Origin of the sequence: Iodobacter sp. BJB302 (assembly GCF_002735645.1) — a bacterium.
Lineage (GTDB): Bacteria > Pseudomonadota > Gammaproteobacteria > Burkholderiales > Chitinibacteraceae > Iodobacter.
The window spans coordinates 53,454-109,922 of the sequence record NZ_PDZG01000004.1 but is presented as its reverse complement, the minus strand read 5'-3'; the positions used below and the strand labels follow the sequence as shown (position 1 = coordinate 109,922).

The following is a 56,469-nucleotide window of genomic DNA, read 5'->3' as shown; positions in this document are numbered from 1 at the left end:
TTGCTGGGTGGATGGGGTGCTGCATCGCTTAGCGCCTGGCGATGGTGTGGGTTTTGTGCCAGGCACAGGCATTGCCCATACTTTTATAAATAACACGGATAGCGATGTGCGCCTGCTGGTTGTGGGTGACACCAACCGGGCGGACAATCAAGTGGATTACCCGCTGGATGCAAAGAAAAATCTCACTAATGGCGATTTTCACTGGCACGACGCGCCAAAGCAGCCGCTGGGTGATCACGATGGTTTGCCCGATCAGCTGCGCGCATCAAACGGGCCCTTTTGATTGATGTGAAAGTTTAAGGTAAACAGATTTAAATCAGGCGCTAAAACGGCTGCAAAGTGGTTTTAGCGTTTTCCCGAATGACGTTACTCCCGATTGGATGCGGCTGCGTGGGATACTAATATGTGTTGCATCGCAGCAACAATATTCCGGATCTTAGCCATGTCACTCGTATCCCTTCGCCAAGTTCTTGACCACGCCGCCGAACACGGTTACGGCGTACCTGCTTTTAACGTCAATAACCTCGAACAAGTTCAGGCTATTTTGCAAGCCGCCGATGCCACATCCAGCCCGGTGATCCTGCAGGCCAGTGCCGGTGCGCGTAAATATGCAGGCGAGCAGTTTTTAAAAACACTGATCGAAGGCGCAGTAGCCAGCTACCCGCATCTGCCTGTTGTGATGCATCAGGATCACGGCGTAAGCCCCGCAGTATGTATGACCGCCATTAAAATGGGCTTTACCAGCGTGATGATGGATGGCTCCTTGCTGCAAGACGGTAAGACCCCGTCCGACTACGCCTACAATGCGGCAGTGACTGCCGAAGTGGTACGCATGGCGCATGCCTGTGGCGTATCGGTAGAGGGCGAGCTGGGCTGCCTGGGCAGCCTGGAAACCGGCATGGGCGAAGAAGAAGACGGCGTAGGCGCCAACCGCGTATTAAGCCACGCTGAAATGCTGACTGATCCGCAAGAAGCGCTGGCCTTTGTAAAAGCCACCGGCGTAGATGCCCTGGCCATTGCCATCGGCACCAGCCACGGCGCGTATAAATTTACCAAACCACCTTGCGGCGAAGTACTGGCCATTGATCGCGTGCGTGAAATTAACGCCGCCATCCCCGATGTGCATCTGGTGATGCACGGCTCATCCAGCGTGCCGCAAGAATTGCTGGAAGAAATGCGTAAATACGGTGGTGAGCTGAAACCTACATGGGGAGTTCCCGTAGAAGAAATCCGCCGCGCCATCCAGTACGGCGTGCGCAAAATTAATATCGACACCGATTTGCGCCTGGCCATGACCGCCGCCATCCGCCGTCATTTAGCCATGCACCCAGCAGACTTCGACCCCCGCGCCTATCTAAAACCCGCCATCACCGCCATGCGCTCAGTATGCGAAGCACGCTACGACGCCTTTGGCGCAGCAGGGATGGCAGAGAAAATGAAGCCGGTATCGCTGGAGAAAATGGCGCAGCGGTATAACAAGGGATAAGTAGAATTAAGTATTAGGTATTAATAAAAAGGGTGAATACGGGAAATCGTATTCACCCTTTTTATTGCATTTAATTCATTAAAAATAAATCAACAAGTTAAAGTGATTATGCCGGTCATCTGGAAATTTAGTTCAATGAAAATAGGTCGATTAGAATGCCTGCCACAAATTTAGTCTTAAAAATCATCGGTGTTTTTACCTGTGGTAGTGTTTTCTATGGTTGCTTTTGTATGAGTTCTTATTTTCTATCTATGCAAAAAATTTCTTGTTAGAGCAATTTTAGTATTTATTTATAGCGTTTGATTTTATGAAATTTTCCGCTTTTTTTAGCTTTTTTAATGAAAAATCTATTTGATTTCATTTAAAACAATAAGTAAGTGACAATGAAAAAAAACATTAATATGATATTTAGGCAAGCAGTTTTTCTTATAATAACTTCACTTTTTTTGGGGATGTCAACGATCGTGCATGCAGCAGCTCCTGCAAAAAAATGGTCTGCTGCCACACCTTGGTATTTTTCCCCAGAAGCAAATATGGTGGGAAATACTGGGAGGGGTTATTACGCATTTAGCGATTTACCCAATGGTTATGATGCTCGCCCGGGCTGGGGGGGTTATGATCGATGTCCTGTTGAGAGCTTACCTGATGCCGTTTCTGTAACGGGTGAGGTTACTAGATCTAAGCATATCTGGTATGCAACTTCTGGGGAGTCTTTATATCAATATTGTAGCCCTGCAAGTGGTGCTCATTGGCAGGGCGGTTATGCTTCTTTAGCATGTACTGAGCCTTATACCTTGTCTGGTAACAATTGCCTGTGCCCTCCATCAACATTCCTTGGGCCTGTTTCACAAACCTGTCGCCCTCAATGTCCTAGCCAGTACCTAGCCATTGGCAATATCTGCAAGCCTTTTCCTCCTTGCCCGGATGGTCTGTGTATTGAGCGAGATTTAGGCTCGCCCGATGTTTGCTCGGGTAATCCGATTAATACGGCGACTGGAAATAAATTTCAAACCGAGATTGATTTTACCTGGGGTAATGGTCAAGTTTTTAAGCGTTTTTATAATGGGGGTAGTTTGGCGGAGCAAGGCTTGGGCTTTGCTTGGCGGCATAGTTTGATGCGTCGGATTGTTCGCGTAACTGATATCGAGACCACGTATGCACCCGCACCCACTTCTGATGTGGATCCTGATTGGTTGGCCTATTTCGGCACGCATAGCAGACCTAATACAGTGCAAACCAGCCATTTCTTAGTGGAAAGAGAAAGCGGCAAAAATTTTGCTTTTCTAGCGAGTGGGCAACCAAAATTTGCTGGAGCAACCAACGGATATTTATTTGCAGTCACGGAGAATGGTTTTAGTGTCCAAGACGGGGCAAACACGGAAATATATAACGCTGCGGGGCAATTGCTGAGTATTACTTCCGCTAATGGCCGCAGGATTAATCTTTGTTATGATGCAAACCAAAAGCTAGGGTCTGTTGACGTTTCACATAGGCAACCATAAAAATGCACAAGCCATGGCAATAACGCTTTCGTAATTCCGTTTTAATTTATCGTATCGGAATGCCACAGCTCGATAATGTTTCAGTCGCGCAAAGGCATTCTCGACCAAATGTCGGTAGCAATACAACCCTCGATCCAGATCGGTATTCCCTTTGATTGAATTACGTTTTCTGGGAATCACTGATCGCGCACCCTGTGCCTTAATCTGCTGCCGGATAGACTCGCTATCATATCCCTTGTCTGCGATGATCACTTCGGCTGAAGGCAATTGGGCGACTAACTGAGGGGCAGCAGTACAATCGTTGATTTCGCCGCCAGTAATTTCAAATGCGATTGGCAAACCGTAAGCATCCACTGCCAAGTGAATTTTGCTGGTATTTCCAGCGCGGCTTTTGCCGATGGCTTCTGATTGATCGCTGGCAGCACCCGCGCTGTGTTGGTGAGCCTTTGCATAACTCCCATCGATGAATACCCACTCGAAATCAGGATCGACCAGTAAGGCTTTGAAAATATTGAGCCATTTCCCCGCCGCAGACCAAGCATTAAAGCGTTTATAAACCGAATTCCATTCGCCAAAAGCACTGGGTAAATCCCGCCATGGGCAGCCGACGCGCATGCGGTAGAGCATTCCTTCGACGGTAATTCGTAAATCGGGCTTGTTGTAAATGGCGTGTTGAAGCAGAATCTTTTTTAGCTTCGACCAAAGCTCGTTACTGAGCATTAATCGGGGCATCGCAAACCCGCAGGATAAATGGTGTAGGAACCTCCATTCTGCGGGTTTGCACCTACTTCTGCACATCTTCTCGTTTGAAACGTCAACAGACCCTAACAGTATGTTCAGATAGTAAAAATGAACACTATTCTGAAGTGATTGAACTTGAGAGGCTTGTACAGTGCTGGAAACGTATTAGCTCCTAAATTGAACGTATACGATGGGCTTTTATCCCCGGCATTCCATCTTTGTGCCTTTTGTAAAGAAACACCCAAGCCACAGGCTGCACTTGGCTTTATGATGGTGTTTTTTGCCGATTGATTGCCATGCTGCATAAACTTGCGATTGCTAATTACCGTTCCCTGCGCGATTTAATTATTCCTTTGGCTCAGCTCAATGTCATCAGTGGTGCTAATGGTTGCGGGAAATCGAGTTTATATCGTGCTTTACGCCTGATTGCGGAATCTGCGGCGGGGCGTTTGATTGGGTCTTTGGCGCAGGAAGGGGGCTTTGCTTCTACTTTGTGGGCGGGGCCGGAGAATATTTCTGCTGCAATGCGCCGTGGTGAGGTGCCGATTCAGGCAACGGTAAGAAAAGCGGCGGTTTCACTGAGGCTGGGTTTTGCTGGTGATGATTTTTCTTATGCGATCGATTTGGGTTTGCCCACACCCAGCTCATCGTTATTTGCGGCCGATCCTGAAATAAAGCGTGAGCAAATCTGGGCGGGCAGTGTTCAGCGTGATGTGGCCTTATTGATGGACAGGCGTAATGCCGTAGCCAAAACACACGTGGGGCGTAGCTGGCAGGTGGTTAGCCAGCATGTGCCTGCTTACGACAGTATTTTTAGCCAGTGTGCCGAGTCAGTGAATGCGCCCGAGGTTTTGCAGCTGCGCGAGGCGATGCGCCGCTGGCGTTTTTATGATCATTTACGTACCGATGCCAGTGCGCCTGCTAGGCAGGGGCAGATTGGTACTTACACGCCTATTCTGGCGAATGATGGTGGCGATCTGGCTGCGGCGCTGCAAACCATCATTGAGATTGGCGATGCCGCTGCACTGATGGCGGCGGTTGACGACGCTTTCCCCGGAGCACGGATCGAGATTGCCGTGAATGATGGCCGCTTCAGCGTTTTGATGTGGCAGCGTGGCCTGTTGCGCCCTCTGGCGGCAAGGGAGTTATCGGACGGTACGCTGCGCTATTTATTGCTGATTGCCGCTTTGCTTAGCCCGCGCCCGCCGGAGCTTTTGGTACTGAATGAGCCTGAAACCAGTTTGCACCCCGATTTATTGCCTGCTTTAGCCCGCTTAATTTCTGCTGCGTCGGCGCACAGCCAGGTGATTGTGGTCAGCCATGCAAGCCGTCTGGTTGCGGCGCTTGAGCGTGAGGCAGATTGCAATTCGATTATTTTGCATAAAGACTGTGGCGAGACGTCGGTTTTAGGGCTGCATGATTTAGATAAGCCGGTATGGTCGTGGTCAAACAGATAGGTTTTGTATTTGAGAAGGCCTGTTTTGTTCTTGATTACGTTTTTTGATTCGGGATTCAGCGCTTAGCGGCGTTGATTTTTGTATGCCTCTTTTTATTGGTTCTGAATGCTGAAGCTTCTAAGTTCTCCCGCTTATGTGTTTTTAATGCTGGCCATTGTGTGTGCATGGCTGCCTGCGGTGCGATGGGGCAGGTTTGCTGTATTGCCTTATTGGGTCTTTTTTGGGCTGGCGCTTTGCGCCGGGCTGGCAACAGGTGTGTTGGGGCTGGTTGGCGTATTGGCGGTGCTTTTGCTTGCTTTAAGCTTGCTGGCGGCGGCGTGTGACCGGCTGCCAGGGGTTTTACGGCTGGCTTTGGGCGTGATTGCGGCGGTGCTGGCGCTGGCTTTGGCGGTGCATCGCGTGCCGGGTTTTAATAATTTGCTGATTTTTAATGGCGTGCAATTAAGCGCTGATTCGCTGCCTTTTACGCTGTATGCCAATTTAGACAAAGGGCTGGCTGGCTTCTTATTGCTTGCCATTTTTTGCCGCAAGGCCGCAAGCCGGGCGGAGCTGAAAGAGGGCTTGCAGCGCTCATGGCGGCTGGCTTTGGCAAGCATTGCAATCCTGATAATGCTTGGGCTGCTGAGCCAGTTTTTCCGTGTGGATTTAAAGTTGCCAGCGCATACGGCGGTGTTTTTGCTGGTGAATTTACTGCTGACTTGCGTGGCCGAAGAGGCTTTTTTTCGCGGCTTTGTGCAGGAGTCTTTGCACCGCTTAAGCAGTAAGCCTTTGGGCACGGCACTGGCGGTGGGGGCTTCGGCGCTGTTGTTCGGGCTGGCTCATTTTGCGGGCGGAGCAATGTATATGGCTTTAGCTTGCCTTGCGGGGCTGGGCTATGCCTTGGTGTATCAGCAGAGCCGGCGTATAGAAATGGCGGTTTTGCTGCACTTTGGATTTAATCTGATCCACTATTTGTGCTTTTCTTACCCAAGGTATGTGGGTGTTTAGCTGGTTTTTTTAGCCATTCCCAGCAGGAATACTTGCTGGTTGTGCGGCTTGTGCTACTTTAGGCGCAGTGCTGGATTTTACTTCGGCCACTACAGCGCTGCTATCGCACGCGTCCCCTGCGTTTTCTACCCAGCATTCACACTGATCAATATTGCCTTTGCTGTCTATTTGTACTTTAAGCGGGCCAATTTTGCACCAGTTGTTATTCTGGCTGGAATACAGATGATCTACATCCAGTGTTTTGGGGCTGAAGCTGTGAGCAGGCAGGGTGTAAATGCCGTGTTCGCCATCCCAAACGGCAACGGGCAGGCTGCTTTGATTTACCACTTTGCCATTTAAGGGCCATGGCCAGTACATGGCAGAGGCATAGGTGCTGAGGCAGCTGATACTGAGAAAAAGCAGGGTGTAGAGAATTCGGGTCGAACGGGTCATAGGTATACGCGCTGAAAAGTCAGCCGCCTATCATGCCGCTATTCGCTTGCCTGTGGCTGTGATCTATTGCCGCTTCTGAGCGTTAAAATTGAATACACGCCCGCCCAGCTTCAAGCGAGAAACAAGGGCAGTTTTCCAGATAGCCATCGGCTTTCAGCGTAACAGTCTTCATGCCTAATTTGCACCAGCGCCCGGATGCGGTTTCTTGTACATGATCGATATCCTGGTGATCCCCGGAGCGTGTTTTTGCGGCTATTGTGTAGTAAAGATGGTCATCATCCCAAACTTTGGCGGGCTGGGCGGATTGATTGATCAGCACGCCATTCAAAGGCCATGGCCAGTGCCCGTCCTGCTCTTTTTCTTGCATGATGGCAAAGTAAGCGACGGCGCTGGCGCTTATTGCAAGGCAGATACCAAGGGCAATTAACCTTGCTGGGGTGAATATTTTCAGCATCGTTGCACAGGCTCTCTGGGGGTAAATAATTAATTGCGTTTAAATAAAGCCAGTGCAGCCAGGCGCTGTGCTGCGTGATCCACAATCGGCTCAGGATAATCATAGTTGGCTTTTTGCCCAAAAATAGCTTTAGCCAGCCATGGCGCGTGGATTTCTTTATTGCTGAGCGCGGCCAGCTCGGGGCAATAGCGGCGGATAAACTTACCCTGAGGATCAAAGCGCTCTGATTGGGTAACCGGGTTAAATATCCTGAAATAAGGCTGGGCATCGCAGCCGGTGGAGGCGGCCCATTGCCAGCCGCCGTTATTGGCGGCTAAGTCAAAATCGTTGAGTTTTTCGGCGAAATAGCGCTCACCCCAGCGCCAGTCAATCAGCAGGTCTTTGACTAAAAAGCTGGCGGCAATCATGCGCAGGCGGTTATGCATAAAGCCGGTTTGATTCAGCTGGCGCATGGCGGCATCCACAATCGGAAACCCCGTGCGGCCTTCGCACCATGCGGCAAAGTAATCCGGCTTATTCGGGAAAGGCAGGGTGTCGTATTCGGGCTTAAATGCGTGCTGAACAACTTCTGGCCTGTGCCAGAGGATTTGCTGATAAAACTCGCGCCAGATCAGCTCGGAAAGCCATGTTTCTGCACCTGCGCCACCAATCTGCCAGGCTCTTTTTGCTAATTCTCTGATCGATACCGTGCCAAAGCGCAAATGCACAGATAAATAAGACACGCCCTTTACTGCCGGAAAATCTCTTGCCTCATGGTAATCCGCGATGCGTTGGCAAAAGTCATCAAACAGTGCCTCGCCGCCGTCCATGCCGGGTTTGAGTATGCTTACGTCTGTATCATCAAAACCCAGCTCTGCCAGTGTGGGCATTGCTTCGCCACTCAGAGGCGCAAGGCTGCTTAAATAAGGGCGTATGGGGTAGGACTTCAGATAAAAGTCATTTACTTTGGCCAACCATGCGTGTTTATACGGAGTAAATACGCTGTACATGCCGCCGGTTTTTGTGAGCACTTCGTCTTTTTCAAAAATCACCTGGTCTTTGAAGCTGTAGAAGCGGCAGTCCATGGTGGCTAATTGCCCGGCTACACTGAGATCTCTGGCAATGGCCGCTGGCTCATAATCGTGGTTGCAGTAAAGTGCTGTGGCTTTGAATTCTTTAACCAGGCTGGGGATTACATCATTGGCCACGCCATAGCGAATGATTAAATCCGATCCTTGCTCTATTAAGCTCTTTTTTAATTGCTGCAGGCTGTGCCAGATAAATGCCACGCGCCGGTCATCTTTTGATAATCCATCTAAAATGGCAGTATCAAAGATAAAAACGGCAATCACACTTTTGGATGCTTTCAGTGCGTGGTACAGGGCGGCATGATCAAATAAGCGCAGATCGCGGCGAAACCAAACAAGTGATGTCATGGACTAAGGCCGTGAAGTGGGATGCGGTATTGTGCCATTGGTCCGGGGGGCGTTGTTGCATGATTTGTCACCAAGCTGATGCGCCCATTTTTAGCGCCTTGTGCGATAATTACAGGCATGGATAACCCAATGAACTTTTCTCGTCATTTTTTGATTGCGATGCCTAGCCTCGTTGATCCCATTTTCTCCCGGGCCCTGACCTTTGTGTGTGAGCACAATGAGCGGGGCGCCATGGGGGTGATTGTGAATCGGCCGCTGGGCATGACGCTGTCGTCGCTGTTTGAGCAGATTGATATCGAGCTGCACCGCCCCGACATGGCCGCGCTGTCGGTACATTTTGGCGGGCCGGTACAAACTGATCGAGGCTTTGTGCTGCATACGCCCTTGGGCAGCTGGCAATCCAGCTTGGCCGTTTCAGATGAAATGGGGCTGTCTACTTCCAGAGATGTCTTGCAGGCGCTGGGGGACGGCGAGGGGCCGGATCAGGTGTTTCTGACTTTGGGCTACGCGGGCTGGGATGCTGGCCAGTTAGAAAACGAGATCGCTCAGAATTCCTGGCTTACGGTAGAAGCCGATCCCAAAATTATTTTTGATTTACCGCCCGAAGCGCGTTATGCCGCAGCCTTGGGTTTGCTGGGTATTGATATTGCCATGTTGTCTAAAGAAGCAGGCCACGCTTAGCAGCGGCTTTGTTTGGGCATACCACATTTTGAAATAGCCCGAAGCATCCGGGCTGTCATCTGGAAAATAATGAGTACTCTTCTGGCTTTTGATTTTGGTGAAGTGCGGATAGGCGTAGCAGTTGGCTCATCCGAGCTGGGCATTGCCCACCCGGTAGAAACCATCACCGCGGAAGAAAACGAGCGCCGTTTTGCGCGGGTTGAGCAGCTGATTCGTGAATGGCAGCCTGCAAGTTTAATTGTTGGCCTGCCCAGCCATTTAGATGGCACGCCACATGAGATGACGCGCCTTTCGCGCAAATTTGCCAATCGCCTGCACGGGCGCTTTGGCCTGCCGGTATTTCTGGTGGATGAGCGCTTATCCAGCGCCGCTGCCTGTAGTGCATTAAACGAAGCGGGTGTTCGTGGGCGCCGCCAAAAGCCAGCTTTAGATCAAGTGGCTGCCATGCAGATTTTACAAACTTATCTGGATTCACCGGCTACGGGCGAGGCGCTCAGCCACCGCTCCCCGGAGGCTTCAGCTGATCGTTCCGACGAGGATGCCGATGTATAACCCGCAGTTAAATGCTCAAGGTGAGCTGATCCACCTGTTAACGACCGAAGGCCTGCCTAAACGCATCCTGACCCAAATCCTCGATCAGGCTGCCGAATACGTTGAGAACGGCGAATTACTGAATAATAAATGGCAGGATCTGGCCGGGACTTCTGTTTTTAATCTGTTTTTTGAAAACTCTACCCGCACCCGCACCACCTTTGAGCTGGCCGCAAAACGCCTGAGCGGCGATGTTTCCAGCCTCAATATTCAAGCCTCCAGCACCGCCAAGGGTGAAACCCTGCTCGATACCATCCACAATCTGGAAGCAATGGGCGCTAATTTATTTGTGGTGCGCCATTCAGAATCAGGCGCGGCGCATTTGATTGCTAAGCACGTTAAAAAAGGCATCGCAGTGGTGAATGCAGGCGATGGCCGCCATGCTCACCCTACGCAAGCCATGCTGGATATGTTTACCATCCGCCACTTTAAGGGCGACTTCACCAAGCTGCGCGTGGCGATTGTCGGCGATGTTCTGCATTCGCGCGTGGCGCGCTCGCAAATCCATGCACTGAGCACTTTAGGCTGCCCGGAAATCCGCGTGATTGCACCTAAAACGCTCTTGCCGACTGGCATTGAGCAGCTGGGCGTGCATGTATACCACGATATGGCCGAAGGCCTGAAAGACGTGGATGTGATTGCCATGCTGCGTTTGCAAAATGAGCGTATGGCGGGGGCTTTTCTGCCATCGACTCAGGAATTCTTTAAGTATTACGGCCTTACCCCGGAAAAACTGGCGCTGGCTAAACCGGATGCCATCGTGATGCATCCCGGCCCGATGAATCGTGGCGTAGAAATCGATTCTGCCGTGGCCGATGGCCCGCAGGCGGTGATCTTGCCGCAAGTGACTTTCGGTATCGCTGTGCGCATGGCTGTGCTGGCGATTGTGGCCCGTAATCAGAAAGCGAATAAATAATATGAAAAATGTTCTTTCGGTATTGACCCGCGTATGGCCGTATTCAGGGTGTAAAGCCTGCCATCAGAAAGTGGGTAAACAAAAATGAAAAACATCGCAATTCTTGGCGGGCGATTAATTGATCCGCTGAATAACACCGATCAGGTGGCTGATTTATATCTTGCTGGTGGCAAAATTGTTGGCGTGGGCGCGGCTCCTGCTGGCTTTGTGGCGGATGAAACCATAGACGCCAGAGGCTTATTAGTGAGCCCCGGCCTGGTTGATTTAGCCGCGCGTTTGCGCGAGCCCGGCTTTGAATATAAAGCCACCCTGGCTTCTGAAATGGCCGCTGCGGTGGCCGGTGGCGTCACCAGTATTGTGTGTCCGCCAGACACCGATCCGCCGCTCGACGAGCCCAGCCTTGTAACCATGCTGCGCCAGCGCGCTAAAAATCTGAATCTGGCCCGTCTCTATCCTGTGGGGGCTTTAAGCCGCCAGCTTAAAGGCGAAGAGCTCACCGAAATGGCCGAGCTGCGTGATGCCGGTTGTGTGGCGTTTTCGCAAGGCGATCAGCCCATCAGCGATTTACAAATTATGTATCGCGCCATGCAATACGCCGCTACTTTTGGCGCAGAGCTGCGCCTGCGTGCGCAGGATGCCGGTTTAGGCAAGGGCGTGGCCCACGATGGTGATTACGCTACCCGCCTTGGGCTGACGGGCATTCCGGTGCTGGCCGAAACCGTGGCGATTTCTAATATTCTGCTGCTCATGAAAGAAACCGGCGCGCGGGTGCATCTGTGCCGACTGTCATCCATGGCCGGGCTGGATCTGGTGCGTAAGGCTAAAAAACAAGGCCTGCCGGTGACTTGTGATGTGAGCATTAATCATATTCATCTGGCCGATGTGGATATTGGCTTTTTCGACAGTAATTTCCGTTTTGATCCGCCATTACGCTCGGTTCGTGATCGTGATGCCATTGTGGCCGCGCTGGCGGATGGTACGATTGACGCCATTTGCTCTGACCATAGCCCCGTGGATGACGACGGTAAATTACTGCCGTTTGCTGAGGCAGAATCAGGTGCCACAGGCCTTGAGCTGCTCCTGCCGCTGACTCTAGCATGGGCAGAGCGCCAGCATATTTCACTGCCGCAAGCGCTGGCTAAAATCACCGCTGTTCCCGCTAAAATGCTGGGTTTTGCTGCGGGTTTAGAAGTGGGCCATCGTGCGGATTTGGTGATTTTTGATCCGGAAGCGCATTGGCAAGTCACGCCTGCTGCGCTGAAAAGCCAGGGCAAAAACACGCCGTTTGTGGGCATGGAAATGAAGGGCCAAGTGGTGCATACGCTGGTTAAAGGCAAGCGGGTGTATCAGTTAGCCGACTAAGGGATATCAACAAGCCCGTGTTGCTTGGTTTATCCTAGCGCACGGGCTATACTTTTGCCTTATTAAAACGATCGTTTTAGCCTTCTTTGGAGAACACAATGTCTGATCTCGCTTCCCTGTTTCAAACCGCGCAAGATGATGTGGTTAAATTAAACGATGCGCCTGATGTGGCAACGAAGCTCAAGCTTTATTCTTTGTTTAAGCAAGCAGCGGAAGGTGATGCAACAGGCGATCGCCCGTCAGCAATTCAGTTTGTGGCCCGTGCCAAGTTTGATGCATGGTCAGAACTAAAAGGTATGAGTGGCGACGAAGCCAAACAAAAATATATTGATCTGGTTACAGAATTAAAAGCAAACGACGAATAAAAAAATGCCGGGTGATTAAGCCCGGCTTTTTTTACAGCGCTAATTTTTTATTGCTTATCAGCATTTCTTCAAACGCCGCTGCAGTAACAGGTTTACTAAATAAGAAACCCTGAATTGATGCGGTTTGTGTTTGTTTTAAAAATGCCAGTTGTTCGCGTGTTTCTACGCCTTCTGCCAGTACATCCATTCCCAGTGTTTGCCCCAGACCAATAATGGCTAATACAATTGCAGCATCATTATTATTGCTGCAGGCATCCCGTACAAAACTCTGGTCTATTTTTAGCTTATTAAATGCAAATTGTTTTAAATAGCTCAGGCTGGAATAACCCGTTCCAAAATCATCTAAAGACAGCTTTACGCCAAGCTGTTTAATACCATGCAGGGTAGACATCACTTGTTTAACCTCCTGCATAATCACTGATTCGGTTACTTCTAATTCCAGATGGCGGGCATCGAGTGCGGCATCATTTAAGGCCGAGGTAATGATTTCTAAGAAATTAGCCTGGTGTAACTGATGGGGGGATAAATTCACCGCCATATTAATCGGGGCTAATCCCATCGATTGCCATACAGCAGCCTGGCGGCAGGCTTCTTTTAATACCCAATTGCCAATCGGGATAATTAAACGGCTTTCTTCTGCAATGGGTATAAATTTAGTGGGCGATATCAGCCCATGCTTAGGGTGATTCCAGCGAATAAGTGCTTCTGCACCAATGATTGTTCCATCTTTAAGGCTGAGCTGTGGCTGGTAATAAAGAATAAACTCATTATTAAGCAGCGCGGTGCGCATGCTGGTTTCCAGCTCCAGCCTTTCAGAAGCACGGGCATTCATTTCAGGCGTGAAATATTGAAAATTGCTGCGCCCCTGTGCTTTTGCCTGAAACATAGCCACATCGGCGTTGCGAATTAAATCATCTGCTGTTGTGCCGTCTTCAGGATAAATACTGATACCAATAGAGGTAGAGGTTGAGAAATGCCCGGCCTCTAATTCAAAGGGTTTGGCAAAGGAAGCCAAAATAGCTTCTGCAATGGACCCGGCAATCAGGGAATGAGAGATATTGGTCAGTACAATGACAAATTCATCCCCGCCTAATCTCGCCAGAATATCGCCCGGGCTTATTAGTTTTTTAAAGCGGTTCGCCACCTGAGCCAAAACAGCATCTCCTGCGGCATGGCCCAAGGAGTCATTAATGGTTTTAAAACGATCTAAATCCAAAAAGAAAACCGCTAAGTTTTGCTGATTACGCTCTGCTGAGGCAAGCGCAAGCCTGAGTTCATCGCGCAGTAAATTGCGATTAGCCAAGCCTGTGACTGAATCGAAATTCGCTAATTCAACGATGCGCTCCTGGGCTTCTTTGCGCTCGGTAATATCGGTCATGGTGCCAATAATGCGGGTAGGCTTGCCAATGGAATCAAATGCGACAAATTTACCGCGTGATTGAAACCAGCGGTATTCTCCAGACTGTGTTTTACGGCGATATTCGCTGATTAATTGCGGCGCTTCGCCTTTTAAATATTGCTGAAAATGGGCCAGCGATTGTTCTTTATCATCAGGATGAACCTGTGCCTGCCATTTTTTAAAGCTTTCATCCCCGGGTTTTAAGCCCAGCAGCCTGTCATATTCAGGGCTGGTAATGGCGGTTTGATCGCCAGTCATCTGCATATCAAATAAGCCTGTATTTGAGGCTTCCAGGGCCAGCCGCAGCTGTTGCTCACTTTTAATAATGGCAAGCTCAGCCAGACGGCGCTCGGAGATATCCCGGACGACAGCGCAATTGAATTCCAGCTTTTTAAAGACAATAAAATTAGAGTTGATCTCGGTAGGAATGCTGCTTCCATTACGCGCTTTAAGTGAAATTTCATCTCTTAAATGTTTATGGGTCTTTAATTTCTGCCAGAATTTAAGCCAGTAATCTGGGCTGAATGTGGGGTTAATATCGCGCAATTGCATAGAAAGCAGCTCGGATTCGCTATAACCCAGCCGGGTACATGCAGTGGTATTCACATAGCGGATGCGGCCCATGGCATCCAGCCAGATGGCCATATCCGCACCATGCTCTACTGCGACTTTGGTGAGATAAAGATCTGCTTCGGTTTTTTCTAAACGTGATAACTGGCGAAATACATAAACGAGCAGAAGCGCGCCAAAGAGCAGCATTAAAAAAGTAATGCCAACATTAAGCAGGCTTTCGTTTTTCCATGAGCGTAATGCTTCGTCTTTATCTATGCCTACCGAAATACCAAGATGCCATTGCTCCAGATATCGCCAGCCAAAAATGCGTGTCATTTGTTCAACCTGGCTGTGCTCAGTAAAGAGGCCACTTTCTTTACGCGCAAAATGATCGCCAAAAAATTCTTTGCCTGATATATCCCGGCCTACATCCCGATCGTTATGCGGAAAGCTGGTAAGAGAAATGCCATCATCCCTGAATAAACGAATAACAATGCCTTTTCTCTGGCTGAGTGATGAATAGAAGCGCTCAAAATAGCCAGGGTTAATGCCTGCAATTAATACGCCATTAAATTGGCCTTGTTTATCAATTAAGGGGCGAACCAGAGGAATAATATCGAGGTTACCGCTGGGGTCTGCCTGCTGCTCAGCAATATAAAAGCGCGCCTGTGGCTGCATTTTTGGGGCGCTAAAGCTCATTGACTGAGAAATATTATGCTCGGGAGCGGGGTGTTGCAGGGTGGATGCCGTGATATTGCCTTGCGAATCGGCCGCTGCAAAGGTGCTGAGCTGGGGGTACTGGCTGAGCTGGCGGCTTAGAAAAGCGTAGAGGCAGGGCTCATTTCTGGCGGCAAGGCAGCTTTGAAAAATATCATCGTTTTGAATTTTATACAGCCCCTGCAGGCTGTTTTCCATGCTGCGGCTTAAGTGCTCATCAATGGCCCGCGCCATGGTCAGAATTTCTTTTTCGCTGCTGTGTAAAGTGTCTTTATAGTCCCGGTAAACAGACCAGCTGACTGCGGTAATCGTAAAAATAAAGATAGAGCTGGAAAGCACAATCAATAAACGGCGAATCTGCTCAAAAGAGTGTTCGGCATCGGGAGAGGATGCCGCTTGAGGATGAGACACACAGTCACCTTAAATAAATACAAAATAAAAATTAAAGCGCTGAGCTTAAGGGGGAAATCGCGGCACATTATCCCATCGACTAAAACAGGCTTAATGTAAAGTGATCTACTTAAGCTTGGGCTGGGTAATGACTTTGTTATAGGCAATATAAATCAGCCTGTGCAGGGCAGACGGAGCCAGCGCGCTGTGCGCTGGTCCTTTTGAACTTGCTGATGGAGCCAGCGCAGTGCGCTGGCTGGTTTAGTGGCTGAGCACGGCGGGCAGCTGGTAATCGCCACTGATTCTGGCGGCTGCCAGTTCGGCGCTTTTTCTGTCAGGGTAGGGGCCAAGCCTTACCCGGTGAAGCTGGCCTATGGTCTGAATCAGCAGCTTGTTTGAGTCGCTGTCCAGCTGGCTGGATAAGTGATTGCGGAAGTTTTCGGCATTGGCTAAAGAGCCAAATGCGCCGAGCTGCAAGTAGATTGCGCCATTACCTGCATTGGCCAGCGGAATGCTGACGGGTTTGGGTTTGGCTGCAATCACGGGCTGAACGGCTGCGGCCACACTGCCTGGCGTGTCGCTGGCGAGTAAGCTTTCAACCTCTACTTCGGCGCTGCCTTCCATGGTGTAGCCCAGGCGGCAGGCTGCAAGAAAAGACAGATCCATCACGCGGCCATGCAAAAACGGCCCCCTGTCGTTAACGCGCACAATAATGCTGCGGCCATTTTTTACATTGGTGACGCGGGCATACGATGGGATGGGCAAGGTAGGATGCGCTGCCGTAATGGCGAACATATCGTAGATTTCACCAGTCGATGTTTTTTGCCCGTGAAATTTACGCCCATACCAGGATGCAGTGCCGCGTTGTTTTAATTCGCCAGGCCGTGGCAGTGGGGTGAAATTCTGCCCCAGCACGGTATATGGGTTATTTGCCCAGCGGTGCAGGGGCTCCCAGCGTGGCAAAGGCTCGGGGATCAGATCTATCCCTGATGGAAACGAATCCATCGGGCCATCGTCTTTGTAAAAAGCACCGCCGCCTTTGGCCGAGTAGTTACAGCTGTACTGTGGCGGCGTAGTCGGGCCCGGAGGTAAATTAACAGGCAAGGGCTTGCTTGTCTGGGCAGGGGGCAGAGGTGTAGTGCTGCAGGCCGCCAGCAGGAGGGCAGCAATCAGCGGTGAATAATGTGTCAGCTTCATGATTTCATCAACTTACGATCACCCTGCACACTCATTAAAAGGCCAAAGCCGGTCAGCAGCGACACCATCGATGTGCCGCCATAAGAGACCAGTGGCAGGGGAACGCCCACCACGGGCAAAATCCCGGAAACCATGCCCATATTAACGAAAGCGTAGGTGAAAAATGTCAGCGTAATCGCCCCGGCTAATAAACGCCCAAACTGGGTTGAGGCGTTATTGGCAATAATTAAACCGCGGCCAATCAGCAGCAAATATAAAATTAACAGGATGGCATTACCCAAAAGGCCAAATTCCTCGCCAAACACGGCAAAGATAAAGTCCGTGGTGCGCTCCGGAATAAAATCCAGATGGGTTTGTGTGCCGTTCAGCCAGCCTTTACCAAAGATTCCACCCGAGCCAATCGCAATTGTGCCCTGAATAATATGGTAGCCGGCCCCCAGCGGATCTTGCATGGGATCAAGCATGGTGGCAACACGGCGGCATTGGTATTCGTGCAGGATATTGATACATAAATTCCAGTGCATCACCACATAGGCCAGCCCGCCGCCTGCTGCCCCCATCAGGCCGATAAACTTCCATGATAAGCCGGCAAAAAACAGCACATAAAAACCGGAGGATGCAATCAGCAGGCTGGTGCCTAGGTCGGGCTGTTTCATAATCAGGCCAACCGGCACAATCATCAGCAAGGCCGCAAACAGGTAGTGTTTCCAGCGGATGCTGGTTTCAAAGTGATGAAAGTACCATGCCAGCATCATGGGTAAGGCTAGCTTCATCAGCTCTGAAGGCTGAATTTTTGTGACCCCAATATGCAGCCAGCGGCGTGCGCCGTGGCTGATATCACCAAAGAGCGCCACGGCAATCAGCAGCAGTAAACCCACCACATAAGCCGGTACGGCGAGGCGAATCAGGGTTTGCTGAGAGGTATTGGCGACCAGCCACATTACCGTCAGGGCGATGCCCATAAAGGTGATTTTGTTGATGATCATGTCCAGATCGCGGTTGGACGCAGAAAACAACAAAATCGTGGAAAGAATAAGCACCAAAATGGTAAACAGCAAAAGCCAAGGATCAATTGGCCGGATAAAGCGACCCCAAAGATGCTTAATCACCGATGATCTCCTCTGTGCTGCTTGCTGCCTGAGGAGCAGCGCTGCTGGCTGCCGCTTTGGGGATGGCAGGCATTTTGCCGGTAAGATAAAAATCCAGCGCCTGTCTTGCAATCGGAGCTGCTGCCTGCGCGCCAAAACCCCCGTTTTCTACAATAACGGCGAGTGCAATGGTCGGCTTGTCTGCCGGGGCAAAAACAATAAACCAAGAGTGATCGCGTAAACGCTCGCTGATGTTTTTATTATATTTACTGCCTTTCAGGCTATATACCTGCGCCGTACCGGTTTTACCTGCGGCAATATAATTTGCTCCAGCAAAAGTACGTGCTCCGGTTCCTTCGCGGATCACCCCTTCCATACCCCGGATCACCCGCTCTGTATTCTCACTTTTCCAGGTCATGGTTTTGACGGGCTGTGGCTCTACAATTTTTACGATACCGGTGATGGGATCAATAATTTTGCCAACGGCGTGCGGGCGGAACATTACGCCGCGATTAGCCAGCGTGGCGGTTGCATGGGCCATTTGCATCGGCGTGTAGCTGTTATAACCCTGGCCAATCCCAATCGAAACGGTTTCGCCTGAATACCATTTTTGCGTGGCGGGGGTTTTAAAGCGTTTTTTCTTCCATTCCGGGCTGGGCAAAACACCAGGGCGTTCGCCATTCAGGTCTACACCGGTCGGGCTGCCAAAATCAAGCGTGCTCATAAATCTGGCGATATTGTCGATGCCCATTTGTACGGCAAGCTGGTAGAAATAGGTGTCGCTGGATACCACAATCGAGCGGTCAAAACTCATTGAGCCATAACCACCGGCATGTGAATCGCGGAATTTATTATTGCCATACATAAAATAGCCGGGATCGCTGATGGTTTGCCGTGTCAGCGGGAAATCCCCTTCGAGGGCAGCTAAAGCCATAAAGGGTTTAAAGGTTGAACCTGGAGGATATTCGCCTCGAATCGCCCGGTTGAGCAAAGGTTTATCAATCGAGGTATTGAGCTCATTCCAGTTTAATGGATCAATTCCATCCACAAATAAATTGGGATCAAAGCCCGGCTTGGAAACCATGGCTAATAAGCCGCCGGTTTTAGGATCAATTGCCACTAATGAGCCGCGGCGCTTATCAAATAAATCTTCTACTACTTTTTGCAATTTAATATCGACAGACAGCGTAAGATCACTGCCGGGCACAGGCGGCGTGCGGCGTAAGGTGCGCACGGCCCGTCCACCGGAATCAATTTCAACTTCTTCAAAGCCGGTTTTGCCATGTAATTGCTGCTCGTAGCTTTGCTCAATCCCAATTTTGCCTAAATGATCGGTGCCACGGTAATTGGCGGCAACACCATCTTCATCGAGTTGTTCTAAATCTTTGGTATTGATTCGGCCAATATAGCCAATTAAATGGCTGGCGATTTCGCCTAATGGGTAATGTCTGAATAAACGCGCTTTAATTTCTACGCCGGGAAAGCGGTAGCTGTTGGCCGCAAAGCGGGCGACTTCTTCATCGCTTAAACGGGTGCGGATAGGCAGCGTTTCAAAATCACGTGTTTCATCACGCAGCTTTTTAAAGCGGCGTTTATCTTTGGCGGTGATTTCGATAATGCCGGATAGCTGCTCGATTGTTTCTTCCAGATTAGCCTGTTTGGAAGGGGTGATTTCCAGCGTATAAGCAGAAAAATTATGCGCCAGAATAACGCCGTTTCTGTCGCGGATAATGCCGCGCGATGGCGGAATAGGCACGAGAGAAATTCGGTTTTGCTCGGCCAGCGTCATGTATTTATCGTGCTGAACTGCTTGCAGCCAAAAAAAACGGCCAAACAGCAGGGAAAAAAGAGATAAAACAAAAAGAGCAGCCGCGATGATTCGCAGCTGGAAAGCGTATCGCTCTCGATGCTGATTTTTAAGTTCGCCGCGGCTCATAGTTCTTCAGTCGTCGGTCTGCGTTGATGAGAGAGCAGAATATTGGAAAGGGGGGGCCAGATAAATGCAGCAACAAAACACCCTGCAAAATAGGCCCAGCCAGGAAAAGGTGCACCCATCGCAGTACGCAGGGCCAGCATCAGCGTCTGCCCGGATAACATCAGTGCTAAGGCAACAAAAGCCTGCTGCCAAAATGGGAAAACGGCCAGCTGGCGCTGACGTGCCAGCGTAAGGTAGGCGATCACGGTATAGGCGAGTGCATGCTGGCCAAGAATATTCCCGTCGGCCACATCCATTAAGAGCCCTAGAAAAAAGGCCCAGCCCACACCCACGCGGCGGGGCTGGTTGAGCGTCCAGTAGATAATGAATAATGCGACAAAATCCGGTGCAAAGCCGATCAGGCCTGCCTGCCAGGGCAAAAGATTAATGGCAAGCGACAGAACAAAGGTCAGCAGGATGAAACCACTGCTGACCGGGCGAAGTAATTGGCGTGAAACAGGCATTAGCGACCCTTCTTTTTCTTGGCCCCAGCCGTTTCCGAAGCATTGGCTGGATAAGGGGCAGCGGCTTGATTGTGATCTAAAATAAGTAAGAAGCGATGTTGCTCAATACCCGCCAGAGGGGTGCAATAAATGCGGGCAAAGGCATTGCCGGTATTGCGTTCGATTTTTTGCACTTTGGCTACAGGTAATCCTGGAGGATATAAACCATCAATACCTGAAGTAATCAGAATATCGCCTTCTTTTATTTCTGAATTAGACGACATATTGCGAATTTCAAGCGGTAAACCACGGCCCATTCCATAAATCACCGTACGCAACTGATTGCGCTCAATTTGCACGGGCACCATATGATTACGATCAGAAATAAGCCGCACTTCGCTGGTCATTGATTGCACCCGGACCACCTGGCCCACCACACCGCTGGCATCTGTAACAATTTGCCCTTCGCGGATCTTTGCTCTTTCACCCCGATCGACAATCAGGCGGGCGGTAAACGGATCGCGGCCATTGTAGAGGATTTCTGTAAGCTGGCTGGGCTGGCTGGCCTGAACACTGTTGAGCTGCCTTAGGCGGGCGTTTTCTGCTTCCAGTGATTTTAATTTCATCGCGTTGACACTGGCTAAGAGCTGGGCATCGTGCAGTTTACGGTTTTCTCCCAGTAGCTCAGCTTGTCTTGATAAAAAGGTGCTGGTGTCTCTGAGTACCTCGAATGGCGCGGTGACCAGCCATTGCAAAGGATAAAGCAGGACAGATAGCTGCTGGCGGACAGGCCCGAGCATCTTATAGTTGGCGTCCCCTACTATCAAACTAACAGACAGGACAGAAAACAGGAAAAACCGCGTCAGCGGTTTGGGTCCCTGCTTAAAAAAGGCGGGCTGAGAGGCTTGCATGAAAGACGGCCGATGTTTCTCAAAAGCTAAGTAAAACGCAAACCACCCCTTTGAGCGGGTGGCTTGCGTGTGTTTTATCGCAAATCGCTATTTCATACGACTTGCCGCCTCACGATGAGCGCTTAATCGTAAGTAAAGATGCTGCCCGCTTTGTCCAGCTTCTCCAGCGCTTTGCCCGAGCCACGCACCACGCAAGTGAGCGGATCTTCAGCTACGAATACCGGCAGGCCGGTTTCTTCCATGAGTAAGCGGTCCAGATCGCGCAGCAGTGCGCCACCACCTGTGAGTACCATGCCTTTTTCGGCGATATCCGCGCCTAATTCCGGAGGAGTTTGTTCCAGTGCTTGTTTCACCGCTGAAACGATCTGGTTAAGTGGCTCTGTCAGCGCTTCCAGAATTTCATTGGAAGAAATCGTGAATGAGCGCGGAATCCCTTCGGCCAGATTGCGGCCTTTTACTTCCATTTCGCGTACTTCTGCACCCGGGAAGGCGCTGCCGATGCGTTTTTTGATTTCTTCTGCAGTGGCTTCACCAATCAGCATGCCGTAGTTGCGACGGATGTAGTTGATAATGGCTTCATCAAACTTATCACCACCTACGCGCACGCTGGATGCGTAAACAATACCGCCCAGTGAGATCACGCCCACTTCTGTGGTGCCGCCACCGATATCCACAACCATCGAGCCGGTTGCTTCTTCAACCGGCATGCCTGCACCAATGGCTGCGGCCATTGGTTCTTCGATCAGCTCAACTTTTCGTGCGCCTGCACCCAACGCAGATTCGCGAATCGCACGGCGCTCAACTTGAGTCGAGCCACATGGCACACAAATAACGATTCGGGGAGGTGAGGAGAACATGCGGCTTGGGTTCACTTTTTTAATGAACTGTTTGAGCATTTGTTCGGTAATGGTGAAGTCCGCAATCACGCCGTCTTTCATCGGGCGGATGGCGTTAATGCTGCCAGGGGTTCGGCCCAGCATTTTTTTGGCTTCTGCGCCAACGGCTAAAATGGTTTTCTTGCCTGAGGGGCCGCCTTCTTGCTGAATAGCTACCACGGATGGTTCATCAAGCACGATGCCCTTGCCCTGCATATAAATCAGCGTGTTGGCAGTGCCCAGGTCAATGGCGATGTCGTTGGCAAAGTAGCCGGAAAGAAGTCCAAACATTCGGGTCTCACACTTTTATAGAGGTGTTGAAGGCCGCCGGTAAAATACCCACGGGCTATTAAGTTTTGCTGTTTAGTTTTGCCTTTCAGGCAAAATATTTTTTACGTTTGCTACTAAGCGGGCTTGTCATTGACAACGCCCTATACAAAAAAAGCCCAAATATCTGGCTTTTTCGCATGCAATTTATGTTTGCTGTCCGCTTGCATTGTATTGCCACGGCACGATATCGGGTTTTTCCACCCCGCTTTGTCTTGCGCTTAATGGCAAGAACCGCCTGTTAAGGCGGCGGTGCAAGCGAAAAAGTTCCGCGGCACATTTGAACGTTACAGCCTCCGCCCTGGTTGTACTGACGGGTGGTGGTAATCAAACCCTGTATGATACCCTATCGAGTTGACGTTAATAAATGTTTACGGGGTAAATCCGACATGTCCCTGTCTATTGAAGATGTAGCGCGCATCGCCCGCTTGTCCCGCATCGCGGTGACCGGTGATGAATTAGCGGCTACCCAAGGCCAGTTAAACCAAATTCTTACTTTGATTGAAGAAATGCGTGCCGTCGATACCACAGGTATCGAGCCGATGGCGCATGCGCAGGATGTGATGCTGCGTTTGCGTGACGATGTGGCGCGTGAGCCCGATCGTCGCGAAGCATGGCAGGCGGTGGCGCCAGCAGTTGAAGCTGGCTTATATCTTGTTCCGCAAGTGATTGAGTGAGGGGCAGGGATTATCCCCGCTAAAAAATAATGATAGAAAAATCAGTAAAACAACTGTCGGCCATGCTGGCAGCCAAAGAAATTTCTGCGGTTGAAATGGCCAGCGAATATTTAGCACGCGCTAAAGCCATGCAGGACTTGAATGCTTTTATTACTTTGGACGAGGATAAAACCCTTGCCGAAGCAAGAGCCGCTGATGCGCTGCTGGCCAATGGCCAGGCGGGTGTTCTGACCGGTGTGCCGATTGCGCAAAAAGATATTTTTTGCCAGCAGGGCTGGAAAACCAGCTGTGGCTCCAAAATGCTGGATAACTTTGTTGCGCCTTACGACGCCAATGTGATTGAGCTTTGCCGCAAGGCAGGTTTGGTGAGCTTAGGCCGCACCAATATGGATGAGTTTGCGATGGGCTCATCCAATGAAAACAGCTTTTACGGCCCGGTAAAAAATCCATGGGATAAATTAGCTGTACCGGGTGGCTCGTCGGGTGGCTCGGCTGCGGCTGTGGCTGCTCGTCTGGCGCCGATTGCTACGGCAACGGATACCGGTGGCTCGATTCGTCAGCCTGCGGCATTTTGCGGCGTAACAGGGATTAAGCCTACTTACGGTATTGTTAGCCGCTTTGGCATGATCGCTTTTGCGAGTTCCTTGGATCAAGGTGGCCCGATCGGTAAAAGCGCTGAAGACTGCGCATTGCTTCTGAATGTGATGGCGGGCTTTGATGAGCGTGATTCCACCTCGCTTGAGCACGCTAAAGAAGATTACAGCCGTGATTTAAACGCGCCGCTGGCTGGTTTAAGAATTGGCCTGCCTAAGGAATATTTTGCCGAAGGTTTGGCTAGCGATGTGGCCGCCGCAGTAGATGCGGCGATCAGCGAATATAAAAAGCTGGGCGCCACCATTGTGGAAGTCAGCTTGCCGAATACCAAGCTGTCGATTCCAGCATATTACGTGATTGCCCCGGCAGAAGCTTCGAGTAATCTGAGCCGCTTTGATGGCGTGCGTTATGGTCATCGCGCTGCGGAATACTCTGGCCTTGCGGATATGTATGAGAAAAGCCGTGCAGAGGGCTTTGGTGCAGAAGTTAAACGCCGCATCTTGACCGGTACTTATGTACTGAGCCACGGTTATTACGATGCTTATTACCTGCAAGCACAGAAAATCCGCCGCATTATCGCCAATGATTTCCAGGCTGCTTTTGAGCATTGCGATCTGATTGCAGGCCCTGTTGCGCCAACTGCTGCGTGGAATCTGGGCGAGAAAAATGCCGATCCAACCGCAATGTATTTGGAAGACATCTATACGCTGGCGGTGAATTTGGCTGGACTGCCTGGCATGAGCTTACCAGCAGGCTTTGCGGCCAATGGACGCCCTGTGGGCTTGCAGCTGATTGGCAATTATTTCTCTGAAGCCAAAATGCTGAATGCGGCGCATCAGTTGCAGCAAGTGACCGACTGGCACACCCGTGCCCCAAGCCTATAAACCAGCCTAAGGATTCACAAAATGAAATGGGAAGTAGTGATCGGGCTGGAAGTGCATACCCAGCTCTCGACTCAGTCGAAAATTTTCTCCAGCGCCAGCACCGCTTACGGCGCTGAGCCAAATACACAAACCGCCGTGGTCGATGTGGCCATGCCGGGTGCCTTGCCGGTAATGAACCGTGGCGCGGTAGAGCGTGCGATTCAGCTGGGCCTGGCGATTGGCGGCAAGATTAATCGCAAGTCGGTTTTTGCACGTAAAAACTATTTTTATCCTGATTTGCCTAAGGGCTATCAGATCAGCCAGTTTGAACTGCCGGTGGTTGAGGGCGGTGCGATTGAGATTCAGGTTGGCGATGTCACAAAAACAATTAATGTGACCCGTGCCCACCTGGAAGAAGACGCGGGCAAATCGGTGCACGAAGATTTTCACGGCATGACCGGGATTGATTTGAACCGCGCCGGTACCCCGCTGCTGGAAATCGTTTCCGAGCCGGAAATGCGTTCCGCAGCCGAGGCGGTTGCTTACGCTAAAGCCCTGCATAGCCTGGTAACATGGATCGGTATTTGCGATGGCAATATGCAGGAAGGGAGCTTTCGCTGTGACGTGAACGTTTCTGTGCGCCCGGAAGGCCAGAAAGAATTTGGTACGCGCCGCGAAATTAAAAACTTGAACAGCTTTAAGTTTATGGAACAGGCGATCAAGTTTGAAACGCAGTGGCAGATTGAGCAGATCGAAGACGGCCATAAGATTCAGCAGGCAACCATCCTGTTTGACCCGGACAGCGGCGAAACCCGCATGATGCGCAGCAAGGAAGACGCGCATGATTACCGCTATTTCCCGGATCCTGATTTGCCACCACTACGCATCTCAGAAGACTGGATTGAGCGTGTGCGCGGCGAAATGACCGAGCTGCCACAGCTGATGCGCGAGCGTTTTAGCGCACAGTATGGTTTATCGGCTTATGACGCCAGCACGCTGACCAGCTCTAAAGATATGGCTGTGTACTTTGAAGCCATGGTTGCCGCAGGCGCGGATGCCAAGCTCGCCGCTAACTGGATCATGGGCGATGTTTCAGCCACGCTGAACCGTGAAGAAAAAGCCATCGGCGACAGCCCTGTTTCTGCCGCAGCTTTAGCAGGCCTTGTGAAGCGGGTGATGGATAACACCATCAACAATAAAACCGCTAAAGACGTACTGAAAAAGATGTGGGAATCGGGCGACGCAGCGGATGCGATTATCGAGCGCGATGGCCTGAAGCAAACCACGGATACCGGCGCCATCGAAGCGATTATCGACGAAGTCCTAGCAGCCAATGCCAAGGCCGTTGAAGAGTACAAGAGCGGCAAACTGGCTGCGATTAACTCCTTAATGGGCCAGTGCATGAAGGCTAGCAAGGGTAAGGCGAACCCGGCGATGGTGACTGAGATTTTGACTAAGAAGCTAAGCTGATTATTGCTTAACTTTTAAAAATAGCGAGCCTGCAGGCTCGCTATTTTTTTGCAAAAATGTAGGGCGGGTGCAACCCGCGAGCAATGCTGAGTAAATAAGCGGGGTGCACCCCATGTGCGCTAAGCAATTTGTTTTTTAGTAGTAAACAACGAACCAGCATAATAAGCACACTCTCTGCATAGGGTTTAAATATCCCCTTGAAACACGCCGGAGCGAGGAATAAGCGGATCGGGGTTTCGGAAAAGGGGTAACGGGCTTGCTCCCGAGCAGCCTTTTTCGCCGAGCCGATTATCCGCAGTGAGGGGCCTTCGTGCTTTTGGGGTTGCGGCTTGGCTTCGTTTCTTGGCCGCGCAAGAAAGGAAGGTCCAGCGGGACGCCCGCACCTAAATCAATGTGCCGAAGGCATTAAAAAGATCTTTTTGACTTTGCTTAGCGCTCATGGGGTGCGCACCCAGCCTGCGAACAATGCGATGCTTGTAAAGCATTAGCAATGATCACCAAAGCGTTGTATACCGCCTTTGTAATAACGCGAGCTTTCTCTGTGCACTGATTTTTAAACTCCGTGTCCTCTGTGTCTGCGGATTTAAGGTTTTTCATAAAAATCCGCCTGAAGGTTGTTGCTTAAAAATTAGGCAGGCGTTAGAATGCGCGGCCTTTTACTGCGCCAGCAGCATATGCATATCGGCCCCTATCCCCTTGTAAATAATCTGATTGTCGCTCCCATGGCGGGGGTGACCGATCGTCCTTTCCGTATGCTTTGCAAGCGTTTTGGCGCCGGGCATGCGGTTAGCGAGATGATTACGGCCGACAGCAGCATGCGCTCGCACAAAAAAACACTGAATCGCGCTAATTTTGAAGGTGAGCTTGCGCCGGTTTCTGCGCAGATTGCCGGCTCTGATCCGGAATTGCTAGCAGCAGCAGCCAGGCATAATGTGGCGCATGGCGCGCAAATCATTGATATCAATATGGGCTGCCCGGTTAAAAAAGTGTGCAATAAGCTGGCTGGCTCCGCCCTGTTGCAAAATGAAGACTTAGTTGCAAAGATTCTGCATGCCGTGGTGCGTGCCGTAGATGTGCCGGTTACACTGAAAACCCGCCTCGGCTTTGCCAATGGCGAAGAAAATATTATGCGTGTGGCCAAAATAGCTGAAGAGGCAGGGATTGCCGCGCTGGCTATTCATGGCCGAACGCGTGAAGATATGTACTTGGGTCATGCGCGCTATGCCTTGATTGCCCAGGTAAAACAATCGATTCAGATTCCTGTGATCGCCAATGGCGATATCGACAGCCCGCAAAAAGCGGCACTGGTGCTTAAAGAAACCGGTGCGGACGCGATTATGATTGGGCGGGCTGCACAGGGCAGGCCGTGGATTTTCCGTGAAATTGCCCACTATCTGGCCAGCGGTGACTTACTTCCCCCGCCGGAAGTGGTAGAAGTTCGCGATGTATTGCTCGGCCATCTGGATGATCTCTACGCCTTTTATGGCGAGTATTCTGGTTGCCGTATCGCTCGCAAGCATATCGCCTGGTATACCAAGGGCTTACGTGGCAGCAATGAATTTCGTCAGGCTATGTATGCTCAGGAATCAACGGCAGGACAAGCGGATACCACCCGCCAGTATTTTGATGGCTTGCTCACTTTAGGTGAGCGGCTGCAGTACGAAGATTTACCAAAAGAAACAAAATCACAAAAAGATGAATCGGGAGATTTATGAGTACTCAAACCGATCTGATCGCCGAGGCGATTTACGCTTCTCTCGACCAGTATTTCCAGGACCTGGACGGCGAACCGCCGTGTGCAATGTACGATATGGTCCTGGCTCGTGTTGAAAAGCCACTGTTAGAATTGATATTAGAGCGCGTAGAGGGCAATCAGACCCGAGCGGCCGATATGTTGGGTATTAACCGCAATACCCTGCGTAAGAAATTACAGATTTATGATTTGCTGTAATAGAGCGCGCAGAGGGTAGCTAGACCAGAGCAGCCGATATGCTGGATATTAACCGCAATACCCTGCGTAAGAAATTACAGATTTATGATTTGCTGTAATAGAGCGCGCAGAGGGTAGCTAGACCAGAGCAGCCGATATGCTGGGTATTAATCGCAGTACCTTGCGTAAGAAATTACAGATTTATGATTTGCTGTAATAGAGCGCGCAGAGGGTGGCTAGACCAGAGCAGCCGATATGCTGGGTATTAACCGCAATACCTTGCGTAAGAAATTACAGATTTACGATTTGCTGTAATGCGCAGACGCGCAGTTTTCACAAGAAACGAGTTTGTATCTTTATATACAGGGAAGCTGAAATCATGACCAAAATTACCCGTGCGCTAATCAGCGTATCCGATAAAACCGGTGTACTCGATTTTGCCAAAGCACTGGCAGCGCAAGGCGTCGAAATTTTGTCGACCGGTGGGACCGCTAAATTGTTTGCTGACAATGGCGTGCCTGTGATCGAAGTGGCTGATTACACCGGCTTTCCTGAAATGCTTGATGGGCGTGTAAAAACGCTGCATCCAAAAATCCACGGCGGTATTTTGGGCCGGCGCGATTTACCTGCACACGTTGCCACTATGGCGGAACACCAAATCGGCAATATTGATCTGGTCTGTGTGAATCTCTACCCGTTTGAAGCCACCATTGCCCGCCCTGATTGCAATTATGAAGATGCGATCGAAAATATCGATATCGGTGGCCCGGCCATGGTGCGCTCTGCTGCTAAAAATCATGCCCATGTGGCGATTGTGACCGATGCCAGTGATTACGCAGATCTGATCAAAGAAATGCAGGCCAATGACGGCGCTTTATTACTGGCTACACGCAAAGTGTTGGCGAAAAAAGCCTTCAGCCACACCGCTGCTTACGATGGTGCAATTTCTAATTACCTGACTGCACTGACTGCAGAGGGCGAGAAAAAATCCTACCCGGACCGCCTGAATATGCAATTCGTTAAAGTGCAGGATATGCGCTACGGCGAAAACCCGCACCAAAGCGCTGCTTTCTACCGTGATATTGATCCGGCCATGGGCAGCCTTGCTGCTTATAAACAATTGCAAGGCAAGGAATTAAGCTACAACAATGTGGCCGATTCCGATGCGGCATGGGAATGTGTAAAACAATTTGAACAGCCTGCTTGTGTAATTGTAAAGCACGCTAATCCTTGTGGCGTGGCCGTAGGTACAGACAGCTACTCGGCTTACCGCCTGGCTTTTGCAACGGACACCACCAGCGCGTTTGGCGGCATTATTGCGTTTAACCAGACAGTGGACGCAGATACGGCAGAAGCTGTTTCCAAGCAATTTATGGAAGTGCTGATTGCACCTGCTTATACCGCAGAAGCTTTGGCATTGCTGGCTAAAAAGCAAAATGTCCGCGTGCTGGAAGTTCCGGTAGAGCAGGGTGCTAATCGCTTTGATGTGAAGCGTGTGGGCGGTGGCTTGCTGGTGCAAACACCAGATTCGCACATTCTTACCTTGAATGATCTGAAAGTAGTCACCAAGCTTCAGCCAACAGAAGCGCAGCTTAAAGATCTGTTGTTTGCCTGGAATGTGGCTAAATTTGTTAAATCAAATGCTATTGTATTCTGCGGCAAGGGCCAGACACTGGGCGTGGGCGCAGGGCAGATGAGCCGTGTGGATTCAACCAAAATTGCGGCTATTAAAGCCAAGGCTGCGGGCTTGGATTTACGTGGCTCGGTGGCAGCGTCTGATGCTTTCTTCCCATTCCGTGATGGCGTGGATGTGATCGCGGAGAATGGTGTTTCTGCCATTATCCAGCCGGGTGGTTCGGTACGTGATGATGAAGTGATTGCTGCAGCGGATGAACATGGTATTGCGATGGTGGTGACAGGGATTCGTCACTTCCGTCATTAATCAAGTAGTTTGAATATTTAAAAGCGGGGAAGAGATTCCCCGCTTATTGTGTTTATGGTGTTGTGTTTAATTAAGAGGCTGGCTGAGCTGCCGGTGCTTTGAAATATTTTTGGTTGAGATAATGAAAAAACTGTTTGCCACCCTTTGCTTGCTGATTGCCTTACCCGCTTCTGCAATGGATTGCTCCAATATGTGGGATTGGGCGACGGCTGCTTGTCAGCGTGTGGATAAAATTAACCGGGAAGGTAAGAATGATTTATTGCTGTCGGGTTATTCCTGGCATGATCGTTCAACCTATACCGCTGAAAAACTCGAAGACTTTCAAGAGTTTGCCTACGGTGGCGGACTGGGTAAGCGCATTAGTGATGAAAACAATAACCAGGAATTCATTTACGGAATGATTTTTGCCGATTCACATAATCAGCCGCAGCTTCAGATTGGATATATGCATCTTTGGTATTGGCCGATTGTTGGTGAGTTATCAGCCGGTCTTGGTGTGTCGTTACAGCTTATTTCACGCCAGGATGTTATCGGCGGCGTTCCTTTTCCTGCTCCTTTGCCTGTTGCATCGGTTCGCTATGGCAAGGCGTCTTTGATTGGTACCTTTATTCCACGGCTGAATGGTCAGTTAAATAATGGCAATGTGGCTTATGTGTTTGGCCGCTACGAATTCGATTAACAGGAAACAGATTCATGAATATTTTGGTGATTGGTTCGGGTGGTCGTGAGCATGCACTGGCTTGGAAAATTGCTCAGTCAGAGCGCGTAGGTAAAGTGTTTGTAGCGCCTGGTAATGCGGGTACTGCACTTGAAAAAGATTTAATTAATGTTGATATCTCGGCCATTGATGAGCTGATTGAATTTGCAAAAGCAGAAAATATTGCCATTACCGTTGTTGGCCCGGAAGCACCATTGTCGCAAGGAGTGGTTGATGCATTTCGCGAAGCGGGTTTAAAAATCTTTGGCCCAACCCGCGCCGCAGCGCAGTTGGAATGGTCTAAAGACTTTGCCAAAGCCTTTATGCAGCGCCATGGCATCCCTACTGCGGCTTACCAAACTTTTGCCAATGCGGATGAAGCGCATGCCTATATCAAGGCTCAAGGCGCACCGATTGTGATTAAGGCCGATGGCCTAGCTGCAGGCAAGGGTGTGGTTGTAGCGATGACGCTGGATGAAGCGCACGCTGCGGTTGATTCCATGTTGTCTGATAATAAATTTGGCGATGCTGGCGCTCGCGTGGTGATCGAAGAGTGCCTCTTGGGTGAAGAAGCCAGCTTTATTGTGATGGTTGATGGCAAAAATGTGCTGGCCATGGCATCCAGCCAGGATCATAAACGCCTCCTGGATGGCGATGAAGGCCCGAACACTGGCGGCATGGGCGCGTACAGCCCGGCACCTGTGGTTACCCCGGATGTGCACGCCAAAGTGATGCGCGAAGTGATTTTGCCTACCGTGCAAGGCATGGCTAAAGACGGTACTGTATTCACTGGCTTTTTGTATGCAGGCCTGATGATCGATGCTTTGGGTAACCCTAAAGTGATCGAATACAATTGCCGCTTTGGCGACCCTGAAACCCAGCCGATTATGCTGCGTTTAAAAAGCGATTTTGTCACTCTGCTTGAGCATGGCGTGAATGGCACGCTGGATCAGGTTGAAGCTGAATGGGACAGACGCGTGGCAATGGGCGTGGTGATGGCTGCGGCCAATTACCCGGAAACCCCGCGTAAAGGTGATTTAATTTCCGGCCTGCCAACAGCGGCTTTAGAAGATGGTCATGTCTTCCATGCTGGCACGGCGCTGAATGAGCAGGGCGAGGCGATTACCGCTGGTGGCCGTGTACTCTGTGTCACCGCCTTTGGCGACAGCTTTAAAATGGCGCAGAAACGCGCTTATCAAATCCTAGCAGGCGTTTCATTTGCGGGTGCACAATACCGCAGCGATATTGGCTGGCGAGCGATTGGTCGTAAGTAATGAGCTTGAAGTGAGTAAAAAAACCATGCACATCAGGTGCATGGTTTTTTTTCGTGCTGCGTGAATGCTGATTCAAGTCAATATACCTAGTATCTGACATTGACGCAGTAAATTGTAAGGCAGATGATGTTGTAACAAAAACCGTTCTCATTGCTAAAACCATGACCCTCGCTGATCTTCCGCTCAATACCCTTGCCAGAATTCTCTCCACCCAGCTTGATCCTGATTTATGCCAGCGCCTTGCTGCGCTTGGGCTACATGTGCAGCGCGATATCGAGGTGATCCGCCGTGGCATGATGGGCGGGCCTTTGCAGCTGCGGGTGGGCAGTACCGAATTTATGCTGCGCCGCAAGGATGCCAGGCAGATTCTGGTCGATATTCTGCCGCAAGCGGATAGCAGCCTGATCGCGGTGGCGGTATGAAGCGCGTTGCCCTGGTGGGCATGCCTAATACCGGTAAATCGACCTTATTTAATCGCATCACAGGTGGCGCTGCCCGCACCGCCAATTGGCCGGGGCTGACGGTGGAATTGGCTTCCAGCCGTATTTTGCTGGGCGGATCTATGGTGCAGATGGTCGATCTGCCGGGGATTTATGATTTAAGTGGCGGGGCTGAAGACGAGCGTATTACTCAGGAATTTCTGAATAAAACCGAGCTGGATGCCATTTTACTGGTGCTGAACGCCACGCAGCTGGACAGGCAGCTGGTTTTGGCTTTGCAGCTAAAAGCACTGGGCGCGCCGCTGATTATTGCGCTCAATATGAGCGATGAAGCCAGGCAGGCCGGGGTGCAAATTAATCTGGAAGGGCTGGCTGCAGAGCTGGCCTGCCCGGTGCTGAAAATCAGTGCCAAGCATGGCCAGGGTGTGCCTGAGCTAAAAGAGGCGCTCAATCGCCTGATCAGCCAGCAAGCGCCTAAGAAAATTACGCTGGTCAATGCGCCTGCATCAAATACCCTGCATCAGGACGAAGCCCGCCTGTATAGCCGTTTTATTCAGCGCCCCTCTGTTTTGCCCCCTGGCCCCACCGCCTTGCTGGATCGCTGGGTTCTGCATCCGGTGCTGGGTTTGCCGCTGTTTGTGCTGATGATGTTTTGCCTGTTTCAGCTGACTTACGCCATTGGCGTGCCTTTGCAAGATCTGGCAAAAGATGGGCTGGAATGGTTTAAAACCGATATTTTAAAAACGGCCGCTGCTTCCTGGCCGCCATTTTGGTCAGGTTTTTTAGTCGATGGCGTGTTTGATGGCCTGAGTACGGTACTGACGTTTATCCCAATTATTTTTCTGTTCTTTTGCCTGATGGCGATTATCGAAGACTCGGGTTATTTCTCGCGTGCCGCATTTATGATGGATGGGCTGATGGCGCGGCTAGGCATGGATGGCCGTGGCTTTGTAATGCTGATGATGGGCTTTGGTTGTAATGTGCCAGCGCTGATGGGCACGCGAGTGATTCGGGATAGAAAGGCCAGGCTATTAACCATGCTGGCGATTCCTTTTTCGCTTTGTTCGGCACGCTTACAGATTTTTCTGTTTTTAAGCGGCGCGCTGTTTAGCCCGCTACAAGCACCTTGGGTGCTGCTGTCGCTCTATTTTGCGAGTATTTTTATCTCTATGGGCACGGCGCTCTTGCTGCGTGGCCGCTTTAAATCAACCGAGCCATTTACGCTGGAGCTGCCGCCTTATCGCTTTCCTGTGCTGCGGCAAATCTTTTTACGCGGCTGGGGAGAGGCGGCAGGCTTTGTGCGCCTGGCGTCTACCATGATTGTGATTGGTGTGGTCCTGGTTTGGCTGTTGAGTAATTACCCAAATCCACAACACAGTTACTCCACCATGATTGCCGGATTCTTTCAGCCCGTACTATCGCCGATTGGTATTCAGGCTGAGTTGTCGATTGCTTTGATGTTTGGCTTTGTGGCCAAAGAAGTGGTGCTTGGCGCGCTGGCGGTGATTGCCGGGCAGGATGGCCCGGCTTTGGCCCATCATTTATCTGTCGTGCTTGATCCGGTCTCGGCTTATAGCTTTATGCTATTTTCATTGACCTATGTGCCCTGCGTTTCTACTATTGCGGCCATGCGCAAGGAATCCAATAGCGTGGCGCTCACTACTTTTTCTGTGGTCTATTCTCTAGTACTGGCTTGGGTGCTGTCGTTTATCTTCTATCAGGGGGCGAGGGCGCTGGGGTTTTAAGTTGCGCCACGCATAACAATAAAAGGGCAAAGATGAGCGATTTACTTTTTCCAGCGATAGAACCTCACCGCAGCGGCCGTCTCGCCGTAGATAATGTGCATACCCTTTACTGGGAAGAATGCGGTAATCCTGATGGCGTGCCGGTGCTGTTTTTGCATGGCGGCCCCGGTGGCGGTATTTCGCCCATGCATCGCCGCTTTTTTGACCCCGCCTATTACCGCATTGTGCTGTTTGATCAGCGCGGCGCAGGGCAGTCGACGCCCTTGGGTGAGTATCGCAATAACACCACTGCTCATTTAATCGCCGATATCGAAGTCTTGCGTCAGATGCTGGATGTAGAGCAGTGGCTGGTGTTTGGCGGCTCCTGGGGCTCTACCCTCGCGCTGGCCTATGGCGAAGCGCATCCTGAGGCGTGTTCAGGCTTTATCCTGCGCGGGATTTTCCTCTGCACTAAGGCTGAGGTGGATTGGTTTGTGAATGGCATCGGGCATTTCTATCCGGAAGTTCACGCCGAATTCGCCGCGCAAATTCCTGTGGCCGAGCGGGGAAATTTGCTCGAAGCCTACAGCCAGCGCCTCTTTAATGATGACCCGGAAGTCTATCTGCCTGCCGCCCGCAGCTGGAGCCGCTATGAAGGCAGTTGTCTGTTTTTAGAGCCGCAAAGCAGCGCCATTGCCCAGTTTGAAACTGATGCGGTTTGCACGAGTCTTGGCCGCTTAGAGGCGCACTATATGCGCTACGGTGCTTTTATGGATGAAGACCAGCTGGTCCAAGAGGTGGGCAAAATTCGCCACCTGCCCGCTGTAATTATCCAGGGCCGCTACGATGTGATTTGCCCGCCAAAATCGGCTTATCGCCTGCATCAGGCCTGGCCTGAATCCACTTTGCATATCATCCCCGATGCGGGACATGCGGCGATGGAGCCGGGGATTGCTGCGGCTTTAATTAAAGCGACCGAGGAATTTAAATTGCAGGGGAGGTTTTCTTAATAGGGTGGTGGGCTGTTGTAGGGCGGGTGGAACTCCATATGCGCTAACCAAACTGTTTTTTCATGAATAAACAGCTAAAGATGCATTGAACACGCTCTCTGCACGGGGCTTTAGAGTCCCCTTGAAACACGCCGAAGCGAGGAACAAGCGGGCGGGGTTTCGGCGAGGACTGTTTGAGCGAGCTTGCGAGCGAGTTCCGCAGCCGCCGCTCGATTGTCCGCAGATGAGGGGTTTTCGTGTTTCGTGGGGCGGCCTTCTTTTGGTTCTTTTCTTGGCCGTTCAAGAAAAGAACGCCCCCGCGGTGGCTACCGCTCCAAAATTAATGTGCCGAAGGCACTAGGGTCTGTTGACGTTTCATTCACGGCTGCGTTGGCTGCAGTTTTGGGGCTGAACAAGGCAAAAATTGCGACATGGCACGAGTACCATTAGCGATTTTTAACGATGTGCAGCCCCAAAACTGCAGTCAACCCGAAGGGCTGAGCCGGAAAACGGCCATTCACTGCGTTATGCTCCTCGACAATAACCTGTTATTGCCTTCGTCGTATGCCTTGTGCTTGGCCGTTTTCCGGCTCAGCGCAATTGTGAATGAAACGTCAACAGACCCTAATGCTCTGTTTTTCTCCGTGCTCTCCGTGTTTCAAGATTTGGGTTTTTCTCAGCAATCAACAGGCTTATTTCTTTTCTTCATCCTCTGGCTTTTTAGCCCTTGGGTGAGTTCGGTCGTATTCTTGTGCCAGGTGTTGGTAATCGAGGTGGGTATAGACTTGGGTGGTGGCGATGCTGGCGTGGCCAAGGAGTTCTTGCACGGCGCGCAGGTCGTGGGAGCTTTGCAGTAAATGGCTGGCGCAGCTGTGGCGCAGTTTGTGCGGGTAGAGTGGTTCTTTAATATTGAGTTTGGTTTCCCAGTATTTAATTCGCAGCTGCACCGCTCGGGTGCTGAGTGAGCCGCCGTTTTTGCCGATAAATACTGTGTTATCCCTCGGTGCCAGTTTGGGGCGCTCTACCAGCCAGCGGCGGATGGCTTCGCAGGCTACGCTGCCAACGGGCAGTTGCCGCGTTTTGCCACCCTTACCTGTAACTACCGCCATGCCGTGGTTGAGGTCTAAATCCGGCAGGGTAATCGAAACCAATTCCGCCACGCGCAGGCCCGAAGAATAAGCGAGTTCAAAAATCGCTTTATCGCGGCAGCCCAAAATTTCGTCGTCGGGCATGCCCTCTAAAAAGCCACCCGCATCATCAACGGTCATCGCGGCAGGCAGTTTTTTACTGCTCTTTGGCGGCTTTACCCCGTCGGCAGGGTTCATTGACCAATGATAATCACGGCACATCAGGCGATAAAAGGTGCGCCACGTTGAAAGCGTGCGGGCGATGCTTCTGGCCGATAGGCTTTGTCCGGTGAGCTTTCGCACATAACCGCGAATTTCTTTGGGCGTGAGCGCCGGTAAATCCTGGCCGGCTGCGCATTCCAGCAAGGTGGCCATATCGCGGGCATAAGCCGCACGAGTGTGCTCGCCTGCGCCTTTTTCGCCTTCCAGATATTGAACAAAATGGGCAAGCATGGCTTGTTTTGCGCTGATTTGCTCTGGGCTGTCGTCCTCAGCCGCTGCGATCAGTTTTTTACTGGCCGCTTTGTCTTCCCCGCTGGAAGGTATTAAACGCTCTGTTGCTGCTTGCATCACACTTCTTCGGTTAGCAGCAAGGGCTCGTCATCGGGGGTAATCACAGGAACGGCGCGGCGAATTGATGCGGATACTAAATCAGATAAGCGCTGCAAATACAGCGTGCCCATATCAGGATAGAAGCGCTCGATATCTTCGCTGGCCATGACGAGCACACCAAAGGGCTCGCCGCCGGTACGCAGGGCAAACTGGGCGAAAGACTTCAGCGTATTGGCTTCAACATCAAACCACGACAGTACTTCATCGGTGACATAGGGGCCGCAGTAAGGGGAAACTAAGTTTTGCGCTAGTTTTTGTACTGCTTCACCTACGGGGGCAAATTCGCGCAGATTACAATCGCTGTCCAGCCACAGCCTTAATGCGATATGCGGCACGCCAAAGCGATGCTGCAAATGGTATTCCAAGGTGCCTATCATGCTGGCTAAGTCATCTGCCTGCATCAGGCTGACGCTCAGTTGGTGCAGCTTTTCTGAGATATGGTCGTTCTCTTCGCCAAATTGCAGCAAATCGCCCAGGCGCAGCTCCAGCGAGCGGTTTTTTTCGCGCAGGGTGAGCAGTTGCCGCTCTGCGAGTGAAATAGCCTGGCCGCGGTGTGAGTGTGGTACATAAATTTCGGCCAGCTCATCGGCGTATTGGTCAAAAAATTCTGGGTTGTCCTTAAGCCAGGTGACGATTTCATCAGGCTGCATATTCTTCTCCCTGGAGATTGATAGTGCCGTCAAATACGCTGACGGCCGGGCCGGTCATCCAAACTGCGGCTGAGCCACCTGCCCAGGTAATGGTCAGCTCCCCGCCATGTGTATGCACACGAACACGCGGGTTAAGTAAGCCTCGGCGGATTCCTGCTACTACTGCTGCACAAGCGCCGGTGCCACACGCCAGTGTTTCACCCGCAGCACGTTCAAACACACGCAGCCTGATTTCATCACGGCTGATAATTTGCATAAAGCCAGCATTCACTTTAGCCGGAAAGCGCGGGTGGGTCTCAATTTTTGGCCCGATGCTGGCAACAGGGGCGACATCAACATCGGCAACAATTTGCACGGCGTGCGGGTTGCCCATTGATACCACGCTGATTGCAAAGCTGGCTCCGTCCACATCCAGTGGGTGAATAATAAGATCGCTGTCAGCAATAAATGGGATTTCCTGCGGGGCAAATTGCGGTACGCCCATGTTCACGCTGACATTGCCGTCGTCTTCCAGCCGGGGATAAATCACGCCTTTTGCTGTTTCAACGGCAATTTCTTTTTTAAGGCTCAGGCCTTTATCGTGCACAAAACGTGCAAAGCAGCGGGCGCCATTGCCGCATTGCTCCACTTCACCGCCATCATTATTAAAAATGCGGTAGCTAAAATCGATATCGGCACGCGAGGCGGGCTCTACCAGTAAAAGCTGGTCAAAGCCAATACCAAAATGCCGGTCTCCAAGCTGGCGTATGGTGCTGGTGCTCAGCCTGACCTGCTGATTTACCCCATCAATCACCATAAAATCATTACCCAGGCCTTGCATCTTTGTGAACTGAAGTTTCATATATCTGGCGCCGCTGAAGAGTTTGACTAAAGGTAAACGCAGCTACAGTTTAAGGCAATGCGTTAGCCCATATTTTCTGTGTTTCTGGGGTAAATTCCTCACAGGGGAGGCTGAGGAGGGCGGGTATTATTTCTTCCGTACTTTAAAAGCGAATAAATCGTGCTGATCCGGGTGGCTTTCCATTTCGATTTTGCCTTGTGCCGCCAAGCTGCGTAAGCGCCACATAGCTAAGACGTCACTGCGAAAAAAGCCTTTGGCAGACTGCATCCAAAGCAGCGCAATCTGGCGGCAAGGTAAGTAATTATCCGAGATTAAATCCAGCATTTCGCTGTCAAGCGTGCTTGCATCCAGATGCTGGAATGTCTCTCCATTCCAGCCGCGAAACATGCTGGTTTGCTGGGTCAGCGCTTGCCATTCTTGCGCTAATTTGTGTAATTGGGCCGGAGGAATCAGTTCGCTGCTGGCCGATTCGATTTGTTCCGGGCCAATCAGGCTGAGTGGCACCTGGCCTGCAATATAGCTGTCAGCCCCGGTGGTGTCTGGCATAGTCAGTTTAAAGCTTTGCCCTTTCTGATAGCGCCACCATGCTAAGCGGCGCAGCAGCAGTGCCTCGCCGCAGGAGGTGCCTGCCCAGAAAGTAAGATCTTCCGGCAGCGCCGCAAGCTGGGCATTGCCCGCGGGGAGTGCATCGCTAAAGTCAAAACTGGAGAGCGGGAAGACTTCATTCCAAAATTGGATTCTGGCTGCAGGATAAACGTGGTCGATATCGTTGAGCGGGCCAAGTGCTAAGTCATCCTGGTGAATGCGGATATCGGCATAGGGGCCAAGCAACTGACGTAACAGATCGGCTGCAAAATCCCCTAAAACCAGATTACAGCTCACAGACAAAGCCTCAGATAATCAATTTTGATACATCGATCCATCACCACAAACAGCCCTGCCGCCCGTGCGCGCTCTGCTGCAGCCTCATTAATAATGCCCTGCTGAATCCAGATTGCCGGAATATTCAGCGCAATGGCTTCATCCACAATAGCGTCGATCTGATTGGCAGCCCTGAACACATTCACCAAATCCACCTTGCCCGGCACATCGCTGAGGCTGGCAAAGGCCGGCTCACCCAGTACGCTTTCAGTAAACGGGCGCACCGGCACAATTTGCATGCCCGCCTGCTGCATCACCTTGGCTACAGCAAAGCTGGGCCGGTCGGGCTTGGGTGAGAGGCCAACCACCGCGATGCGGTGGATGCTGAGCAAAAACTGGCGGATTGCTTCGTCATCAGGATTTTGGAAGGGCATTATTATGATTCGCTTAAAACCATCACGCCATCGGCCTCAACCAGCGCACCCTTAGGCAGGGCTGCGGCCTGAATGGCGGCCCGGGCGGGGTAGGGTTCGGTGAAATATTGCCCCATGATGTCGTTCAGTGCGGCAAAGTTGCTCAGGTCGGTAACAAATACACCTAGCTTAGCAATGTTTTGCAAATCACCACCTGCGGCCTGACATACCGCGCGCAGATTTTGAAAGACTTGATGCGCCTGGGCATTAAAGCCTTCTGCCAGAATGCCAGTGCCAGGGTCGAGGCCAATCTGGCCGGATAAATACACGGTATTGCCCATTTTAACGGCTTGCGAATAAGTGCCGACGGCTTTGGGTGCGTTATCACTATGAATAATTGATTTGTTTATTGTGTTCATTTATTTAGGCCTTTGAATAATAAAACGCTCGCCTACAACGGCGTAATCCGGCCCGCCCAGGCGGGAGAGCGGATCGAGTGGTTCGGGGTGGATACGCCCGTCTCTGAGTAAATCGTCGGCCACACCAAGGTGTATGACTTCCAGCAGCATTAAATCAGCAACCACAGGATCACCTACTTCTACGTGCATATGCAGACGGCACTCCAGCGCAATGCCGCAATCGGCAAGGCGGGGTGGTTTCACTGCAGCGGAGGGCGTCAGTGCCAGCCCAAGTGCAGTGGCTTCGCTTTCATTGGGGGCAAAAGATGCTGCAGAAGCGTTCACTTGCGGAGCATGTCCGCGTGAGGGCAGATGCACAACGCATTCGCCTGTTTGCAAAATATTGCGCGCAGTATCTTTAAGCAGGGCATTATCGTGGCGGCGATTAATACTCACCGACACAATCATGGGCTCATTCGAAACAATATTAAAATAAGAAAAAGGCGCTACATTGACTATGCCACTGGTGCTTTGGGTGTTAATCCAGGCAATCGGGCGTGGTACAACACAATCGCTGATCAGCGCGTATTTTTCATCGGGCGAGAGCGCCGAGATTGTTAATTCCATGCTTGTGCTGCCCATTCTGGCTTAAGTATTAATCGTAAATGGGGGCAAAACCGATTAACTCAATACAAATAAGCAAAGATAAGATAATGATTCAAAATTGTTTTGTTCGCCTTTGGCGGGTAGAATTACGCCCCTTTTTGCCGCCCGGAACAGGCCTGTGACTACTCCTAATTTTGCTCGTGCCTGCGGCATCGATTTTGGTACATCCAATTCTACGGTGGGTTGGGTTCGTCCCGGCCACAGCACGCTGATTTCCCTGGAAGATGGCAAGGCCACATTGCCTTCGATGGTGTTTTTTAATGCCGAAGAAGATTCGGTTTGCTTTGGCCGCGCGGCCATGGGCGAGTATCTGGAAGGCTACGAAGGCCGTTTGATGCGCTCTCTTAAAAGCCTTTTGGGCAGCAGCCTGATTGACGCACAAACCGAAGTAAATGGCCGTGCTTTGCCACTGCGCGGGCTATTGGCTAAATATATTGGTGAATTAAAGCTGCGTGCAGAAAATGCCGCTGGCCGGCCTTTCGAGCAGGCGGTATTTGGCCGCCCCGTCCATTTTGTTGATGACGATACGGCTGCAGATGCGCAGGCCGAGAAAACGCTGGCCGAGATTGCCTATCAGGTTGGCTTTAAAGAAATCAGCTTTCAGTTTGAGCCGATTGCCGCCGCTTTTCATTACGAGTGCAGCATTCAAAAAGAAGAGCTGGTGCTGATTGTGGATATTGGCGGGGGTACTTCAGACTTCTCACTGGTACGTTTATCCCCAGAGCGCGCTAAGGTTTTAGACCGCCGCGATGATTTATTAGCCAGCGCCGGTGTGCATATTGGTGGTACAGATTTTGATAAAGCACTGAGCCTTGCGGGTGTAATGCCTTTATTGGGCTATAAAACGCGGCTGAAGAATAACTCGGAAGTCCCATCGGGCACCTTCTTTAATCTGGCCACATGGCACACGATTAACTTTGCCTATACCCGCCGCTCCTGGAGTGATCTGGCCGATGTGTACCGCGATGCAATGGAACGCGATAAGCTGGATCGCTTGATGAGCCTGATCGAGCAGCGCGCCGGGCACTGGCTGGCCCTGCAAGTTGAAGACGCCAAAATTGCGCTCTCTGCCAGTGACAAAACCACCATCTCTTTGGATCGCTTAGAAGACGATCTGACCCACGATCTGACCCGCGCCGATTTTGATAACTCAATCTCACGCCTTGTAGATACAGTGGAAAAAACCGTGACCGGCTTATTAAGCAGCGCAGGCATCGGTGTAGAGCAGGTCGACACCGTATTCTTTACCGGCGGCTCCAGCGGCGTGCCGCTGCTGCGCGCGCAGGTCGGCGCATTACTGCCTAATGCCCGCCATGTAGAAGGCGATTTATTCGGCAGTATTGGTACAGGTTTAGCTGTGGAAGCGGCAAGACGGTTTGGCTGATCAGCCTTTGCGGGGTGGGGGGCACAGCCAGATCGTGCCCATGTTTGCGGGTGTGGTGTTATTCGCAGGGCGGGTGAAACCCGGCGGGCTCCTAGCTTGTCATGCTAAAGGCCGGCGGGTTTCTTCCTATAGGCGCTAAGCGAAGTCAAAAAGATCTTTTTAGTGCCTTCGGCACGTTGATTTTGGTGCGGTTAGCCACCGCAGGGGCGTTCTTTTCTTGAACGGCCAAGAAAAGAACCAAAGCCGCAACCTCAAAAACACGAAGGCCCCTCATCTGCGGACAGCGGCGGCTGCGGAACTCGCTTCGCTCAAACAGGCATCAAAAAACCCCGCCCGCTTGTTCCTCGCTTCGGCGTGTTTCAAGGGGACTCAAAAAGCCCCGTGCAAAGAGCGAGGTCATTACGTTTTTTTGCTGCTCGCATATGAAAGAAAACTTGGTTAGTACGTATGGGGTTTCACCCGCCCTACAAAGTCGATACACCCTATATGACCCTAGGTTTTACTCGCCTTTAAGGTTTTCTCCGTGTTCTCCGTGTCTATAGATCTTAGATTTACCGCTTCGCTTTGATAATCACAAATTTGGCGTTCTGGGCGATTAGCTCAATCTGTCTGAAGTTTTTCTTTAGCGCAGCTTGGTAGTTTAAGTGCCGGTTAGCGACTATCCATAATTCGCTGGTGGCTGCCATGCATTGCCTGGCTTGGGCAAACATGCTGAGTGCAATATCGGTGGTGACAGTGTTTTGCTGATGAAATGGCGGGTTGATCAGAATTAAGTCAAAAGTTTGCCCGTTTGCCACTGCATCAGAGAGGCCGTCGCAGTGCTGAATTTGGCGGCTAGCATCTGGAAAATTGGCAGCAAAGCTGAGTTGGGCGGATTCTACCGCTGCTAAAGACTCATCAAATAAATGCAATTCTGCCTTGGGGTGAAGGCGATGGTAGGCAAGGGACAATAAGCCATTGCCGCAGCCCACGTCGGCAACGGTCTCTGCGCTTGGCAAGCGATCGAAATGTTCGATAAAAAAGCGCGAGCCTATATCTATTTTTTGCCCGGCAAAAACACCTGGCATATTGTGAAGTGTAAGGCTTAGCTCAGGCACAGCCTGAAGATAGGGTGTGGCGGTCTGTTGGCCTGGCCGCAGGCGGGCGGTGTACATACGCGCCTTTCGCTGCGTGGGCAGGTATTCAACCTCGTCGCAATAAGACTTAATGATATCCAAGTGCCCGCTGCTGACATGCTTTTGCATGCCTGAGAAATATAAGGTCAGCGGTGCGCTTAAATATCTTGCTGCCTCTTGCAGCTGAGCTTCAAATAAAGACAAAGACTTGGGCAGTTTAACAAGGCCATAGGCCAGCGCTTGGCCGGAGTAGGGCGTAAAGCTTTGCTGGCTGTTGATTTCAATTGCGTGGCGCGAGCACCAGGAATCATTGATATGAAACGCGTTTACTCCCACGGCACAGTGCAGCGCGCCAAAAGCATCGTTGATTAACAGCGCTGGTGCATCAGCACGGATAAATTCTGCAAGGTATTCATCACTCGCATCCCATGCACGTAAATCTTTGGCGTGCTTTGCCGGGTAGCGCAGCAAATTCAGCGCGGCAAAATCAATTAACTTTTTGGGGCTTGCAGACATATCTTCTTTATTTGATAAGGCCAAAGCTTTGGCTAAGAGGGCGATTCTACCAGTTGCCTGCTCTTCTGTAGACAGATCCGCGCCCGGAACCCTCACCCTTGATGAGGGTTTTTTTACGCCCTCAGCTTTGGATGCAATTGCTGGGCAGGCGCACTCTTGGGGGGGGGTAATCCTTACAAATTAAGCGCAGTGTTGCCATGGTTTGTTTTGTGATGAGTTTTTATAACACATTGTATTTAAATTGATTTGTCTTTTGTCGGAAGAAGAATGCAGCCATCGCGCGCCTGATACGCCGATTTAATCAGCCCGGCAAGGCATTAGTTGCTTACAGCATATTGATTTTTATCAAGCCTCTTTTTAGTCGAAAATATACAATATTTCGAAATTATTTAAATATTCGACAAAGAGGCCGAGCATGTCTGGTAGTGAAACCAGCCCCAAAATTGGGGTGTCAACTTTTGTCATGATTACCGCTGCCGTTGTAGTGAGCGTTCGCACGCTGCCTATGACTGCTCAGCCGGGGATGATGACCATTTTTCTAACTCTGGCTGCGGCCTTGTTATTTTTAGTTCCTACCGCACTGGTGGCGGCCGAGCTGGCCACTGCCTGGCCACAGGATGGCGGTATTTTTATCTGGGTGCGTGAGGCATTTGGTGAGCGTTTAGGTTTTGTCGCCGTGTGGATGCAATGGATTCAAATGGTGTTCGGCATGACATCCATCATCATGATCATCGCCGCAACGATTGCCTATGTGGTTGATCCGGCGCTGGCGACCAATAAGTACTTTATGTTGGGCATGATTCTGGCGGTGTGGTGGGGCTGCACACTGGTGAATCTGCAAGGGGTTAAAACCCTGGGCTGGGTTTCTACGATTTGTGTGAGCTTAGGGGTGTTTTTGCCTGGTATTGTGCTGATTGTGGCGGGTATTGCTTATGTGGCTGGCGGCAATCCCATTATGACCGATGTGTCATTCAGTATGGCCAATATGGTGCCCAGCTTTAGCGATGCTGGTACTTTAGGGTTGTTTATTGGCTTTATCTTCGTTGTGATGGGGATGGAAGTATCGGCTTCAAATGTGTCTTCTATTAAAGACGCAAAACGTAATTATCCGATTGCCATCGTTCTGGTGTCGATCATCATGGTTTTCCTCTCTGTTGTTGGCTCTGCCGCCATCTTCGTGGCGATTCCTAAAGAAGAAATCTCAATGACTGCCGGTTTGATGCAGGCGTTTGAGCTCTACTTCACCAAATGGGGCATGCCCTGGCTTGCGCCTGTGATGGGTCTGTCCATTGCGCTGGGTTTAATTGGCCAGGTGAATTCCTGGGTGCTGGGCCCGGTACGTGGCCTGCAAGCTACGGCTAATTCAGGTGCATTACCCGCCTTCTTGCAAAAATCAAACAAGCATGGTGTGCCCGTTACCTTGGTCATCATTCAGGCGCTTGCAATCAGCCTGGTTGGCGTGCTGATCACAGTGATCCCGGATGTAGATAACTTCTACTTTATGTTGATGGGCTTAACTGGCCTGGTTTACCTCGTGGCCTATCTGTTTATGTTTGCCGCAGCCATCTGGCTTCGTTACAAACGCCCAGAAGTAGAACGCAGCTTCAAAGTGCCTGGTGGCAAGCTGGGGATGTGGATTTTCTCCGGAATGGGGTTTGCGATGTCGCTCTTGGCTGCCTATCTGGCCTTTATTCCACCCGGCAGCTTTAAAGGTTCGGCATCAGGCTACTTCATGTTCCAGCTGATCGGCCTCATCGTGATGCTTGTGATTCCCTTCCTTGTCTATGCCTACGGCCAGAAAGACAAAGCACGCCAAGCCAAGAAAGCAAAACTTGCCCCTAAGGCAACTCGTGTCGAGCTGGATGCTCATCAAGATAACGCAGCTGCTGCGCATTAAGCGCCGGCTCAAAATTAATTAATCAGGAGTTCAAAATGTTTAAAACCACAATGAATGTTGATGCGCTGTTTCTGGGCCCAAAATCAGAAAATCGTGAATTTTTTAAAGAAATGGTTGATTACGCGGTGGATGAGCATATCCACTGGCGTGCGGATTTTCACCCGGAAGACGCTCCTTTATTGTCTCCTATGGATCAGCATCAGCCTGATTTCCGTAATACGCTTTATCGCACCGAAGGCATTTTGCGTCAGCTGTCTTCCAAGCTGAAAACCACTTCAGTGCCTTGGTTCTCGCCGCGTTATTTGGGCCATATGAATGCCGATACTTTGATGGTTTCCAATATCGCCTATGTAATGACCATGCTTTACAACCCAAACAATTGTGCGCATGAAGCGTCGCCTACGACCACCGAGCTTGAGTTAGAAGCGGGCCGTGATCTGTGTGCGATGTTTGGTTACGACGTACAAAAATCATGGGGCCACATTACTTCTGGCGGTACGGTTGCTAACTACGAAGGCGTTTGGGTTGCCCGCAATCTGAAATCTTTGCCTTTAGCGATTGCTCAGCATGAAAAAGCCAAAGATTTAGTGGCTGGCATGAGCGAAAAGCAATTACTGAATATGTCACCAACAGCCATTCTGGATTTGTCCGATGAGCTGAAAAAACGGGGTCTGTTCGAAGAAGTGCGTGCGCTGACTGTACGTGGTGTGGGGGTTAAACAAGGCCAGCTAGGTAAATTCCTGGTGCCAATGTCTAAGCATTATTCATGGATGAAAGCCATGGATGTGATGGGGATTGGTCAGGAGCATATTGTTCCGCTGCCCGTGGATGAAAACTACCGCACCGACGTTGAAACAATGCGTGCCATTACCTTTAAATTGATCGAAGAAGGTACACCTGTCCTCGGTATGGTGGCTGTAGTGGGCACAACCGAAGAAGGCTCGATTGATCATGTGGATGAAGTGATCAAGCTGCGCCGTGAATGTGAAGAAAAATACGGCGTGTCTTTTTATGTACACGTTGATGCAGCTTACGGTGGTTATGTACGCTCGATGTTCCTTGATGAAAACAGCAAATTCATGGAATACGATGCACTCGTTGCCCGTTATCGCGCCGAAGATATTATCCCTGAAGGCGTAACTTGGCCTAAGCGTGCGGTGTATGAAGGCTTTAAAGCCATGTCTGAAGCCGATTCGATTACGGTGGACCCGCACAAAGCAGGCTTTATTCAATACGCTGCCGGTGCGGTATGTATGAAAGACAAGCGTATTGTTGATCTGATCTCCTACCACGCGGCCTATGTATTTGAAGAAGCCGATGATGCGGGTGAAGAACAAAATGTGGTGCTGGGCTCATCCATTATGGAAGGCTCTAAAGCCGGTGCAACGGCTGCGGCAGTATGGGCGGCGCATCGCTTAGTACCGCTGAATATCTCAGGCTACGGCAAGGTCATTGGCCGCGGTATTGTGACTGCCGATTGGTTTGCACAAAAGTTATCGATGGCAAAACCAATCGTGGTGGGTAATCGTCGCTTTGAATTGCGCCCATTGATGCACCCGGATTTCCATATGGTGAACTTCACCTTTAAGGAAATCGGCAATCCAAGCCTGGAAGACCATAACCGCCTGAATCAACGCATGTACGAAGTGTGCTCTTACTCATCGGGCCGCACCTATAGCAACGATTTCCTGACGTCATCTACCTCGCTGGCATTCGATGAATACGGCGACACACCGTGGATTTACGCTGAAAGCCGTGGCTTTAGCCGTAAAGAATGGGACAAAACTCGCAGCGTGTATATCTTGCGCGCTGCCGTGATGACTCACTTCCTGCGTGATCCACAAGGCTTTGAAGACTATTGGACAAATCTGCGTGCCATTTTTGCAGAAAAACTAGGCCATATCATCGATATGGAAGCCAAAGAAGCCAATCAATTAAAAGCTGCTTAATGCAAAGAAACCCGCCTCAGCTGAGGTGGGTTTTTTGCCATCGAAGAGATCAATGTTTCTATTCAAGTTAATTATCAGATCAATCCGCCTGTTTGTGCGGGATGATTAAAAGGTTGGGCTATGTTTGCGATTAACTACAAAGCGGTGGGCGCTACTTTGCTGATTTCCGGCACCATGCTGGGAGCAGGAATGCTGGCTTTGCCCCTGGTTTCCTCAGGAATGGGCTACACCTGTGCCAGTCTTGCGCTCGTTTGTATCTGGCTGCTGATGACCTATACCGCGCTGATGCTATTGGAAGTCTCGCTGGCTTTTCCGGCAGGCAGCGGTTTTGATGTAATGGCACAAAGTTTGTTTGGCAACAAAGGTTTGTGGATTATCAACGCATCCTTGTTACTGCTTTTATATGCGCTTTCTGGCGCTTATATCTCTGGTGCGGCTTCGTCCTATACCTCAAATATTAAACAGTATTTGGGAATAGACGTTCCTTCTGCCGTGGTTGCGGCGATCTTTACCCTGCTGATTGGCTCTATTGTTTATATGAGCACCGGAGCCGTGGACCGTGTTAATCGTGTTTTATTCAGTTTGAATGTTTTTATCTTCTTTGCAATGGCCATCACCATTCAGCCCTATGTTAATCAGGGTAATTTAAATAGCGCGCAAGATTCCAGCCGCTATATCTATGCTGCATTTCCGGTGTTTATTACGGCATTTGGTTTTCATGGCAGCATTCCCAGCATGGTGAAATATATTGGCCGTGATAAGCCGCAAACGCTACGTAATATCTTTATCCTTGGTGGCTTAATTCCGCTCCTAGTTTACGCGATTTGGGAATATTGCAGTCTCGGCCTTGTGCCCAGAATAGGGGAGAATAGCTTTCTGACCCTTGCAGAAAACCAGGGCTCGGTGGGAATGTTTCTTGATTATATTCATGCCAGTACCAGTAATCATTGGATACCCAGCCTGATTAGCTTGTTTTCATCGATCGCGTTATTTACCTCCTATTTATGTGTGTCCTTAGGATTGTTTGATTCGGTGGCAAGCAGCATTGGCTGGAAAGATTCTAAGCATGATCGCTTAATTACAGCGCTGGCCACTTATCTTCCCCCCTTTGTTTTTGCGTGGATTTACCCGGAAGGTTTTGTTTTAGCCCTTGGGGCCGCCGCTATTTTCTTATCGATTCTGGCGATTTTATTTCCCGCTCTGGCGCTTTATAAATTACGCGCACGGGAAAGCTATCAGGCTGGCTGGCGCGTTCCGTGCAATACCTGCTCGTTTTGTACCGTAACGATGATGGGCGGGTGCATTATCGTTTTCCAAATTATGAAAATGCAGAATTTATTACCGATTTGCTAGGAGATCGTAATGAAAGAATCAAATTTAATCAGCCAGCTGCAAGAGCGTGGGCTGATTGCGCAAGTAACTGACGCTGCGGCGCTCGATGCCATCCTCGCGCAGAAATCCGTTACGCTCTATTGTGGTTTTGATCCAACGGCAGACAGCCTGCATCTGGGCCACCTTGTTCCATTATTGGCTTTAAAGCGTTTTCAAATGGCAGGCCATCGCCCCTTGGCTTTGGTGGGCGGCGCGACCGGTATGATTGGCGATCCTAGTTTTAAAGCGACTGAGCGCTCACTCAATACCCCTGATGTGGTGGCAGGCTGGGTAGAAAAAATTCGCAAGCAAGTCTCGCCATTCTTAGATTTTGACTGTGGTGCCAATAGTGCAGCCATGGTGAATAACAACGACTGGTTTGCGGGCATGGATGTGCTGAGCTTCTTGCGCGATATCGGCAAGCATTTCTCAGTGAATGCCATGATTAATAAAGAATCGGTGAAGCAAAGGCTGAACCGTGATGAAGTGGGTATTTCATTTACCGAGTTCGCCTACAGCCTGCTGCAAAGTTATGACTTTGCGGTATTAAATAAAAGCCATGATTGCCAGCTGCAATTGGGCGGCTCGGATCAGTGGGGCAATATCACGGCAGGAGTTGATCTGACCCGCCGTATGAATCAGCAGCAGGTGTTTGGTATTACCATGCCGCTGATCACTAAATCGGATGGCACTAAGTTTGGTAAGAGCGAAGGCAATGCGATCTGGCTGGATCCAAGCAAGTGCTCGCCTTATAAGTTTTACCAGTTCTGGCTGACCACATCGGATGACGATGTATACCGCTTTATGAAGTACTTTACCTTTATGACTTTGGCCGAAATCGATGTGATTGAAGCGGCAGATCGTGCCAGCGGCGCAGCGCCAACAGCGCAGCGTATCCTGGCCGAACATGCAACAGAGCTGGTGCATGGTAAGGAGGCTTTGGAAGCGGCAAAGCGCATCAGCCAGAATCTGTTTGCAGAAGATCAAAGTGCTTTAACCGATAGTGATTTCCAGCAATTAGCGCTGGATGGCGTACATCATATTGAGCTGGGCTATACCGAAACCAGCCTTGTCGATGCGCTGGTTCAATCTGAATTAGCCAGCTCAAAAAGCCAGGCGCGTGGCTTTATTGAAAGCGGTGCGGTGAGTATTAACGGCCAGAAGATCAACGATCTTACTTACCATATGGGCATGGTTGATCACCGTTTCAGCCGTTACACTTTGCTGAGACGTGGTAAAAAGAATCATTGCCTGATTATCTGGAAGTAATCGTTTTCAGAAGGTCCGTGCCGGGCAGGGGGTAATGCAGGTTTAATTCTGTGTTACTGCTGACTGGCCCATTAAATCATCACTTTCACTAAGCCCGGAAGTGGTGATTTTTTTATGCAGCTATTTCACTATTGGATCTCATATGAATATTTTATCTATTCAATCACATGTGGTATTTGGCCATGCAGGAAATAGTGCTGCGGTGTTTCCTATGCAATGCATGGGGGCGAATGTCTGGCCATTACATACCGTGCAGTTTTCTAATCATACGCAATACGGACATTGGGCAGGCATGGTGATGCCAGAGGCGCAGATCAGCGAGCTGACAGCAGGCATTGCCCAAACCGGGCAGCTGGCTCAGTGCAATGCGGTATTGTCCGGCTATATTGGCAGCGCGGCTCAGGGCGAGCATATTCTGGCTGCTTTGCAAATGGTGAGGGCGGCCAACCCACTGGCGATTTATCACTGTGATCCCGTGATGGGCCATCCGCTTAAAGGCTGCATTGTGGCGCCCGGTGTGGCGGAGTTTCTGATCGAAAAAGCGATTCCAGCAGCAAATATTGTGTCGCCTAATCAGCTTGAGCTTGAAATGATCGTAGGCCGCTCATTAAGCAGCCTGCCCGAGATTGTGGCGGCTTGCCACGAGGTGCTGGCCAGAGGGCCACAAACCATCCTGATTAAACATCTGCATTATCAGAGCAAGGATCCAGCCAGCTTTGAAATGCTGGCGCTCAGCAACGATGAAGCCTGGCTGATTCGCCGCCCGATACTTGCTTTTGATAAAGAGCCGGTTGGGGTAGGGGATATGACTTCGGCGTTGTTTTTAGCCAGCCTGCTGGCTGGTAAAACGATTGCGGCGGCACTGGAGCACACTACGGCAGCGGTGTATGGCGTGCTGCTGGAAACCGGCAGCCAGTCGCGTTACGAGCTGGCCGTGGTTGACGCAAGGCAGGAGTACACAAAGCCACGCCACGCACTGCAGGCCATAAAGCTCTGAGTAATCAGTCTTAAGCAGAAGCTTCCTGTGGCGGGAAGCTTCTGGCGCTGATGTTTAATTGAATGAATTGATTTTCCTGAGCATGACCAAAGCGTTTTCTTCTTCCTTGCCGCCCGCCGAAATACAGTTCTCCAGCCCGCCGTTTTCCTGCCAGTGATTGCTGCCGTCTTCTGTGTAAAACGACACATATTTGCACTCGTCTATAACATCGTTAAATCCATTCATTGCTGTGTATTTAACTTTAACGATAAACGCGGTTTGTTTGCCCCTCAGCTTACCTTGCCAGATGACGTCACCTGCTTTGAGTGTGAAGCTCTCAGGTTTTTTAAGCGTCTGTTTAATGATGGCGCTGGCGTCATCTACTTCAGATGAGCCACAGGCAGACAAAAATAAAGCCAGGCATAAAGCAATCTTTCTCATTTCTAATCTTCATATTTTGTGTAGACAAAGAGCGTGTGTACTAACGCTTAAACGCTGGATGGGCTGTGTTTAACGCGCTCCGAAAACTTTTCCGGGCTTAAAGTCTCTGCTAAATCAATCACGTGCTGGTAGTGTGCTTCTATTAGAACCAATGCTTTTTGCAAGTCTCTGGCAAGCACGGCATCCATGATTGCTTTGTGTTCCCCGTGATCGTGATAACGCGTGACCTCGTCTAATTCAACATTGAGCCAGATATGGCGATAGCGTTCCAGCTGGTTATAAATGTTTTCTAAAGTAGAAAGCATCATTGGCGAGTTGCACGCCTTGATGAGGGCCATATGAAAATCCATATGGCGCTCGCCCCATTCTTCGTAATCGACGCCTGGCTGATCTAACTGAATACGCTCCATGCGGTGGAAGGTTGTAATAATGCTCAGCTCCCATTCTTCACTGCCACGTTGCATGGCTTTTTCCAGCGCAAGGCCTGCGATAGCCCGCCGGGTAGCCAGAATATCGCGTAACTCATTCAGAGAGACGGGCGCAACCCTAAACCCTTTTTGTGGCTCCATAACCACAAAATGCTGCCAGACCAATTGCACTAAAGCTTCACGAATAGGCGTGCCACCAACCTGATAATGCTGCTTTAATTCATTCATCTGCAGCTTTTCACCGGGTAAAAAAGTGCCCAGTAAAATATCACGGCGTATGGCCTTAACCATTTGATCTGAAAGGGTTGTACTGTTTGACATGGGGGTTTATGACTTCGCTCTTTGCTTTAAGACAGCGCAATGACAGCCATTGCAAGAAGCGAACATGATAGCGTAATCACGGAGCATGCCACAGGCAATAACCACAAATAAAAGAGGGGAACTATTTAAAAGCAGGAATGAAAAACGGCCCCAATTTGCATTGGAGCCGTTCTTTTTTAACTGGTGGCCCGTCTCGGAATCGAACCAAGGACACGCGGATTTTCAATCCGCTGCTCTACCAACTGAGCTAACGGGCCGCATAAAGCGGTTTAAAGCCAACCAGATTATAAAAATCTGGTCTTATAAAAACTTGGTGGCCTGTCTCGGAATCGAACCAAGGACACGCGGATTTTCAATCCGCTGCTCTACCAACTGAGCTAACAGGCCGCTGAGAGGTCGCTATTAAAGCCCATTTGTAATGAGTCGTCAACCTTTATTATGAATATTTCTTGAAAACAGCTTTATTTTTATATTTCGCTATATAAGATTAGTTGGCTTGAAAACAGCGCTTTTTTTAGGTGCAAAGGTGATGTTTTAGAGCAATAGAGGAGGGGTAAAGTTGAAAACGTCGTTTTCCTGCTTCAATTTAGTGATTTTTTGCAAATTGGACGTATGAAATATCAGCTGCATTAAAAGATGAAAATAAAAAACAGCCAGCTTGTGTTTGCTTAATCCCTGTTTTTAAATGGAATTAGCTCGTTTTCGTAAGTCGCTCCACCATTGATTTTGAAAATGTTCTGTTTTCGGGCTTGACGCAAGAAAGAACCTTGCCTAGAATGCGCTTCTCTTGTCGGGGGGGTTACCCCAGCGGTCAACGGGTCCGGACTGTAAATCCGGCGGCTTAGCCTTCGAAGGTTCGAATCCTTCCCCCCCCACCAGAATACTGTATGCGTAGTGAAGAATCTGCGTAAAGGTTGTAAGGTTGGATTAAAATAATGCGGGTGTAGCTCAATGGTAGAGCAGAAGCCTTCCAAGCTTACGACGAGGGTTCGATTCCCTTCACCCGCTCCAAAAAAGATTAGTGTGCCGTTGTAGCTCAGGGGTAGAGCACTCCCTTGGTAAGGGAGAGGTCGCGGGTTCAATTCCCGCCAACGGCTCCAATCGCTTGGTATATTTTCAAGTTCTCGAGATAGGAAATATCATGGCAAAAGAAAAATTTACGCGCACGAAGCCACACGTAAACGTTGGTACTATTGGTCACGTTGACCATGGTAAGACTACGCTGACAGCGGCAATTTCGACAATCCTGTCGAAGAAATTCGGCGGCGAAGCTAAAGATTACTCTCAGATTGACAGTGCGCCGGAAGAAAAGGCTCGTGGTATTACAATTAATACCTCGCACGTTGAATATGAAACAGAAACTCGTCACTACGCACACGTAGATTGCCCGGGTCACGCGGATTACATCAAGAACATGATTACCGGTGCTGCGCAGATGGATGGCGCAATCTTGGTTTGTTCGGCTGCTGATGGTCCGATGCCGCAAACACGTGAGCACATCTTGCTGGCTCGTCAGGTTGGTGTTCCATACATCGTTGTTTACCTGAACAAAGCTGACTTGGTTGATGACGCAGAATTGCTTGAATTAGTAGACATGGAAGTTCGTGAGCTGCTAAGTAAGTATGATTTCCCTGGTGATGATACGCCGATCGTTGTTGGTTCTGCTCGTTTAGCGCTGGAAGGTGATCAGTCTGAGTACGGTGAGCCGTCGATCTACCGTCTTGCTGAAGCGCTTGATTCGTACATTCCATTGCCAGAGCGTGCTGTAGACGGCGCGTTCCTAATGCCGGTTGAAGACGTATTCTCGATCTCTGGTCGCGGTACTGTGGTAACGGGTCGTGTAGAGCGCGGTGTGGTTAAAGTTGGTGAGGAAATCGAAATCGTTGGTATTACGCCAACGGTTAAGACTACATGTACTGGTGTTGAAATGTTCCGCAAGCTGCTGGACCAAGGTCAGGCTGGCGATAATATCGGTGCATTGCTTCGTGGTACCAAACGTGAAGATGTTCAGCGTGGTCAAGTTCTGGCAAAGCCAGGTTCGATCACTCCGCACACAAAGTTTCAGGGTTCTGTTTACGTTCTGTCGAAAGATGAGGGTGGTCGTCACACTCCATTCTTTAACGGCTACCGTCCACAGTTCTTTTTCCGTACAACTGACGTAACAGGTTCGGTTGATTTGCCAGAAGGCACTGAAATGGTGATGCCTGGTGACAACGTTGAAGTGACCGTTAGTCTGATTGCTCCGGTTGCGATGGAGCAGGGTCTGCGCTTCGCGATTCGCGAAGGTGGCCGTACTGTTGGTGCTGGTGTTGTTGCAAAAGTTATTGAATAAATAGGTTTACAAAAGAGGGTTGAATTGTTATAGTTCTGCCCTCCCGTAGGCGAGTAGCTCAATTGGTAGAGCACCGGTCTCCAAAACCGGGGGTTGGGGGTTCGACACCCTCCTCGCCTGCCACGGTTTAGACATCAGAGCCGTTTCCATAGGGAACGGCTCTGTTTTATCCAAGTTTCCGAATCGGACAAATGGTTAGCATCGACAAAATCAAGATCGCAGCATCATTGCTGTTGGTTGCATTGGGCGTTACCGGGTTTTACCTGGTTCCGGCCGATCAAGGAATTGTTCGCTCATTGCCTGTAGTGCTTAGTCTGGCGCTTGCAGGCTTTGTGCTATGGTTTTCGAATCCTGGTCGCGCGTTTGTAGATTACGCGCGTGACTCGATTAAAGAGGCGCAGAAGGTTGTGTTTCCTACCCGAAAAGAAACCTGGCAGATGACGGGCGTTGTGTTCCTGTTCGTTGGGGTGTTGTCCCTATTTATGTGGGGCGTAGACTCCGGTCTGACATGGGTGTTCTATGATCTGATCTTAGGTCGTGGCTAAAGTAAACAGGAATGCGGAGTATCTGAATGTCTATGCGTTGGTATGTGGTACACGCCTATTCCGGCTTTGAAAAAAGTGTGCAAAAGGCGCTGATTGAGCGGATTGAACGTGCTGATATGCAGCACTTGTTTGGTCAGATCTTGGTGCCAGTTGAAGAAGTGATGGAAGTGAAGGCCGGCACTCGTAAGCTGACCGAACGGAAACTCTTCCCGGGTTACGTATTTGTTGAAATGGAAATGGGTGATGAAACTTGGCACTTAGTGAAGAGTACAGCTAAGGTGAGTGGTTTCATTGGTGGTGTGGGTAATCGTCCTACTCCTTTGCCTGAGCGTGAAGTTAAATCCATGTTGCAACAAGTTCAGGAAGGGGTTGAAAAACCTCGTCCTAAAATCTTGTTTGAAGTGGGTGAAGAGCTTCGTGTTACAGAAGGCCCGTTTGCTGATTTCAATGCAACTGTTGTTGATGTTGATTACGACAAGAGCCGGATTAAAGTGTCTGTGCTTATTTTTGGTCGCGCAACGCCAGTTGAAGTCGATTTTGCACAGGTCGAAAAAACCTGACCTGTGTAGTGTAATGCCCTAGGGCATTTTGGTAGGGGAGCGAGTTTTTGCTCGCGTTTGACCCGAATTCAGGAGTTTTAAATGGCTAAGAAAATTATTGGCTATATCAAGCTGCAAGTGCCAGCTGGTAAAGCAAATCCATCGCCACCGATTGGTCCAGCTCTGGGTCAACGTGGTCTGAATATTATGAATTTCTGCAAGGAATTCAATGCGGCTACTCAAGGTATCGAGCCAGGTCTGCCAATTCCTGTAGTTATTACTGCTTTTGCAGACAAATCATTCACCTTCGTGATGAAGAGCCCTCCAGCAACGATCTTGCTGAAAAAGGCTGCTGGTATCACCAAGGGTAGCGCTAAGCCACATACTGACAAAGTTGGTGTTGTGACTCGTGCTCAGCTTGAAGAAATCGTTAAGACCAAGAATGCTGACTTGACTGGCTCTGATATCGACGCAGCAGTGCGTACTATCGCTGGTTCCGCTCGTTCGATGGGTCTGACCGTGGAGGGTGTGTAAATGGCTAAGCTATCTAAACGCCTGAAGGCTCTGAACGCAACTGTTGACTCTAACAAGCTGTACGCTATTGATGAAGCCATTGCGCTTGTTAAGGCTGCTGCAACTGCTAAATTCAACGAATCGATCGATGTATCTGTAAATTTAGGTATTGACGCACGTAAGTCGGACCAAGTGGTTCGCGGCGCTGTTGTATTGCCTAAAGGTACTGGTAAGTCAGTTCGCGTAGCTGTATTTGCACAAGGTGCAAATGCTGAAGCTGCTCGTGCTGCTGGTGCAGAAATCGTTGGTTTTGATGATTTAGCTGAATCGATCAAGGCCGGTAATATGGACTTCGACGTTGTTATTGCTTCTCCTGATGCAATGCGCGTTGTTGGTCAGTTAGGTCAGATTCTGGGCCCACGCGGCCTGATGCCTAACCCGA

53 protein-coding genes, 6 tRNA genes and 3 pseudogenes (2 of these 62 running past the window's edge) are annotated in these 56,469 nt (G+C 50.3%); 39 read left to right on the top strand and 23 right to left on the bottom strand.

Going from position 1 to position 56,469, the window contains the following annotated elements:
• The 3 genes from CSQ88_RS02605 to CSQ88_RS22680 form a co-directional block, all read left to right on the top strand.
• Window positions 1-283 carry the 3' portion of a cupin domain-containing protein gene (locus CSQ88_RS02605; protein WP_099396536.1) on the top strand. The gene continues 233 nt to the left of window position 1, outside the view, so 283 of the gene's 516 nt are visible here — the last part of the coding sequence; the start codon falls outside the window, past its left edge; its stop codon occupies window positions 281-283.
• Window positions 284-442: 159 nt separating this feature from the next.
• Window positions 443-1,486, top strand: a complete 1,044-nt coding sequence (fba, locus tag CSQ88_RS02600) for a class II fructose-bisphosphate aldolase (protein WP_099396535.1) — start codon at window positions 443-445, stop codon at window positions 1,484-1,486.
• 383 nt (window positions 1,487-1,869) lie between these two features.
• Entirely contained in the window at window positions 1,870-2,988 is a 1,119-nt protein-coding gene (locus CSQ88_RS22680) for a DUF6531 domain-containing protein (RefSeq protein WP_143449390.1), read from the top strand.
• On the opposite strand, the gene CSQ88_RS02585 is transcribed toward CSQ88_RS22680, so the two are convergent.
• Window positions 2,971-3,720, bottom strand: coding sequence for an IS5 family transposase (locus tag CSQ88_RS02585; protein ID WP_099396532.1), 750 nt, complete (start codon window positions 3,718-3,720; stop codon window positions 2,971-2,973). The two genes, CSQ88_RS22680 and CSQ88_RS02585, sit on opposite strands and share 18 nt — an antisense overlap.
• A 305-nt stretch (window positions 3,721-4,025) precedes the next feature.
• On the opposite strand from CSQ88_RS02585, the gene CSQ88_RS02580 reads away from it, so the two are divergent.
• Together CSQ88_RS02580 and CSQ88_RS02575 are read left to right on the top strand one after the other, a co-directional pair.
• A complete protein-coding gene (locus CSQ88_RS02580) occupies window positions 4,026-5,186 on the top strand; it encodes an AAA family ATPase (protein ID WP_099396548.1) in 1,161 nt (386 codons plus the stop codon).
• A 105-nt stretch (window positions 5,187-5,291) separates the two neighbouring features.
• The gene (locus CSQ88_RS02575) at window positions 5,292-6,173 is read left to right on the top strand and encodes a CPBP family intramembrane glutamic endopeptidase (protein WP_099396531.1); all 882 of its coding nucleotides are present in this window, start codon (window positions 5,292-5,294) and stop codon (window positions 6,171-6,173) included.
• Between the two features lie 9 nt (window positions 6,174-6,182).
• On the opposite strand, the gene CSQ88_RS02570 is transcribed toward CSQ88_RS02575, so the two are convergent.
• The 3 genes from CSQ88_RS02570 to CSQ88_RS02560 form a co-directional block, all read right to left on the bottom strand.
• Window positions 6,183-6,605 carry a hypothetical protein gene (locus CSQ88_RS02570; RefSeq protein ID WP_099396530.1) on the bottom strand — a complete coding sequence of 141 codons (423 nt, stop codon included), beginning with the start codon at window positions 6,603-6,605 and terminating at the stop codon, window positions 6,183-6,185.
• An 82-nt stretch (window positions 6,606-6,687) separates the two neighbouring features.
• Window positions 6,688-7,059, bottom strand: a complete 372-nt coding sequence (locus CSQ88_RS02565; protein ID WP_099396529.1) for a hypothetical protein — start codon at window positions 7,057-7,059, stop codon at window positions 6,688-6,690.
• A 29-nt stretch (window positions 7,060-7,088) separates the two neighbouring features.
• Window positions 7,089-8,474: a deoxyribodipyrimidine photo-lyase gene (locus CSQ88_RS02560; protein ID WP_099396528.1), complete on the bottom strand. Its 1,386-nt coding sequence runs from the start codon at window positions 8,472-8,474 to the stop codon at window positions 7,089-7,091.
• Between the two features lie 129 nt (window positions 8,475-8,603).
• Between CSQ88_RS02560 and CSQ88_RS02555 the strand changes: the two genes are divergently transcribed.
• The 5 genes from CSQ88_RS02555 (at window position 8,604) to CSQ88_RS02535 (ending at window position 12,389) form a co-directional block, all read left to right on the top strand.
• On the top strand, window positions 8,604-9,155 hold the full coding sequence (locus CSQ88_RS02555) for a YqgE/AlgH family protein (RefSeq protein WP_233702997.1): 552 nt from the start codon (window positions 8,604-8,606) through the stop codon (window positions 9,153-9,155).
• Window positions 9,156-9,224: 69 nt separating this feature from the next.
• Entirely contained in the window at window positions 9,225-9,707 is a 483-nt protein-coding gene (ruvX, locus tag CSQ88_RS02550; RefSeq protein WP_099396527.1) for a Holliday junction resolvase RuvX, read from the top strand.
• Entirely contained in the window at window positions 9,700-10,662 is a 963-nt protein-coding gene (locus tag CSQ88_RS02545) for an aspartate carbamoyltransferase catalytic subunit (protein WP_046351512.1), read from the top strand. The genes ruvX and CSQ88_RS02545 overlap by 8 nt, the downstream gene beginning before the upstream one ends.
• Before the next feature lie 84 nt (window positions 10,663-10,746).
• Window positions 10,747-12,024, top strand: coding sequence for a dihydroorotase (locus tag CSQ88_RS02540; RefSeq protein ID WP_099396526.1), 1,278 nt, complete (start codon window positions 10,747-10,749; stop codon window positions 12,022-12,024).
• Between the two features lie 98 nt (window positions 12,025-12,122).
• Window positions 12,123-12,389 (top strand): acyl-CoA-binding protein, encoded by a 267-nt coding sequence (locus tag CSQ88_RS02535; protein ID WP_099396525.1) that lies wholly within the window; start codon window positions 12,123-12,125, stop codon window positions 12,387-12,389.
• Between the two features lie 31 nt (window positions 12,390-12,420).
• Here CSQ88_RS02535 and CSQ88_RS02530 read toward each other — a convergent pair whose 3' ends face one another.
• From CSQ88_RS02530 to CSQ88_RS02500, 7 genes are all read right to left on the bottom strand, one after another.
• A complete protein-coding gene (locus CSQ88_RS02530; protein ID WP_099396524.1) occupies window positions 12,421-15,468 on the bottom strand; it encodes an EAL domain-containing protein in 3,048 nt (1,015 codons plus the stop codon).
• A 240-nt stretch (window positions 15,469-15,708) separates the two neighbouring features.
• On the bottom strand, window positions 15,709-16,644 hold the full coding sequence (locus tag CSQ88_RS23560) for a septal ring lytic transglycosylase RlpA family protein (RefSeq protein ID WP_099396523.1): 936 nt from the start codon (window positions 16,642-16,644) through the stop codon (window positions 15,709-15,711).
• A complete protein-coding gene (gene rodA / locus CSQ88_RS02520; protein WP_099396522.1) occupies window positions 16,641-17,753 on the bottom strand; it encodes a rod shape-determining protein RodA in 1,113 nt (370 codons plus the stop codon). Before rodA ends, CSQ88_RS23560 begins: the two co-directional genes overlap by 4 nt.
• Window positions 17,746-19,668 carry a penicillin-binding protein 2 gene (gene mrdA / locus CSQ88_RS02515; RefSeq protein ID WP_099396521.1) on the bottom strand — a complete coding sequence of 641 codons (1,923 nt, stop codon included), beginning with the start codon at window positions 19,666-19,668 and terminating at the stop codon, window positions 17,746-17,748. Before mrdA ends, rodA begins: the two co-directional genes overlap by 8 nt.
• On the bottom strand, window positions 19,665-20,171 hold the full coding sequence (gene mreD / locus CSQ88_RS02510; protein WP_099396520.1) for a rod shape-determining protein MreD: 507 nt from the start codon (window positions 20,169-20,171) through the stop codon (window positions 19,665-19,667). The genes mrdA and mreD overlap by 4 nt, the downstream gene beginning before the upstream one ends.
• Window positions 20,171-21,061 (bottom strand): rod shape-determining protein MreC, encoded by an 891-nt coding sequence (gene mreC / locus CSQ88_RS02505; protein ID WP_099396519.1) that lies wholly within the window; start codon window positions 21,059-21,061, stop codon window positions 20,171-20,173. The genes mreD and mreC overlap by 1 nt, the downstream gene beginning before the upstream one ends.
• 122 nt (window positions 21,062-21,183) lie before the next feature.
• Window positions 21,184-22,227, bottom strand: coding sequence for a rod shape-determining protein (locus CSQ88_RS02500; RefSeq protein WP_046351519.1), 1,044 nt, complete (start codon window positions 22,225-22,227; stop codon window positions 21,184-21,186).
• A 425-nt stretch (window positions 22,228-22,652) separates the two neighbouring features.
• Here CSQ88_RS02500 and gatC point away from each other — a divergent pair, with 425 nt between their 5' ends.
• From gatC to pip, 14 genes and pseudogenes are all read left to right on the top strand, one after another.
• The gene (gene gatC / locus CSQ88_RS02495) at window positions 22,653-22,940 is read left to right on the top strand and encodes an Asp-tRNA(Asn)/Glu-tRNA(Gln) amidotransferase subunit GatC (protein WP_099396518.1); all 288 of its coding nucleotides are present in this window, start codon (window positions 22,653-22,655) and stop codon (window positions 22,938-22,940) included.
• 29 nt (window positions 22,941-22,969) lie between these two features.
• Window positions 22,970-24,418 carry an Asp-tRNA(Asn)/Glu-tRNA(Gln) amidotransferase subunit GatA gene (gene gatA, locus CSQ88_RS02490; RefSeq protein WP_099396517.1) on the top strand — a complete coding sequence of 483 codons (1,449 nt, stop codon included), beginning with the start codon at window positions 22,970-22,972 and terminating at the stop codon, window positions 24,416-24,418.
• Window positions 24,419-24,439: 21 nt separating this feature from the next.
• Complete coding sequence (gene gatB / locus CSQ88_RS02485; RefSeq protein WP_099396516.1) at window positions 24,440-25,867, top strand: Asp-tRNA(Asn)/Glu-tRNA(Gln) amidotransferase subunit GatB; 1,428 nt, start codon at window positions 24,440-24,442, stop codon at window positions 25,865-25,867.
• A gap of 674 nt (window positions 25,868-26,541) precedes the next feature.
• A complete protein-coding gene (dusB, locus tag CSQ88_RS02480) occupies window positions 26,542-27,582 on the top strand; it encodes a tRNA dihydrouridine synthase DusB (protein ID WP_099396546.1) in 1,041 nt (346 codons plus the stop codon).
• Entirely contained in the window at window positions 27,579-27,818 is a 240-nt protein-coding gene (locus CSQ88_RS02475) for a helix-turn-helix domain-containing protein (protein ID WP_099396515.1), read from the top strand. The genes dusB and CSQ88_RS02475 overlap by 4 nt, the downstream gene beginning before the upstream one ends.
• A 26-nt stretch (window positions 27,819-27,844) precedes the next feature.
• A pseudogene (locus tag CSQ88_RS23625) lies at window positions 27,845-27,916 on the top strand (helix-turn-helix domain-containing protein); the annotation flags it as partial.
• Window positions 27,917-27,942: 26 nt separating this feature from the next.
• Window positions 27,943-28,014 (top strand): annotated as a pseudogene (locus tag CSQ88_RS23620) (helix-turn-helix domain-containing protein); the annotation flags it as partial.
• Window positions 28,015-28,040: 26 nt separating this feature from the next.
• A pseudogene (locus CSQ88_RS23615) lies at window positions 28,041-28,112 on the top strand (helix-turn-helix domain-containing protein); the annotation flags it as partial.
• 64 nt (window positions 28,113-28,176) lie between these two features.
• Window positions 28,177-29,739, top strand: coding sequence for a bifunctional phosphoribosylaminoimidazolecarboxamide formyltransferase/IMP cyclohydrolase (gene purH, locus CSQ88_RS02455; protein ID WP_099396514.1), 1,563 nt, complete (start codon window positions 28,177-28,179; stop codon window positions 29,737-29,739).
• A gap of 121 nt (window positions 29,740-29,860) precedes the next feature.
• Entirely contained in the window at window positions 29,861-30,418 is a 558-nt protein-coding gene (locus CSQ88_RS02450; RefSeq protein ID WP_099396513.1) for a phospholipid:lipid A palmitoyltransferase, read from the top strand.
• A gap of 14 nt (window positions 30,419-30,432) precedes the next feature.
• On the top strand, window positions 30,433-31,710 hold the full coding sequence (gene purD, locus CSQ88_RS02445; RefSeq protein ID WP_099396512.1) for a phosphoribosylamine--glycine ligase: 1,278 nt from the start codon (window positions 30,433-30,435) through the stop codon (window positions 31,708-31,710).
• Between the two features lie 161 nt (window positions 31,711-31,871).
• Window positions 31,872-32,132, top strand: coding sequence for a FeoA family protein (locus tag CSQ88_RS02440; protein ID WP_099396511.1), 261 nt, complete (start codon window positions 31,872-31,874; stop codon window positions 32,130-32,132).
• The gene (gene feoB / locus CSQ88_RS02435; protein ID WP_099396510.1) at window positions 32,129-33,895 is read left to right on the top strand and encodes a ferrous iron transport protein B; all 1,767 of its coding nucleotides are present in this window, start codon (window positions 32,129-32,131) and stop codon (window positions 33,893-33,895) included. The genes CSQ88_RS02440 and feoB overlap by 4 nt, the downstream gene beginning before the upstream one ends.
• A gap of 32 nt (window positions 33,896-33,927) precedes the next feature.
• The gene (gene pip / locus CSQ88_RS02430) at window positions 33,928-34,884 is read left to right on the top strand and encodes a prolyl aminopeptidase (protein ID WP_099396509.1); all 957 of its coding nucleotides are present in this window, start codon (window positions 33,928-33,930) and stop codon (window positions 34,882-34,884) included.
• A gap of 671 nt (window positions 34,885-35,555) precedes the next feature.
• Here pip and CSQ88_RS02425 read toward each other — a convergent pair.
• The 7 genes from CSQ88_RS02425 to CSQ88_RS02395 form a co-directional block, all read right to left on the bottom strand.
• Window positions 35,556-36,560, bottom strand: coding sequence for a tyrosine recombinase XerC (locus tag CSQ88_RS02425; protein ID WP_218962980.1), 1,005 nt, complete (start codon window positions 36,558-36,560; stop codon window positions 35,556-35,558).
• Window positions 36,560-37,252, bottom strand: a complete 693-nt coding sequence (locus CSQ88_RS02420; protein ID WP_099396508.1) for a DUF484 family protein — start codon at window positions 37,250-37,252, stop codon at window positions 36,560-36,562. The genes CSQ88_RS02425 and CSQ88_RS02420 overlap by 1 nt, the downstream gene beginning before the upstream one ends.
• Window positions 37,242-38,093 (bottom strand): diaminopimelate epimerase, encoded by an 852-nt coding sequence (dapF, locus tag CSQ88_RS02415; RefSeq protein WP_099396507.1) that lies wholly within the window; start codon window positions 38,091-38,093, stop codon window positions 37,242-37,244. Before dapF ends, CSQ88_RS02420 begins: the two co-directional genes overlap by 11 nt.
• A 126-nt stretch (window positions 38,094-38,219) precedes the next feature.
• Complete coding sequence (locus CSQ88_RS02410; protein ID WP_180273502.1) at window positions 38,220-38,975, bottom strand: DUF3658 domain-containing protein; 756 nt, start codon at window positions 38,973-38,975, stop codon at window positions 38,220-38,222.
• The gene (locus tag CSQ88_RS02405) at window positions 38,972-39,388 is read right to left on the bottom strand and encodes a CoA-binding protein (RefSeq protein ID WP_099396505.1); all 417 of its coding nucleotides are present in this window, start codon (window positions 39,386-39,388) and stop codon (window positions 38,972-38,974) included. Before CSQ88_RS02405 ends, CSQ88_RS02410 begins: the two co-directional genes overlap by 4 nt.
• A gap of 2 nt (window positions 39,389-39,390) precedes the next feature.
• On the bottom strand, window positions 39,391-39,786 hold the full coding sequence (locus CSQ88_RS02400) for a Rid family detoxifying hydrolase (RefSeq protein WP_374700454.1): 396 nt from the start codon (window positions 39,784-39,786) through the stop codon (window positions 39,391-39,393).
• A complete protein-coding gene (locus tag CSQ88_RS02395) occupies window positions 39,787-40,392 on the bottom strand; it encodes a flavin reductase family protein (RefSeq protein ID WP_180273501.1) in 606 nt (201 codons plus the stop codon). It abuts the gene before it with no gap.
• A 157-nt stretch (window positions 40,393-40,549) separates the two neighbouring features.
• Here CSQ88_RS02395 and CSQ88_RS02390 point away from each other — a divergent pair, with 157 nt between their 5' ends.
• The gene (locus CSQ88_RS02390) at window positions 40,550-41,815 is read left to right on the top strand and encodes an Hsp70 family protein (RefSeq protein WP_099396503.1); all 1,266 of its coding nucleotides are present in this window, start codon (window positions 40,550-40,552) and stop codon (window positions 41,813-41,815) included.
• Between the two features lie 551 nt (window positions 41,816-42,366).
• Here CSQ88_RS02390 and CSQ88_RS02380 read toward each other — a convergent pair.
• Entirely contained in the window at window positions 42,367-43,446 is a 1,080-nt protein-coding gene (locus CSQ88_RS02380; RefSeq protein WP_143449388.1) for a class I SAM-dependent methyltransferase, read from the bottom strand.
• Between the two features lie 415 nt (window positions 43,447-43,861).
• On the opposite strand from CSQ88_RS02380, the gene CSQ88_RS02375 reads away from it, so the two are divergent.
• The 5 genes from CSQ88_RS02375 (at window position 43,862) to pdxY (ending at window position 50,929) form a co-directional block, all read left to right on the top strand.
• A complete protein-coding gene (locus CSQ88_RS02375) occupies window positions 43,862-45,343 on the top strand; it encodes an amino acid permease (RefSeq protein ID WP_099396500.1) in 1,482 nt (493 codons plus the stop codon).
• A gap of 35 nt (window positions 45,344-45,378) precedes the next feature.
• Window positions 45,379-47,292, top strand: coding sequence for a pyridoxal-dependent decarboxylase (locus tag CSQ88_RS02370; protein WP_099396499.1), 1,914 nt, complete (start codon window positions 45,379-45,381; stop codon window positions 47,290-47,292).
• Window positions 47,293-47,412: 120 nt separating this feature from the next.
• Window positions 47,413-48,645, top strand: coding sequence for an amino acid permease (locus CSQ88_RS02365; protein WP_218962979.1), 1,233 nt, complete (start codon window positions 47,413-47,415; stop codon window positions 48,643-48,645).
• Window positions 48,646-48,654: 9 nt separating this feature from the next.
• Window positions 48,655-49,932, top strand: a complete 1,278-nt coding sequence (gene tyrS / locus CSQ88_RS02360; RefSeq protein ID WP_099396498.1) for a tyrosine--tRNA ligase — start codon at window positions 48,655-48,657, stop codon at window positions 49,930-49,932.
• Window positions 49,933-50,074: 142 nt separating this feature from the next.
• Window positions 50,075-50,929 carry a pyridoxal kinase PdxY gene (gene pdxY, locus CSQ88_RS02355; protein ID WP_099396497.1) on the top strand — a complete coding sequence of 285 codons (855 nt, stop codon included), beginning with the start codon at window positions 50,075-50,077 and terminating at the stop codon, window positions 50,927-50,929.
• A gap of 54 nt (window positions 50,930-50,983) precedes the next feature.
• On the opposite strand, the gene CSQ88_RS02350 is transcribed toward pdxY, so the two are convergent.
• From CSQ88_RS02350 to CSQ88_RS02335, 4 genes are all read right to left on the bottom strand, one after another.
• Complete coding sequence (locus CSQ88_RS02350) at window positions 50,984-51,349, bottom strand: hypothetical protein (protein ID WP_099396496.1); 366 nt, start codon at window positions 51,347-51,349, stop codon at window positions 50,984-50,986.
• Between the two features lie 47 nt (window positions 51,350-51,396).
• On the bottom strand, window positions 51,397-52,098 hold the full coding sequence (locus tag CSQ88_RS02345) for a GntR family transcriptional regulator (protein WP_099396495.1): 702 nt from the start codon (window positions 52,096-52,098) through the stop codon (window positions 51,397-51,399).
• Window positions 52,099-52,279: 181 nt separating this feature from the next.
• Window positions 52,280-52,355 (bottom strand) — tRNA-Phe (locus CSQ88_RS02340).
• 54 nt (window positions 52,356-52,409) lie between these two features.
• Window positions 52,410-52,485 (bottom strand) — tRNA-Phe (locus CSQ88_RS02335).
• 405 nt (window positions 52,486-52,890) lie between these two features.
• On the opposite strand from CSQ88_RS02335, the gene CSQ88_RS02330 reads away from it, so the two are divergent.
• The 9 genes from CSQ88_RS02330 to rplA all read left to right on the top strand — a co-directional run.
• Window positions 52,891-52,976 (top strand) — tRNA-Tyr (locus CSQ88_RS02330).
• Between the two features lie 59 nt (window positions 52,977-53,035).
• Window positions 53,036-53,109 (top strand) — tRNA-Gly (locus tag CSQ88_RS02325).
• A gap of 14 nt (window positions 53,110-53,123) precedes the next feature.
• Window positions 53,124-53,198: transfer RNA gene (locus CSQ88_RS02320), tRNA-Thr, on the top strand.
• Window positions 53,199-53,239: 41 nt separating this feature from the next.
• Window positions 53,240-54,430 carry an elongation factor Tu gene (gene tuf, locus CSQ88_RS02315; protein WP_099396494.1) on the top strand — a complete coding sequence of 397 codons (1,191 nt, stop codon included), beginning with the start codon at window positions 53,240-53,242 and terminating at the stop codon, window positions 54,428-54,430.
• Window positions 54,431-54,477: 47 nt separating this feature from the next.
• A tRNA-Trp gene (locus CSQ88_RS02310) sits at window positions 54,478-54,553 on the top strand.
• Between the two features lie 68 nt (window positions 54,554-54,621).
• On the top strand, window positions 54,622-54,975 hold the full coding sequence (gene secE, locus CSQ88_RS02305) for a preprotein translocase subunit SecE (protein WP_099396493.1): 354 nt from the start codon (window positions 54,622-54,624) through the stop codon (window positions 54,973-54,975).
• A 26-nt stretch (window positions 54,976-55,001) separates the two neighbouring features.
• The gene (nusG, locus tag CSQ88_RS02300; protein WP_046351544.1) at window positions 55,002-55,535 is read left to right on the top strand and encodes a transcription termination/antitermination protein NusG; all 534 of its coding nucleotides are present in this window, start codon (window positions 55,002-55,004) and stop codon (window positions 55,533-55,535) included.
• 81 nt (window positions 55,536-55,616) lie between these two features.
• A complete protein-coding gene (rplK, locus tag CSQ88_RS02295) occupies window positions 55,617-56,048 on the top strand; it encodes a 50S ribosomal protein L11 (RefSeq protein WP_046351545.1) in 432 nt (143 codons plus the stop codon).
• Window positions 56,049-56,469, top strand: partial view of a 50S ribosomal protein L1 gene (rplA, locus tag CSQ88_RS02290; RefSeq protein ID WP_099396492.1) — the 5' portion only. 275 nt of this gene lie beyond the right edge of the window; the window shows 421 of its 696 coding nt (coding positions 1-421); it begins with the start codon at window positions 56,049-56,051; its stop codon lies beyond the right edge, outside the window.

Excerpts from the sequence above, each read along its gene's own strand:
- fba (WP_099396535.1), top strand. The coding sequence starts at position 443 with ATGTCACTCGTATCCCTTCGCCAAGTTCTTGACCACGCCGCCGAACAC.
- CSQ88_RS22680 (WP_143449390.1), top strand. The coding sequence starts at position 1,870 with ATGAAAAAAAACATTAATATGATATTTAGGCAAGCAGTTTTTCTTATA.
- CSQ88_RS02585 (WP_099396532.1), bottom strand. The coding sequence starts at position 3,720 with ATGCCCCGATTAATGCTCAGTAACGAGCTTTGGTCGAAGCTAAAAAAG.
- CSQ88_RS02580 (WP_099396548.1), top strand. The coding sequence starts at position 4,026 with ATGCTGCATAAACTTGCGATTGCTAATTACCGTTCCCTGCGCGATTTA.
- CSQ88_RS02575 (WP_099396531.1), top strand. The coding sequence starts at position 5,292 with ATGCTGAAGCTTCTAAGTTCTCCCGCTTATGTGTTTTTAATGCTGGCC.
- CSQ88_RS02570 (WP_099396530.1), bottom strand. The coding sequence starts at position 6,605 with ATGACCCGTTCGACCCGAATTCTCTACACCCTGCTTTTTCTCAGTATC.
- CSQ88_RS02565 (WP_099396529.1), bottom strand. The coding sequence starts at position 7,059 with ATGCTGAAAATATTCACCCCAGCAAGGTTAATTGCCCTTGGTATCTGC.
- CSQ88_RS02560 (WP_099396528.1), bottom strand. The coding sequence starts at position 8,474 with ATGACATCACTTGTTTGGTTTCGCCGCGATCTGCGCTTATTTGATCAT.
- CSQ88_RS02555 (WP_233702997.1), top strand. The coding sequence starts at position 8,604 with ATGAACTTTTCTCGTCATTTTTTGATTGCGATGCCTAGCCTCGTTGAT.
- ruvX (WP_099396527.1), top strand. The coding sequence starts at position 9,225 with ATGAGTACTCTTCTGGCTTTTGATTTTGGTGAAGTGCGGATAGGCGTA.
- CSQ88_RS02545 (WP_046351512.1), top strand. The coding sequence starts at position 9,700 with ATGTATAACCCGCAGTTAAATGCTCAAGGTGAGCTGATCCACCTGTTA.
- CSQ88_RS02540 (WP_099396526.1), top strand. The coding sequence starts at position 10,747 with ATGAAAAACATCGCAATTCTTGGCGGGCGATTAATTGATCCGCTGAAT.
- CSQ88_RS02535 (WP_099396525.1), top strand. The coding sequence starts at position 12,123 with ATGTCTGATCTCGCTTCCCTGTTTCAAACCGCGCAAGATGATGTGGTT.
- CSQ88_RS23560 (WP_099396523.1), bottom strand. The coding sequence starts at position 16,644 with ATGAAGCTGACACATTATTCACCGCTGATTGCTGCCCTCCTGCTGGCG.
- mrdA (WP_099396521.1), bottom strand. The coding sequence starts at position 19,668 with ATGAGCCGCGGCGAACTTAAAAATCAGCATCGAGAGCGATACGCTTTC.
- mreD (WP_099396520.1), bottom strand. The coding sequence starts at position 20,171 with ATGCCTGTTTCACGCCAATTACTTCGCCCGGTCAGCAGTGGTTTCATC.
- mreC (WP_099396519.1), bottom strand. The coding sequence starts at position 21,061 with ATGCAAGCCTCTCAGCCCGCCTTTTTTAAGCAGGGACCCAAACCGCTG.
- CSQ88_RS02500 (WP_046351519.1), bottom strand. The coding sequence starts at position 22,227 with ATGTTTGGACTTCTTTCCGGCTACTTTGCCAACGACATCGCCATTGAC.
- gatC (WP_099396518.1), top strand. The coding sequence starts at position 22,653 with ATGTCCCTGTCTATTGAAGATGTAGCGCGCATCGCCCGCTTGTCCCGC.
- gatA (WP_099396517.1), top strand. The coding sequence starts at position 22,970 with ATGATAGAAAAATCAGTAAAACAACTGTCGGCCATGCTGGCAGCCAAA.
- gatB (WP_099396516.1), top strand. The coding sequence starts at position 24,440 with ATGAAATGGGAAGTAGTGATCGGGCTGGAAGTGCATACCCAGCTCTCG.
- dusB (WP_099396546.1), top strand. The coding sequence starts at position 26,542 with ATGCATATCGGCCCCTATCCCCTTGTAAATAATCTGATTGTCGCTCCC.
- CSQ88_RS02475 (WP_099396515.1), top strand. The coding sequence starts at position 27,579 with ATGAGTACTCAAACCGATCTGATCGCCGAGGCGATTTACGCTTCTCTC.
- purH (WP_099396514.1), top strand. The coding sequence starts at position 28,177 with ATGACCAAAATTACCCGTGCGCTAATCAGCGTATCCGATAAAACCGGT.
- CSQ88_RS02450 (WP_099396513.1), top strand. The coding sequence starts at position 29,861 with ATGAAAAAACTGTTTGCCACCCTTTGCTTGCTGATTGCCTTACCCGCT.
- purD (WP_099396512.1), top strand. The coding sequence starts at position 30,433 with ATGAATATTTTGGTGATTGGTTCGGGTGGTCGTGAGCATGCACTGGCT.
- CSQ88_RS02440 (WP_099396511.1), top strand. The coding sequence starts at position 31,872 with ATGACCCTCGCTGATCTTCCGCTCAATACCCTTGCCAGAATTCTCTCC.
- feoB (WP_099396510.1), top strand. The coding sequence starts at position 32,129 with ATGAAGCGCGTTGCCCTGGTGGGCATGCCTAATACCGGTAAATCGACC.
- pip (WP_099396509.1), top strand. The coding sequence starts at position 33,928 with ATGAGCGATTTACTTTTTCCAGCGATAGAACCTCACCGCAGCGGCCGT.
- CSQ88_RS02425 (WP_218962980.1), bottom strand. The coding sequence starts at position 36,560 with ATGCAAGCAGCAACAGAGCGTTTAATACCTTCCAGCGGGGAAGACAAA.
- CSQ88_RS02420 (WP_099396508.1), bottom strand. The coding sequence starts at position 37,252 with ATGCAGCCTGATGAAATCGTCACCTGGCTTAAGGACAACCCAGAATTT.
- dapF (WP_099396507.1), bottom strand. The coding sequence starts at position 38,093 with ATGAAACTTCAGTTCACAAAGATGCAAGGCCTGGGTAATGATTTTATG.
- CSQ88_RS02405 (WP_099396505.1), bottom strand. The coding sequence starts at position 39,388 with ATGCCCTTCCAAAATCCTGATGACGAAGCAATCCGCCAGTTTTTGCTC.
- CSQ88_RS02400 (WP_374700454.1), bottom strand. The coding sequence starts at position 39,786 with ATGAACACAATAAACAAATCAATTATTCATAGTGATAACGCACCCAAA.
- CSQ88_RS02395 (WP_180273501.1), bottom strand. The coding sequence starts at position 40,392 with ATGGAATTAACAATCTCGGCGCTCTCGCCCGATGAAAAATACGCGCTG.
- CSQ88_RS02380 (WP_143449388.1), bottom strand. The coding sequence starts at position 43,446 with ATGTCTGCAAGCCCCAAAAAGTTAATTGATTTTGCCGCGCTGAATTTG.
- CSQ88_RS02375 (WP_099396500.1), top strand. The coding sequence starts at position 43,862 with ATGTCTGGTAGTGAAACCAGCCCCAAAATTGGGGTGTCAACTTTTGTC.
- CSQ88_RS02370 (WP_099396499.1), top strand. The coding sequence starts at position 45,379 with ATGTTTAAAACCACAATGAATGTTGATGCGCTGTTTCTGGGCCCAAAA.
- CSQ88_RS02365 (WP_218962979.1), top strand. The coding sequence starts at position 47,413 with ATGTTTGCGATTAACTACAAAGCGGTGGGCGCTACTTTGCTGATTTCC.
- tyrS (WP_099396498.1), top strand. The coding sequence starts at position 48,655 with ATGAAAGAATCAAATTTAATCAGCCAGCTGCAAGAGCGTGGGCTGATT.
- pdxY (WP_099396497.1), top strand. The coding sequence starts at position 50,075 with ATGAATATTTTATCTATTCAATCACATGTGGTATTTGGCCATGCAGGA.
- CSQ88_RS02350 (WP_099396496.1), bottom strand. The coding sequence starts at position 51,349 with ATGAGAAAGATTGCTTTATGCCTGGCTTTATTTTTGTCTGCCTGTGGC.
- CSQ88_RS02345 (WP_099396495.1), bottom strand. The coding sequence starts at position 52,098 with ATGTCAAACAGTACAACCCTTTCAGATCAAATGGTTAAGGCCATACGC.
- tuf (WP_099396494.1), top strand. The coding sequence starts at position 53,240 with ATGGCAAAAGAAAAATTTACGCGCACGAAGCCACACGTAAACGTTGGT.
- secE (WP_099396493.1), top strand. The coding sequence starts at position 54,622 with ATGGTTAGCATCGACAAAATCAAGATCGCAGCATCATTGCTGTTGGTT.
- nusG (WP_046351544.1), top strand. The coding sequence starts at position 55,002 with ATGTCTATGCGTTGGTATGTGGTACACGCCTATTCCGGCTTTGAAAAA.
- rplK (WP_046351545.1), top strand. The coding sequence starts at position 55,617 with ATGGCTAAGAAAATTATTGGCTATATCAAGCTGCAAGTGCCAGCTGGT.